Genomic DNA, 56,403 nt, shown 5'->3' with positions numbered 1-56,403 from the left:
TCCGTCCCGGCGCGCCTGGCTGGCGCGCAACGCCGCGCTGGCCGTCGCCGCGCCGCTGGCGTCTCTGGTTCCCGGTGTGGCGGCCGGGGCACGCCGCGACGCGCCCGGCGCTGCCGACGGGCTGGTGCGCCTGGATCTCAACGAAAGCAGCTACGGCCCCTCGCCGCGGGTGCCAGTGGCGATCCAGCGCGCCCTGCCGCTTGCGCCGCGCTATGTCACCGCCGAGCAGGGGCAGGCGCTGGTCAAGCAGATCGCCGCTCTCGAGGGCGTAGCGCCCGAGCAGGTCGTCGTGGGCGAAGTGCTCGAGCCGCTGGGCCAGCATCTGGCCGTGGCCGGCAACGGCGGCACGTTCGTGTACTCGGTGCCCGGGTACGGCGCCCTGGTCGATGCGGCCGCGCCGTTCGGGGGACGCGCCATCGAGGTGCCGCTGGATGCGTCGCTGCGCAACGACCTGCCGCGGCTGCTGGCTGCGATCCAGGCCGATACCCGGGCCCTGTTCGTGGTCAATCCGCACAACCCCTCCGGTACGGCGAGTCCAGCGCAGGAGTTCGACGCCTTCGTGCTGGCCGCCTCGGCCAAAGCGCTGGTGATCGTCGACGAGGCGTATCTGGACTACCTGCCGGACGCGGCCGACCGCACCGCGGTGCGGCACCTGCGCGCCGGGCGCAACGTCGCGGTGTTCCGCACGCTGGGCAAGATCCACGCGCTGGCGGGCCTGCAGATCGGCTACGCGCTGGTGCCCCCGGATCTGGCCGCCGCCCTGCGCAAGCGCGGCGTGGGCAGCCCGCACGGGCTGAACCAGCTCTCGATCGCGGCGGCGGCGGCCTCCCTGGCCGATCCCGGTCACGTCGCGTGGGTACGCGAACAGGTCGCCGTCGAGCGCACGCGCTGGCTCGATCAGCTGCGCCGGCTGGGCTTGCGCTATGCCGAGCCCGCGGGGAACTTCGTTTTCTTCGACGTCGGACGACCGCAAGCCGAGGTCGTCGCCGCGCTGAAGGCCCGCAAAATCCTGGTCGCGCGCGCCTTTCCGCCCTACGACACCTGGGTCCGGATCAGCATCGGGACGCCCGCGGAGAATCGCCTCGCGCAGGCGGCGCTGGAGCGGGTCGTGCACGCTGCAGGATGACGATGGCCAGGACGGCTATCCGCGGCACGCAGGAAGGCGTCGGCGCTTTGATCGAAGTCGCCTTACCCACGCGCTGCAGCTCAACGAGGACGCCAGGTTCCGCGCTGACGCCTCGCCATGAAGGTGGCCTGTGCAGGCACAAAGATCACTGTGGCAGCGCCCAACTCGGCCTCAGGATCGCCGGCTGTCTTGTGCATCATGGCGTCCTCGGCATCGTGGCAGCCTGTTTCAATCGTCCCGATGCGGCCACTTTCAACAGCCGCCGAAAGCTTGGACATTCGGCATGGCTCGGCGCCGGACACGCGGCGGCGTGCCGCAGGCCCTGACTCATCGCGCGCAAACGCTTGATGGTCGCGTCGATGTCGTCGGCTTTGGCCAGCAGCAAGGTTCGGTCCACATGCACAGCGCCCTCCGGCGAAAGCATGGCGCCGATCTCGTCCAGCGACAGACCTCCCGCCTGCCCGAGTGCGATCAACGCCAGTTGCTCAAACACGCGGGGTGGGAAATCCCGCCGACCACCGGCCGATCGCGCGGCCTGAATCAGCCCCTTCTTCTCGTAGAAGCGCAAGGTCGATGCCGCCAGGTGGGTGCGCTTGGCGACTTCCGCAATGTCCATGACCACCTCTTGACTTGAAGTTGACTTCAACTTCTACCATGCCCCAAGGGTTCGATGGAGCCCGTCGCGGAGGATGGAGATGGAATGGACGGTCATGGCATGGGCCGCGCTCGTGGGCCTCGGTGCCACCCTGGTGATGGACGCGTGGTCGCTGCTGCTCCGGCGCCTGGGCGTGCCCACGCTCGACTACGCAATGCTCGGACGCTGGGTGGGGCATCTGTGGAGAGGCCGCTTCGCCCACCCTGGCATTGCGCAAGCCGCGGCCATACCGGGCGAGCGGCGGCTGGGGTGGCTGGCCCACTATGCGACAGGCATCGCGTTCGCCCTCCTGATCGTTGCTGTGCTGGGAGCGAAGTGGCTGCATGCACCAACCGCCGCGCCAGCGCTCGCGGCCGGCATCGCGACCGTTGTGGCACCGCTGTTCATCATGCAACCGGCCATGGGGGCGGGATTTGCGGCGTCGAAGACGGCCACGCCCCTCGGCAACTGCCTGCGCAGCCTTGTGACGCATGCGGTGTTCGGCGCGGGCATCTATCTGGCGGCCACGTTGGTCGCGACGCTTGGAGGTTGACATGACGGTCGAACAGATTCGCTTCAACGATGGCGCCACGTATGAACGCTACATGGGAGCCTGGAGCCAACTGGCGGGCAGCAAATTCCTGGACTGGCTGGCTCCAGCGCCGTGGCAGCACTGGCTGGATGTCGGCTGCGGCAACGGGGCCTTTACCGAAATGGTCGTCGGACATCGCGCCCCTGCTTCGGTCCACGGCGTGGATCCGTCCGAGGAGCAACTCGCCTTCGCACGCGCAAGGCCCGCGCTGCACGATGCGAAATTCCGCCACGGGGATGCCATGCGGCTGCCTTACCCCGACGGCATGTTCGATATCGCCATCATGCCCCTGGTCATCTTCTTCGTTCCAGAGCCCGCCATAGGGGTGTCCGAGATGGCCCGCGTCGTGCGTGCGGGCGGAACCGTCGCCGCCTATGCCTGGGACATGCCGGGCGGTGGCTTTCCCTACGAACTGCTGCTCGCGCAGATGCGAGAGATGGGCTTGGCGGTGCCGGCGCCGCCGAGCCCCGACGCATCGCGGGCGGCGGTGATGCACGACTTGTGGACCCGCGCGGGACTGGATGCAACGGCGACATGCGTGATCGACGTGCAGCGCACCTTCGCCGATTTCGATGACTTCTGGACCACGGCCTGCGCTGCACCGAGTGTCGGAGCAACGCTGAGAGCGCTGGACGCCAGCCGTATTGCCCAGTTGAAGACGCGAGTCCGTGATCGCTTGCCGGAGCAGGCGGATGCACGGATCACCTATGGCGCCCGAGCCAATGCGGTGAAAGGCCGCGTTCCGACGTAGCAGGCCCTTCGGAGCAACACTGCCGCGTGATGCTTTGTGCCCCTCACTGCGGCCGAACCAGCTGCGCCGGATCGGCCCGGCCAGCACCCCGCCGCGATGGATACAGCGCTGGCGAACACGCTGGCGCTTGGCGCGGCAGGTTTGAACGCAGCTTTGATGGATCGCTGCGACCAAGGACTGCTCCATACCTGCTCGTTACACCAATCTTTTCGGGCGAGCACCACGTCCAGACGGACCTGACGCCTACTGCCAATCCGATCATCTCTGCAGTCCCCGAGCGCATCCCTGACCGCGGCCAAGGGGAAAACGCCTAGGGCCAGCGCCTCTCGACTTTGCCCCCGTCTGCCTGCAGACCTTGCAACGGCCACGCCGGATCAGACAAAAGCCGAACTGACCACCCGATTTTTAAAGCAGGCTTGGGGATGGCATGGCACCACCCTAGCCCCTACTCCAGGTTCTGCACCTGCTCGCGAATCTGGTCGATCAGCACCTTCAATTCCACCGCGGCGTTGGAGGTGCGGCTGTCCACCGACTTCGAGCCCAGGGTGTTGGCCTCGCGGTTGAACTCCTGCAGCAGGAAGTCCAGGCGCCGGCCCGCCGGTTCCGGCTGGCGCAGTACCCGGCGCAGTTCCTTGACGTGGCTGCCGAGCCGGTCCAGTTCCTCGTCCACATCGAGCTTCTGCAGCCACAGCACCAGTTCCTGCTCGGCGCGGCCAGGATCGACCGGATGCGGCAGGTCGGCCAGGCGCGCCGCCAGCTTGGCGCGCTGGCCCTCACGGATGGCCGGGATCAGCGTGCGCACCTCGCCGGCGATGCGCTCCACCGCATCGACCCGCTCGACGATGGCCGCGGCCAGCTTGCCGCCCTCGCGCTCGCGCGCGGCGACGAACTCGGCCAGCACCTCGTCCAGCAGTTCCAGCGCCTGCGCCTGCAGCGCCGCCGGGTCGACGCTCTGCCCCTGCAGCACGCCAGGCAACTGCAGCAGGTCGACGAACTGCACCTGCATCTGCGCAAAACGCGCGCCCAGCCGCTGCGCGAGCACGCCCAGTTGTTCGACCAGGGCCTCGTTCACCGCCAGGGTCTGCGCGGCATCCGGCGCGCGCAGGCGCAGCATCAGGTCGAGCTTGCCGCGGCTGATCCGCGCGGCCACGCGTTCGCGCAGTTGCGGCTCCAGCGCGCGCAGTTCCTCCGGCAGGCGCACGCCCACTTCCAGGAAACGGTGGTTCACCGAGCGCAACTCGCACCCCAGCGTGCCCCAGGGAGTGATGCGCTCGGCGCCGGCATAGGCGGTCATGCTGCGGATCATGCGGTGTTCCGGTGCGGACAGGGGGCGAATGTTAACCTAGCGCCCTTTCCTGCCTCACCGACGCGGTCACATGCCGCGCACGGCCCCGCCCTTCCCGGAACCCCTGCATGTCCTTCTCCCGTCCCAGCGGCCGCACGGCCGATCAGTTGCGCCCGGTCCGCATCGAGCGCGCCTTCACCCGTCATGCCGAAGGCTCGGTCCTGGTCAGCTTCGGCGACACCCGCGTGCTGTGCAACGCCAGCGTCGAGAACCGCGTGCCGGGCTTCCTGCGCGGCAAGGGCGAAGGCTGGGTGACCGCCGAGTACGGCATGCTGCCGCGCGCCACCCACTCGCGCTCCGATCGCGAAGCCGCGCGCGGCAAGCAGGGCGGACGCACGCTGGAGATCCAGCGCCTGATCGGCCGCGCGCTGCGCGCCTGCGTGGACCGCACCGCGCTGGGCGAACGCACCATCACCCTGGACTGCGACGTGCTGCAGGCCGACGGCGGCACCCGCACCGCCGCCATCACCGGCGCCTACGTGGCGCTGGTGGATGCGGTGAACTGGCTGCAGAAGCGCGGCGACCTGAAGAAGCCGGTGGTGCTGGGCGCGGTCGCCGCGGTCTCGGTCGGCGTCTACCGCGGTGTGCCGGTGCTGGACCTGGACTACGCCGAGGACAGCGACTGCGACACCGACATGAACGTGGTGATGAACGACGGCGGCGGCTTCATCGAGCTGCAGGGCACCGCCGAAGGCCACGCCTTCCGCCGCGACGAGCTGGACGCGCTGCTCGGCCTGGCCGAGCGCGGCATCGGCGACCTGCTGGCGGCGCAGCGCGCGGCCCTGGCGCAATGACCCGGCGCCTGGCCCTGGTCACCCTGGTGGTGGCCGACTACGACGAGGCCATCGCCTGGTACACCGGCAAGCTGGGATTCCAGGTGCTGGAGGACGTGGACCAGGGCCACAAGCGCTGGGTCGTGGTCGGGCCTGGCGATGCGCGCGGCGCGGCGCTGCTGCTGGCGCGCGCCAGCGACGACGCCCAACGCCGCCGCATCGGCGACCAGACCGGCGGCCGGGTCGGCTTCTTCCTGCACACCGACGACTTCCAGCGCGACCACGCGGCGATGCTGGCCGCCGGCGTGGAATTCCTGGAAGCGCCCCGCCACGAACCCTACGCCACGGTCGCGGTGTTCCGCGACCTCTACGGCAACACCTGGGACCTGCTGGAGCCCATCGCATGAAATTGGTCCTGGCCAGCAGCAACGCCGGCAAGCTCGAAGAACTGCACGCCCTGCTCGACGACGTCGGGGTCGAGCTCATCGCGCAATCCACGCTCGGCGTCAGCGATGCCGACGAAACCGGCCTGACCTTCGTCGAGAACGCGCTGCTCAAGGCGCGCCACGCCGCCCACGTCACCGGCCTGCCGGCGCTGGCCGACGATTCCGGCATCTGCGTGGACGCGCTGCACGGCGCGCCGGGCCTGTATTCGGCGCGCTACGCCGGCGAACACGGCAATGCGCAGGCCAATATCGACAAGCTGCTGGACGCGCTGCGCGATGTCCCCGACGCGCAGCGCGGCGCGCACTTCTACTGTGTGCTGGTGCTGCTGCGGCATGCCGAGGATCCGCAACCGCTGCTGGTGGAAGGGCACTGGCGTGGCCGCATCGCGCACGCCCGTGCCGGCAGCGGCGGGCACGGCTACGATCCGGTGTTCGTGGACCCGGGACATGGCCAGACCGCGGCCGAAATGCCGCTGGCGCTGAAGAACCGCATCAGCCATCGCGCCATTGCGCTGCAGCAGCTCAAGCGGCGCCTGGCCGACCTGCTGGCGGCGCAGCCCGCCGGGTGAGCGCGCCGCGCGCTTGCATCAGGCGATAACGCCGCCGCGGCGCGCGCAGACCGCGTTGCGCCGCTCCGCCCACTCCCGACCCAGCCCGCCCCTCGCCTCCCCGATTCCCCGCCGCCCGCCTTCCGCCCGCCATGCCGCACCCCCACGACCATTGCCAGCATCCGCCCGGCGCGGCCTGCCCGGATCCGTCCGGGCACGCCGACGGCCCATCGCTGGTGCCGCCGCCGCTGTCGCTCTACGTGCACCTGCCGTGGTGCGTGCGCAAATGCCCGTACTGCGACTTCAACTCGCACGCGGCCAAGGGGGCGCTGCCGTTCGACGCCTACGTGGATGCGTTGATCCGCGACCTGGACCAGGACCTGCCGCTGGTCTGGGGCCGGGTGGTCAACAGCGTGTTCTTCGGCGGCGGCACGCCCAGCCTGTTCCCGCCCGAGGCGATCGACCGTTTCCTGCAGGCGGCCAGCGCCCGGCTGCGCTTCGCGCCGGGCCTGGAGATCACCCTGGAGACCAATCCCGGCACCGCCGAGCATGGCCGCTTCGACCGCTATCTGGCGGCGGGGGTGAATCGCCTCAGCTTCGGCATCCAGAGCTTCGACGATGCGGCCCTGCAACGGCTCGGCCGCATCCACGACGGCGCCGAGGCCGAGCGCGCGGTGAAGCTGGCGCAGGACGCCGGCTACGCCAATCTCAACCTGGACCTGATGTACGCGCTGCCGCAGCAGACCCTGGCCGAGGCCGAGCGCGACATCGCGCAGGCGCTGGCGCTGCAGCCGACCCACCTCAGCCACTACCAGCTCACCCTGGAGCCGAACACCGTGTTCGCCGCGCGGCCGCCGCAGGGCATTCCCGAGGACGACGACGCCTGGGACATGCAGGAGCGCTGCCAGGCGCTGCTGGCCGAGGCCGGCTACGCGCAGTACGAGGTCAGCGCCTATGCCCGCGCCGGCTACCGCTGCGCGCACAACCTCAACTACTGGACCTTCGGCGATTATCTCGGCATCGGCGCCGGCGCCCACGGCAAGATCAGCTCCGGTGCCGAACAGACCATCCTGCGGCGCTGGAAGCACAAGCATCCGCAGGCGTTCCTGGACGCGGCGGGGACGCCGGCGGCGATCGGCGGCGACGAATGGATCGCGCCGGAGCGGCGCCCGTTCGAGTACATGCTCAACGCGCTGCGCCTCAACGACGGCTTCGCGCTGCGCGACTTCAGCGCCCGCACCGGCCTGCCGCTGCAGGCGATCGCCCCGGCCCTGGCCACCGCGCAAGCCCGCGACTGGCTGCGGGTGGACGCCGGCCACGCCGTGCCGACCGAGTTGGGACGGCGCTTCACCAACGACGTCATCGCCCTGTTCCTACCGTAGGGCGCTTCCCCGGCGACACCGCCCGCCTTGGTTGCGGCGGCGGATCGTGCTACATACCGCGCAGAAAAGTACAACGGCGATCACAGGATGCCCGTGTCTGCGACCCTCCCGGCCCCACCGGCGACGCTTGCCAGCGCCGCCCTGCCGGCGCGCGTGCGCGACATCCTGCAGTCCCTGAATACCCTGCTGTGGCAGGCGCTGGACACGTCGCTGCAGGCGACCCTGGACGAACTGGAGCAGTCCCTGTTCGAGCAGGCCGGGCACGCCCGCAACGGCCAAGTGCAGCAGGACCTGCACCAGGAAACGCAACGCCTGCGCGCACAGCGCGGGCAGCTGGCGCCGTTCTACCGGGCGCAGCTGGAAGCCGGGCTGGCCGGCATCCGCAGCCCCGCCGCAACGGCCGCCGCGCCGCCCCCGGCCAGGCCGGGGGCGGCCGCGCAGATGCTGACCCTGGTCGCCAACGTGGATATCGACCGCGACATCGTGCTGCACGAGATCGCCCGCCGCGAGGCGATCCGCTGCAATGTTCCGCTGCAGTTGCTCGGCCAGCGCTTCGGCGTGCTGGCGGCCCGGCCCGCCTTCGAGATCGAACAGTTGCCGCTGGGGCCGCACGCGCTGTGCCGACTGCTGCGCGATGCCGGCGAAGCGCTGGGCCTGGCGCTGGACACGCAGCTGGCGCTGTACCGCGCCTTCGAACGCCAGGCGCTGGCGCGCTACGGCGACGTCGTTGAAAAAGCCAATGGCCTGCTGACCCACGCCGGGGTGCTCCCGGGCCTGATCTACCTGCCTTACGTGGCGCGCAGCACCCACGTGCAGCCGGGCGCGCGCCGCCCGGCGCGCATGGCCGCGGACGCCACTCCGGCGCCTGCCGGCAGCGGCCCCCATGGGCACGGCGCCGCCCCCGGCCAGGCCGCACCCGCCATGGGCATGCCGCCGGGGCCGGCCGCGACGGCACCGCGGCCGCCAGTGGGCACAGCGGCCGGCGCCGCGGAACCAACCGCCAGCGGCCCCGACCTGGCCACCCTGCGCCAACTGCTGACCGCCGCGCGCGCCAAGGCCGCACCTGCCGCGGCGGCGGCCACGACCGCGCCCGACGGTGCCGCCACACTCCCGGCACGGCCGGCGAGCGCCAGCGGCGCGACCCCGGTCCCGACCGCCAGCCTGCTGAAGGCACTGGGCGAACTGCAGGCGCAGCCGCCGGCCTACAGCACCCTGGGCGGGCTGCGCGGGCGCCGTCACCTGCGCGACGTGCAGACCGCCCTGCTGCAGGCGCTGCGCGCCAGCCACGGCGCGCAGGCGACGCTGGCAGCGCAGCAGGCCGACACCTTCGACCTGCTCGGCCTGCTGTACGGCGAGATCGAACGCGAGGTACGCGCCAACGCGCCGGCCGCGGCGCTGCTGGAACGCCTGCAGGTGCCGCTGGTGCGCGCAGCGCTGCAGGATCCGGCGTTCTTCGCGCGCAGCCAGCACCCGGCGCGGGAACTGCTCAACGCCGTCGCCGAGTCGGGCGCGACCTGGCTGGGCGAAGAGGACAGCGATCCGCAGCTGCTGCTCAAGCTCAACCAGGCCGTGGACCGCGTGGTCGAGGAGTACGAAGGCGACGACGTGGTCTTCGCACGGGCCCACCAGGACATCCAGGCGCAGCAGCGCAGCCTGGCGCACAAGGCCGAGATCGCCGAGCGCCGGCACGTCGAGGCCGCGCGCGGCAAGGAACGGCTGGAGCTGGCCAAGCAGACCGCGACCGCCACCCTGGAGGCGCTGTGCAATGCCCGGCAACCGCCCGCTGTCGTGCAGACCCTGCTGCAGCAGGCCTGGTCCGACGTACTGGTGCTGACCCTGCTGCGCCAGGGCGAGGACTCGGAGGCCTGGCGCGAACGCGTCGGCCTGGCCGAGCGCATCGCCGAGGTCACCTGCCGCAGCGAGGGCGCCGCCGATGCGGCCCTGGCCGAGCGCGTGTGCCAGGCGCTGCTGCAGGTGGGCTACCACCAGCAGGACGCCGAGGCCCTCGCCCGCCGCCTGTCCACGCCCGGCGGCGCCGACGCCACCATCTCGCAGACCGAACTCAGCGTGCGGCTGAAGACGCGTACCCGCCTCGGCGAGCAGGGCGAGGACGGCCCGCGGCCGTCGCTGCCGCCACGCATCGAGGCCGAACAGGCCGCGTATGCGCGGCTGCGCACGCTGCCGTTCGGCACCTGGTTCGACTTCGTCGTCAACCAGCAAGGCGAGCTGAAGCGGCAACGCCTGTCCTGGTACAGCCCGATCACCGAGCGCGCGCTGTTCGTCAACCAACGCGGGCAGAAGACCGCCGAACACACGCTCGACGGATTGGCGCGGTTGCTGGCACAGGGCCAGGCCCGCATCGTCAGCGAGGACCGCGCAGGCCTGGTCGACCGCGCCTGGCAGGCCGCGCTGCGCGCGCTGCGCACGCTGGCCGGCGTTCCCGCCGCCGACGACAGCATGGAAGGCGCATGAGCGCCGATGCCCGCCGTTCGCCGCGCCGCCAGGTCCCGGACATGGTGCCGGTGCTGGACCTGATGGAAGACGCCGTGGTCGGCCGCCTCGGCAACGTGTCCGAACACGGCATGCTGCTGCTGGCCTCGGTGCCGCTGCACGAGGACGCGCTGTACCAGTTGCGCTTCGCGATGCCGCAGGCCGGCCGCGACGTGCAGATCGACGTCGGCGTGCACCTGTTGTGGAGCGACCCCTCGCACGCGCCGGGCCAGGCCTGGGCCGGCTTCCGCTTCCTGACCATTTCCCCTGCGCACCGCGACCTGCTGCGGCGATGGATCAACGCCGCCCCGGGCGGCTGACGGCAGCGCAGCCGCGCAGGAGCGGCTTCAGCCGCGAGCGCTGTTCCTGGAACGCCTCAAGTGTGCCGTGGGAGCGGCTTCAGCCGCGACGCGCGTGACGGGGAACACGCGTCGCGGCTGAACCTGCTCCCACAGGCCCGGCAACCTCTTCCGGCTTGATGGAGGCGAAGGCAGCGGATTGGAGATGCCCTGCAGCCGCTCCCGCGGCGGCCATCCCCATCGGTTGCGCGCCACGATGGAAAGCGCATCCGGTGGGTTCGCCACGAACGCCGCGTCGCCGCCCGCCATGCGCCCGCCGCACACGCGCGTGCGCATCGTTTCCGGCACACTTGGCGCCCCTGTTTCCGCACCGCCGAACGAGCCGCCGCCATGCCCCAGCACGACCCAAGCGCCCTGTACGCCGACCACCTGCGCACCTTGACCCAGCGCGCCGACGAGGCGCTGGCGCGCGGCGGCTTCGACCACCTGGTGGTGCCCAGCGGCAGCCTGCACTACCAGGTATTCGACGACCGCGACTATCCGTACGCGGTGAACCCGCAGTTCAAGGCCTGGCTGCCCCTGACCCGGGTCCCGAACAGTTGGCTGGTGTACACGCCGGGGCGGCGCCCGCAGGTGATCTTCCACCAGCCGCGCGACTACTGGCACGTGGTGCCGGACGCGCCCAGCGGCTGGTGGGTGGAGCACTGCGAGATCCACCTGATCCGCACCCCGGACGAGGCGCTGGCGCTGCTGCCGGACCCGTCGCGCAGCGCGATCCTGGGCGAGCCGCAGAGCGCGCTGGGCGCCTACGTGCCGAACAACCCGGCGGACGTGCTGCAGTACCTGGAGTATCACCGCGCCTACAAGACGCCCTACGAGCTGGCGCTGATGCGCCAGGCGCAGCAGTCGGCGGTGCGCGGCCATCGCGCCGCCGAGGCCGCGTTCCGCGACGGCCGCAGCGAGTTCGAGATCCACATGGCCTACTGCGCGGCGGTCGGGCAGGACGCGAACGAGCTGCCGTACGGCAACATCGTCACGCTGAACGAACACGGCGCCGTCCTGCACTACACCGACCTGCAGCGACAGGCGCCGACGCCGCTGCGCAGCTTCCTGATCGACGCCGGCGCCTCCGCGCACGGCTACGCCAGCGACATCACCCGCACCTACGCCGCCGATCCCGGCAGCGAGTTCCAGGCGCTGATCGACGCAGTGGACGCCGCGCAGCAGCGCCTGGGCCGGAACGTGCGCGCCGGCGTGGACTACCGGCAACTGCACCTGGATGCGCACCTGGCGCTGATGGGCGTGCTGAAGGACGCCGGCGTGCTCACCGTGTCGCCGGAGACCGCCGTGGCCACCGGCGTCAGCGCCGCGTTCTTCCCCCACGGCCTGGGCCATCCGATCGGCCTGCAGGTGCACGACGTCGCCGGCTTCGCCGCCAGCGACCGCGGCGGCCGCATCGCGCGCCCCGACGGCCACCCCTACCTGCGCATGACCCGCACCCTGGAACCGGGCATGGTGGTGACGATCGAACCGGGCCTGTACTTCATCGACATGCTGCTGGACGACCTCAGGCAGGCCGGCCGCGGCGGCAGCGTCGACTGGGCGCGGGTGGAGCAATTCAAGCCCTACGGCGGCATCCGCATCGAGGACGAAGTGGTGTGCACCGACGACGCACCCGAGAACCTGACGCGGCCGGTGTTTGCGGCGGCCTGATGGCTGCCGCCGGGATTGGGGAATCGGGATTGGGGAATCGGGAATCGGGAATGGAGAATCGGGAATCGGGAATCGCAAAAGCAAAAGCGCTAGGCCTGCTAGCTGACCTTTCCGCGCGCGGGCACTGCTTTTCCCATTCCCCAGTCCCTATTCCCCATTCCCAGCCATCAGCGCCAGTGCATTCGCGGCCACACGAGCCGCTGCCGGAAAACGGGAATCGCAAAAGCAGAAGCGCCAGGCCTGCTAGCTGACCTTTCCGCGCACGTGCACTGCTTTTCCCATTCCCGATTCCCTATTCCCCATTCCCAGCCATCACCCCCTCGATCTCCTCGGCGCTGCGCGCCAGGGCATCGGTGAGCACGCGGTGGCCGTCGTCGGTGATCAGCACGTCGTCCTCGGTGCGGATGCCGATGCCGCGCCACTTCGCGTCGACCTCCTTGTCGTCCGGCGCCACGTACAGGCCGGGTTCGATGGTGAACACCATGCCCGGCTCGAGCAGGCGCGATTCGCCGGCCAGGCGGTAGTCGCCGACGTCGTGCACGTCCAGGCCCAGCCAGTGCCCGGTCTTGTGCCGGTAGAAGCGCCGGTAGTCGCCGTTGGCCAGGTTCTGCTCCAGGCTGCCCTTGAGCAGGCCCAGCCGCAGCAGGCCCTCGGTCAGGGTCTGCACCGCGGCCAGGTGCCCCGCCTCGTAGGCCACGCCCGGGCGCGCCTGCGCCAGCGCGGCGGCGTGCGCGGCGCCGACCAGGTCGTGCAGCGCGCGCTGTTCGGCGCTGAAGCGGCCGTTGGCCGGGAACGTGCGGGTGATGTCGGCGGCATAGCCGCGGTACTCGGCACCGGCATCGACCAGCACCAGGTCGCCGTCGCGCAGGCGCGCGGCATTGGCGCGGTAGTGCAGCACGCAGGCGTTGTGGCCGCTGCCGACGATGCTGCCGTAGGCCGGCCAAGCGTCGCCGGCGCGGAATTCGCGCTCGATCTCGGCCTGCACCTGGTATTCGTGCACGCCGGGCCGCGCCAGCCGCATCGCCGCGCGGTGCCCGGCCACGCTCAGGTCGGCGGCCACCTGCATCAGCGCCACTTCGTCGCGCGACTTGAACAGGCGCTGCTCGTGCAGCAGGTGGCCCAGTTCCAGGAACTCGTGCGGCGGCTGCGCGCCGTGCCGCACCTGCTCGCGCACGCGCTTGACCCAGCCGATCAGCTTCAGGTCGAAATCGACGTCGCGGCCGAAGTGGTAGTACACCCGCGAGCGGCCTTCCAGCAGCCCGGGCAGGATCTCGTCGAGGTCCTCGATCGGATAGGCGTCGTCCATGCCGTAGCGCTCGACCGCGCCTTCCTGGCCCGCCCGCGGGCCGTCCCAGGCTTCGCGCTCGGGATCGCGTTCGCGGCAGAACAGCAGCGCCTCGCCGTGGCGGCGTCCGGGCACCAGCACCAGCACCGCGTCCGGCTCGGGAAAGCCGCACAGGTACCAGAAGTCCGAATCCTGCCGGTACGGGTAATGCGTGTCGTGGCTGCGCACCCGCTCAGGCGCGCTGGGCAGCACCAGGATGGCCTGCTCGCCGGCCATGTCCATCAACTGCCGGCGCCGGCGCGCGTACTCGCCGGCGGAAATCCCGGTGAGCCGCTTCATCAGTTCAGGCGCTGCCGGTGGCGCGGGCCGAGCACGCAGTCGCTGTGCAGCAGCAGCACCGCCACGCGCACGAACTCCTCGATCTCGGCCAGCGCGTCCTCGTCCTCGTCGCCGCTGTCGAAATCCTCGGCGCTGGCCTGGGCCAGCCGCGCCAAGTCCTGCAGCGCCTCCTGCCCTTCCTCGGACAGCGGCGGCGCGGCGCCGGCGGCCAGGCCGAAACCGCCAAGGAAGCCGCGGCACCAGTCGAACAGCGCATCGGCACGCTCGGGCAGCGCCGCGGCGGCATCGGCCAGCACCAGGTCGAAGCCGAAGTCGCGGTCGTTCAGTTGCGCGACCGTGGCCTCGCGCAGGCGGTCCAGCGCGTCGCCGGGGCGCGGCGCGGCGATGCCGGCGTCGGCCAGCACGGCGGCCGGCCATGCCGGCAGATCGGCGCCACCGCCGGCCAGCCAGCCGCACAGGGCGCCGTGCAGTTCGGCCGCCGACGCAGCCAGGCCAAGCGTCCGGCTGGCATCGGCGATCTGGTCGGCAGTGGGAAGTTCGGTCATGGAGCAAAGCCTGTCGGGCGCTGGCCGCCGGCCTGTCGAGGCCTGCGGCGGAATCGGGACTGCGCAGTGTAGCAATCGCGTGCGCGCCGCCGCTTGTGGAGGCTTCCGGCACGCGCCTACACTCCACCACCCATTCTTTGACAGAAGTCACTTTCCGCTATGCCATTGGAGCACATTGCTGCAGGAGCTGCGGAAGGGAGCGGCCTGGTCTTGTCCGGCGAGACGTTGCTGGCCGCGTGGCCGTTGGCCGTGGCCGCGCTGGCCGCGGGCGGACTGGTGGCGCTGTTCGCGCTGCGCTGTCGCCGGCACCTGCGTGGGCAATTGCAGCGGCAGTTGCAGCTGCAGCAGCGCGACCAGCACCTGAAGCTGGCGCTGTGGGCCTCGGGCGAGCACTTCTGGGACTACGACCTGCAACAGCGCACGCTGCGGCTGATGCGCGCCGACGAGGCCACGCCGCACGCGCAGGACATCGGCCTGGTGATCCGCGAGAACGAGCCGCTGCGCATCCATCCCGACGACATGCAGCAGGCGCGGGAGGTGCTACACCAACACCTGCAGGGCCTCACCGCGCTCTACACCGCCGAGTACCGGGTGGACCTGGCCGGCGACGGGGTCTGGCACTGGGCGCGGGTGCGCGGGCGCGTGGTCGACTACGACGCCAGCGGCGCACCGCGCCGGCTCGCCGGCACCGCGCGCGACATCACCTCGCACCGCCAGGCCGACCTGGAGCGGCGCATCGCCGCCGAAGTGCTGCGCAGCATGGGCGAGGCGGTCGCCGTGCTCGACGAGGAGCGCCGCTTCATCTCGGTCAACCCGGCCTTCACCCGCATCACCGGCTACAGCGAGCGCGAAGTGCTGGGCCAGCCGATGGCGCTGATCGACCACGCGCCGGACACCCCGGCGGCGTCGGTGGCGGACCAGGGCCGGCACTGGCGCGGCGAGGCCTGGAAACGGCGCAAGGACGGCCAGGAGATCCTCTGCCACCTGCGCCGCAACACCGTGGTCGCTGCCGACGGCCGCCAGAGCTTCCAGGTGGTGGTGCTGGAGGACATCACCGAGCAGAAGCGCGCCGAGCAGGAACTGCGCTACCTCGCCAACTACGACACCCTGACCAGCCTGCCCAACCGCACGCTGCTGTCCGAGCGCCTGGCGCGCGCGATCGTGCGGGCACGGCGCCAGGCCGGCTCGGTCGCGGTGCTGTTCCTGGACCTGGACCGCTTCAAGGACATCAACGACTCGCTCGGCCACGCGGTCGGCGACCGCGTGCTGCGCGCCGTGGCCGAACGCCTACAGCACGCGGTGGGACCGCAGCACACGGTGGCGCGCCTGGCCGGCGACGAGTTCACCGTGGTGGTCGAGGACATCGTCAGCCAGGGCGAGGCCGAAGCGGTGGCCGCACGCGTGCTGGCCGCCTTCGAGGCGCCGCTGCGGCTGGACGAACGCCGCGAGGTCGCGGTCTCCACCTCCATCGGCATTTCCCTGTTCCCGCAGCACGCGTTGCTGCCGAGCGAACTGCTCAAGCATGCCGACACCGCGATGTACCAAGCAAAGGCCGCCGGGCGCCGCAACGCGCAGGTGTACTCGGCGCGCATGGACGAGGCCACCCGCCACCGCGCCACCCTGGCCAGCACGCTGCGCAAGATCCCGCTGGACCAGGAACTGAAGCTGGTCTACCAGCCGCGCTACTCGCTGCGCGCGCAGCGGGTGGTCGGCGTGGAGGCGCTGCTGCGCTGGCACAGCGCCGATTTCGGGCCGGTCTCGCCGAGCCAGTTCATCCCGCTGGCCGAGGAGACCGGGCTGATCCTGGAAATCGGCGAGTGGGTGCTGCGCCAGGCCTGCGGCGCGCTGCGCGACTGGCGGCGGATGGGCCTGACCGACCTGTGCATGTCGGTGAACGTCTCGGCGATCCAGCTCGAGCGCGGCAACCTGCCGGAACTGATGGCGGCGATCCTGGCCGAAACCGGCGTGCCGGCGGCCAACATCGAACTGGAACTGACCGAAAGCGTGGTGATGTCGCAGGTCGGCAAGAACGCCGAACTGCTGCACGCCTGCCGCGAGCTGGGGCTGACCCTGGCCATCGACGACTTCGGCACCGGCTACTCGTCGCTGGCCTATCTGAAACGGCTGCCGATCAACACCTTGAAGATCGACCAGGAATTCATCGGCGACCTCACCCGCGACCCGGACGACGAGGCGATCACCAGCACCATCATCGCGATGGGCCATTCGCTGGCGCTGAAGGTGGTCGCCGAGGGGGTCGAGGATGCCGGGCAGCTGGCGTTCCTGCGCGAGCACGGCTGCGACGAGATCCAGGGCCACCTGGTGGCGCCGGCGCTGGAGCCGGACGCCTGCCTGCGCCTGCTGCAGCAACCGCTGCGGCTGCCTGCCTGAGCGCCAGCCATGGCGCCGCCGCGCGGCGGCTTGACCACCCCTCGGGCGCATGCCTATCGTGAGCGCCATGGACAGCCCCGACGCCCTCGCCGAGCTTCGCGCCCTTGCCGCACGCGTGGAAACGCTGGTCGAGCGCTGCCAGCGCCTGTCCGACGAGAACCGCAGCCTGCGCCAGCAACAGGAACACCTGATCGGCGAGCGCTCGCAGTTGCTGACCAAGAACGAACAGGCGCGCTCGCGCGTGGAAGCGATGATCGCCCGGTTGAAGTCCCTGGAGCAGCACACGTGAGCGAGCCGGTCAGCGTCCGCATCCTCGACCGCGAGTACACCGTCGGCGTCGAGGCCGATGAACGCGACAGCCTGCTCGCCGCCGCACGCCTGCTCGACGCGAAGATGCGCGAGGTCCGCGGCAGCAACCGCATGGCCGCGGTGGATCGCGTGGCCGTCCTCGCCGCCTTGAACCTGGCGCACGAGCTGCAGCAACTGCGCGATGAACAGGCGCAGCGCGAGCGCGAGATGGCGCGCACGCTCGCCGATCTCAATCGCCGCCTGGACAGCGTGGTCGATACGGCGCGCTGATCCGCGCTTGGCGCTTCGATCATCAACGTGAATTGCAACGTACCGAAGCACCGACGAACGGACTAGCCAAGCGCGACGACGGCGCTATACTCCCCTTGCGTTCTCTGCTGTGAACGACAGCGTGTGCAAACATTCGCCTTGTCCCTTAATGACGACCACGGGGTGGCGACGGAATCGGGAGTGCAGGTCCGCCTCGTAGCGGGAAGCCCGATGATTCTCCAGCCATCCCACTTGAACCTCGGGTTCAAGGTCGTTTCGCACGCATCGTCACGGCGGAGAATGCAATTTTTCCTGGAACCGGCGCCGCAAGGCGCCGTTTCCTTTTGTGCGTCCGCCAATGGTGCGTCCGCCAACGCCAGCGTTGCCGACGCGCCGCAGGCACCACGAGGCACGACCTGGCGGCAACGCCGGCGGCACGACGGCCCGACCTGACCCGGCATACTCGGCAACGGACGACACGCTCTTGCGCCCCACCACGGAGATCCCGGATTGCCGACGCTCGCCCAGATCATCGACCGCTTCGACCCCGCCGCGGGGTTCGACGTCCCCGCCAGCTGGCGACAAGGCCGCACCGCCTTCGGCGGACTGTCCGCGGCGCTCGCCCTGCAGACCGCGCTGCGCACGGCGCCGTCCGCGTTGCCGCCGCTGAAGTCGGCGCACATCGGGTTCATCGGCCCGACCGACGCCACGCTGCGCTTCGATGCGCAGGTACTGCGCCAGGGCAAGTCCGCCACCTCGGTGGCGGTGGATTGCCAGGCCAACGGGCAGGTCGCGCTGCGCGCGGCGCTGCTCTTCGCGCAGCCGCGGCCCAGCCGCATCGCCCACGACTTCCTGCCGGCGCGCCCGGCGGTGGGCGGCCCCGACGACGCGCGGCCGATCGCCGACGGCGCCGCGACCCCGGCGTTCGTCGCCCACTTCGACATGCGCCTGGCCGGCGGCGCGCTGCCGCTGTCCGCCGCGGCCGATCCGGAGTTGCTGGTCTGGGCGCGCCATCGCGACCCCGGCGGCGTGGACCCGAGCGTGGCCCTGGTCGCGCTGGGCGACTGCCTGCCGCCGGCCGCGATGACCTGCTTCACCGAACCGGCGCCGGTCAGCTCGATGACCTGGACCCTGGACTTCCCGCAACCGGCCAGCGCCGGCGACTGGTTCCTGCTGCGCTCGGCCAGCTGCCATGCCGAGGACGGCTACTCGCTGCAGGACATGCACATCTGGGACAGCACCGGGCGGCTGGTGCTGTGGGGCCGGCAGACGGTGGCGCTCTACGCGTGATCGCCGCGGCGACGGCCGCGCCCAGGGCATGTCCTCGATCCCACAGTAGTGTGCCGCGCCGCGATTGCATGTGCCTGTGGCAAGGAAGAGCGAGGACGTGGACGTGCGTCCACGCCCGCGCGACGACCCGGCCATCGGCGCGCGCGATCGCGGCCCTTCGGGTTGGGCCTGGCAGGCCCAACCCGGCGGACGTGGGGATCGAGGACACGCCCTGGTCAGTGCGCGCGCCGGCGCCGACAATAGCGCCGTCCCTCACCACGCCCGCCCGATGACTGCCGACGACCGCGACTCCCTGCGCCGACACCTGCGCGCGCGCCGCCGCGCGCTCCCCGCGCCGGTGCGCCTGGCCGCCGCCGATGCGCTGGCGCAGCGGTTGCTGCAACTGCCGTTCTCGCCGCAGCAGGGCCATGTCGGCGGCTACTGGGCGACGGACGGGGAGATCGCGCTGCATCGCTGGCAACTGTCGTTGCCGGACGCGGTGCAGTACTGCCTGCCGATGCTCAGCGGCGACACCCTGCGTTTCGCGCCGTGGCGCCCCGGACAGCCGCTGCGTGCCAACCGCTACGGCATCCCCGAACCCGATGTCGACCCGGCCACGGCCCTGGCGCCGGCGCAGATGGCGCTGGTGGTGGCGCCGCTGGTCGGCTTCGACGCCGCCCGCGGCCGCCTGGGCATGGGGGGCGGCTGGTATGATCGCAGCTTCGCTTTCCGCCAGCGGCAGGCCCCGCCGCCCTGGCTGGTCGGGGCCGCCTTCGACGCGCAGCAGGTCGCGGCCTTGCCGCTGGCGGCCTGGGACGTGGCGCTGGATGCGGTCTGCACCGAATCCCTCACCCTTTCGACCGCTGCCGATTTCCCCGCATGACCGCACGCACCCGCTACTGGTTGATGAAGTCCGAACCGGACGCCTTCTCGATCGACGACCTGCAACGGGTCGGTACCGAACCCTGGAACGGCGTGCGCAACTACCAGGCGCGCAACTTCATGCGCGACGGCATGAAGGTCGGCGACGGCATCCTGTTCTACCACTCCAACTGCAAGGTGCCGGGCATCGTCGGCGTGGCGCGCGTCGCCAGCCAAGCCTATCCCGACGCCACCCAGTTCGATGCGTCCTCCGACTATCACGACCCCAAGGCCACCCCGGAGCAGCCGCGCTGGTATCTGGTGGACGTGGCGTTCGAGCGCAAGCTGGCGCGCACCATCGCCCTGGACGAGATCAAGCAGCACGCCGACGCGCTGGGCGAAGGCTTCCCGCTGGTCGCCCGCGGCAATCGCCTGTCGGTGTTCCCGGTCAGCGCCGCGCAGTGGAAGCTGCTGCTGGCGCTCGAATAGCCGGGATTCGGGATTGGGGATTGGGGATTCGTTTCCCGTCCCACCCGTCCGCCGCTTCAACGCATCCCGCATCCCCAATCCCCAATCCCGAGCCCTTCCAATGTCAGACGCCAAACGCCTTGCCGCCGAGAAAGCCATCGAGTACGTCCAGGACGGAATGATCGTCGGCGTCGGCACCGGCTCCACCGTGGCCTACTTCATCGACGCGCTGGGCCGCATCGGCCACCGCATCAAGGGCGCGGTGTCCAGTTCCGAGCAGAGCACCGCGCGCCTGCGCCAGCACGGCATCGAGGTGCTGGAGCTGAACCACACCGGCACCCTGTCGCTGTACGTGGACGGCGCCGACGAGTGCGATCCGAACAAGTGCCTGATCAAGGGCGGCGGCGCCGCGCTGACCCGCGAGAAGATCATCGCCGAGGCCAGCGAGCGCTTCGTGTGCATCGTCGACCCGAGCAAGCAGGTGCAGACCCTGGGCAAGTTCCCGCTGCCGATCGAGGTGATCCCGATGGCGCGCAGCCTGGTCGCGCGCGAGATCCTGGCGCGCACCGGCGGCCAGCCGGTGTGGCGCGACGGGGTGATCACCGACAACGGCAACGTGGTGCTGGACGTGCATCACCTCTCGATCACCGACCCGGTGGCGCTGGAGCGCGAACTGAACCAGATTCCCGGCGTGGTCTGCGTCGGCCTGTTCGCACGGCGCCCGGCCGACGTGGTGATCGTCGGTGGCGAGCCGCCGCGCGTCCTGTAGGACGCGCGGCGGGATTGGGGATTGGGGATTGGGGATTGGGGATTCGTAAAAGCCGAGATCCTTGCCTTTGCAAATCCCCAATCCCAACTCCCCAATCCCCGCTCTTGACGCCACGCGCACCATGCAACAAGGTGCGCGCTGTCCTCCCTGCCCCGGCCTCGCCATGTCCCTGATCCGCGCGCTCTGTGTCCTGCTCCTGCTCGCCCTCAGCGGTTGCGCCAGCGCTGGCGACCATTGGGTGGAACTGGGTGGGCACCGCTACCAGGTCGAGTTGGCGCAGAACGACGCCACCCGCGCGCGCGGGCTGATGTTCCGCGACCAGATGGAGGCCGACCACGGCATGCTGTTCATCCACGACCGCGAGGAACCGCAGGCGTACTGGATGAAGAACACCAAGATCCCGCTGGATATCCTGTACTTCGACAACCAGCGCAAGCTGGTGGCGCAGCAGCGCGACGTGCCGCCGTGCTCGGCCGGCGACGCCTGCCCGCCCTACCCGAGCAACGCGCCGGCGCGCTACGTGCTCGAACTCAACGCCGGCCAGGCCGAGCAGCTGAAGCTGCAGGACGGCACCGAACTGCGCTTCGGCCCCGGGATTCCGCAGGGCCGCTGATCGCGCGCCATGCCGGCCGGGGTCGGGAAAACGCCCCGCGACCACGGCGCTGAACCCGACACCGCTGTCGGGAACGACCGGACTTGATCGGACCCGGCTTTGCCGCCAGTCTTGGACCATGGCCGCCCGATTGACATTGCCGAGCTGGAATACCCTGGCCGCCCTGGACGACGATGCGCTGCCGCTGCTGGCGACCGCGCTGCTGATCGCCCGCGACGAGTATCCGGAACTCGATGCCGCCCATTACGACACCCTGGCGCAGAGCCACGCCGACCACCTGCGGCACGAGGTGGCGACGATCGGCCCCTGGCCGCTGAAGATGGCCGCGATCAACCGCCACCTGTTCGAAGAACTCGGCTACAGCGGCAACCACGACGAGTATTACGACCCGCGCAACAGCTACATGAACCAGGTGTTCGAGCGGCGCCTGGGCAATCCGATCTCGCTGGCGCTGGTGCAGATGGAAGTGGCGCGGCGCCTGGACATCCCGCTCGACGGCGTGTCCTTCCCCGGCCATTTCCTGGTGCGCCTGCCGGTGGACGACGGCCTGCTGGTGATGGACCCGTTCAACGGCGGGCGCCCGCTGGCGGTGGAGGAGCTGCGCGAACGCGCGCGGCCGCACATGGGCGGCGAAAGCCCGGACGACCGCGCCCTGCTGCAGATCCTGGATCCGGCGCCGCACCGCGCGATCCTGACCCGGGTGCTGCGCAACCTGCACGGCGTCTATGCCGAACGCGACGAATGGGACCGCGCCGCGCGCAGCGCCGACCGCGTGCTCAAGCTGATGCCGGACCAGCCCGAGGCCCTGCGCGACCGCGGCATGGCCTACCTGCAGATGGACTACGTGCCCGGCGCGCGCCGCGACCTGGGCCGCTACTTGCAACTGAACCCCGAAGCCACCGACGCGCTGCCGATCCGCGAACGCCTGGTGGAACTGAGTGCGCGCGGGCAGCGGATGCATTGAGGCTGGGAATGGGGAGGGGGGAATCGGGAATGGGAAAAGCCCATGCCCTAAGGCTCTGAGGTTGCTGACCTGATCAAGCCTTCACTGGATAACCGACCGAACGGATCATTCGAACGTCGGCGGGCAGGCGGCAGCGCGCGACAACCGACCACGCAATCCGACGGCCCGGCATCGCAATGTCTGAAAACTCGTCTGCGGTGCGCAGCCTACAGGCACGGGAGTCGCTGTCCCATTCCCGATTCCCCCCTCCCCATTCCCAGCGCTCAATCCATCTCCACCATCTCGAAATCGTCCTTGGTCACGCCGCAATCCGGGCAGGTCCAGGTGTCGGGCACGTCTTCCCAGCGGGTGCCGGGGGCGATGCCTTCTTCCGGCAGGCCATCGGCCTCGTTGTAGATGAACCCGCAGACGACGCACATCCAGGTGCGATAAGTGGTGGCGGTGGCGTCGCTCATTGGATAATCGCAGGTCACAGTCGAACGGAACGGCATTGTCCCATCGCCGTCGACGCATCGGAAGGCTTGGCCATGAACGCATCCCCGACGCCGCGCGGCGTGTACCTGATCACCCCCGACGAGGCCGATGGCGCGCGCTTGCTGGCACGGGTGGCGCCGCTGCTGGACCAGGGCGTGACTTGGCTGCAGTACCGCAACAAGCGCGCCGACGCGGCGCAACGGCGCGACCAGGCCGCGGCGCTGCAGGCGCTGTGCGCACAGGCCGGGGTGCCGCTGATCGTCAACGACGACGTCGCACTGGCGCTGGCGGTGGGCGCGGCCGGCGTGCACCTGGGCGAGGACGACGGCGACCTGGCCGCCGCGCGCGCCGCGCTCGGGCCGCAGGCGTTGATCGGTGCCTCCTGTTACGACGAGCTGGCCCTGGCCCGCGGCGCTGCGGCGGCCGGCGCCAGCTACGTCGCCTTCGGTGCGTTCTTCCCCAGCCGCAGCAAGATCACCACGCGCCGCGCCACGCCCGCGCTGTTGCACGAGGCCGCGGCACTGGGCCTGCCGCGCGTGGCGATCGGCGGCCTCACCCCGGACAACGCTCGCCCGCTGGTCGCGGCCGGCGCCGACCTGCTGGCGGTGATCAGCGGCGTGTTCGATGCACCCGATCCACGCGCGGCGCTGGCCGCGTACCGCGCCTGCTTCGACTGAGGGGCGGGGGAGGCGTGTCGAGTTGTAGTGGTCCGGAGGTGGGGAAGGGGATGAAGGCACGGCCTCGTGCACCCAAACATCGCGAGACGCTACGCGCCGTACCCTCACCCCAACCCCTCTCCCGGTGGGAGAGGGGCTAGCGCCTTTCCTTCTCCCACCGGGAGAAGGTGCCCCGAAGGGGCGGATGAGGGTACGGGCGCAGCCTCGCGCCCCCAAACACCACGAGACGCTGCGCGCCGGCCCCTCACCCCAACCCCTCTCCCGGGGGGAGAGGGGCTAAGGCGCTCCCCTGCCCGCTCAGAAGTCGTAGCTCAGCGTCACCCGTGCCGAGCGCGGCGCCTGGTACGCCACCGCCTGGTTCCACAGCGGGTTGACTTCGCCCGGGTTCAACTCCGAGAACGGATAGACGTTGACCGCCGTCTGCCGGTTGGTGACGTTGAACACGTCCAGGCTCAACGCCAGCTTGCCGGCGGCGAACTTCGGCTTGTAGGTCACCCCCAGGTCGAGTTGCGCCACCCAACCCAGCGTGCCGTGCGACCCCGGCGGCGACGGCTCGCCGGTGCCGGTGCTGGGGTTGTAGCAGAAGTGGTAGGGGCCGCCGGTGACGCTGGGATTGGCGTAGCCGGCCGGATCGCGGTCGCCGGGGTCGTAGTTGTCGCCGTAGTAGTAACCCAGGCAGGGACGCGGCGCACCGGAGATCAGGCTCAGGTTGGCCGAGGTGCCCCACTCCTCGGTCAGCTGGTAGAACCCGTAGGCCTTGAACTGGTGCCGGCGGTCGTTGGACTGGTTGCCGTTGAAGTGCTCCATCAGCGCCGCATGGTCCCAGCTCTGCGTGGTCGAGGTCGCCGCCTGACCTTGATAGCTGCCCAGCGCACCGCCGGTTCGCCACAGGTCCGAGCGCAACTGGCCCTCGGTGGTGCCGTAGCTGTGCGACCACACGTAGCTCATCTTGGTGTACCAGCGGCCGTCGAACGGACGCTCCAGGTTGAACTCCAGCGCCGAATAGCGGCGCTTGAATTCGGGGTAGCCGCCCTGCTCGCGGGTCACGGTCAAGGCGTGGATCTGGCCGTCCGTGCCGATCACCCGGTAGGTGTTGGTCTCGCCCGGATTGACCAGCGCCGCACTGGCGTTCTTGTTCCAGTCGATGTTCACGCCCGCCGCCGCGGCCGCGGCCAGCAGGCCGGCATTGGAGTTGTCGAGGTTGGTGTCGTCGATGCCGTCGTTGAGCCGGCGATGCACGCCGCGCACGCCGAGCACCCAGTCGTTGGGCAGCAGCTTGCTGAAGCCGAGGATGAGTTCGTCCTGGTTCTCGCCCTTGATGTCCTCGACGACCGCCGTGCGCACGTCGGCGAGCCGGCCGAAACGCGAGTTGGCCGAGACCGGCGGGGCCAGTTGCCTGGCCAGGATCGGCGTGCCGTCGGCATTGATGCCGCTGTAGGTGTAGTAGGTGCTGGTGGAGACCGCCGGGGTGAACAGGCCGGCCGGCGACAACGGCAGGCCGAGGTAGTAGCGGCCGAGGTTGCCGTAGACCTTGAGGCTGGAATCGCCGTTGACGTCCCAACTGAAGCCCAGCCGCGGCGCCCACTGGTTCTTCAGCGCGATGTAGGCCTGGCCGAATGGGGTGTAGTTGGTGAAGCTGTCGTTGCGCACGCCCAGCGAGAGCAGCAACCTGTCGGTGGCCTGCCAGTGGTCTTCGATGTAGTAGGCGGTCTGCTTGGCGTCGTAGGAATACAGGTTGGTGGCGATGTCCTTGGTGACGTAGTAGCCGGTGCGGCCGTAGGTGGGATCGGCCAGGCCGGGGCTGGGCACGCCGATGCTGCCGTCCTCGGCGACCGAGCCGCTGACCAGGCCGCCGCTGTTGCGCCCGAACGGATCCGGGGTGTAGCCGTAGGTCCAGCCATAGCCGGGGCCGGAACTGTACGAGCCGATGTTGATCGCCTCGCTCTTCTGGTTGTCGATGCCGACGTCGACGCTGTGTTCGCCGAGGCGCCAGTTGAGGTTCAGGCGCAGGTTGTCCTTCTTGTACTCGCGGTCCGGATCGGTGATCGAGCTGACCGTCTGCGCGTTGCTGATCGGGGTGCCGCCGGTGTAGGCCGGATTCTCGTTGGCGACGCCGTTGAGGAACGGGCCGTTGCCGGCGTCGTAGCCGATGGCGGTGAGTTTGTTGGGCAGTCGCTCCTTGCCGTACAACGCGGTCAGGGTCACGTTGTCGCCGAAGTAGCCGGTGTACTTGCCCAGGAACAGGGTCGGGCCGAACGTGTTCTTGGCTTCGCGGCCCTTGTAGCTGCCCACCTCGCGATCGACATAGTTGTAGCGGTAGATGCTGCCGTTGGTGCGCGCCTTGTCCTGCGCGCCGGTGAATTCCAGCAGGTGGTTGTCGCTGATCTGCCAGTCGATCTTGGCGTAGGCGCGGGTCTGCTTGTAGTCGTAGCGGGTCCACGGCGAACCGGAGATGCCGCCGGAGGTGACGCGCGCGTCGGCGACGCGGGTACCGCTGGAATCGACCTGTTCCAGGGCCAGGAAGAAGAACAGGCGGTCGCGGACCAGCGGGCCGCCGACATGCGCGCTGTAGGTGGTCTGGTCGGCACTGGTCTCGCTCAGCGGCTGGTAGTTGCCGGCGGTGTACTTGGCGTTGCCGGGATTCCAGTACACGCTGTCCCTGCGGAAATACAGGTCGCGCTGCCTTGCGCTGAGGCTGTCCGGCTGCCAGATCACCGCCGCGCCGAACTGCCAGTCGTTGCTGCCGCGCTTGCCGACCTGGCTGATCACGCCGCCGTTGGAGCGGCCGTACTGCGCGCCATAGCCGCCGGTGAAGATTTCCTGCTGGTCGATCGCGCCGTAGGGCAGGGTCAGCCCGCCCAGGCTGCTGGCCGGGTCGGTGGTGTTGAAGCCGTTGAGGTAGTAGGCGTTCTCGCTGGCCGCCGAGCCGCCGAAGCTGGCCAGCGAACCGCCGAGCGGGCCGTTGTCGTAGCCGCCGCTGTTGTTGACCACGCCCGGCGCCAGCAAGGCGATAGCCTCGGCGGTGCGGCCCAGCGGCAGCACCGCCAGTTGCTCGGCGGTGATCACGGTGCGGCTGTCGACGCTGGCGACGTCGATCCGGGCCACGTTGCCGGCCACCACGTTGACCGCGTCCAGCGTCTGCGCCGGGCCGCCGAAGCCGACCTCGGTGCCGGCGCCGACCACCAGGTTGATGTTGTCGCGCGTCTCCACCACCTTGCCGTCGCGCTTGAGCGTGACCGTGTAGGTGCCCAGCGGCAGGTTGCCCTGCGCATAGCGGCCACGTTCGTCCACCTTCACCTCGCGGCTGAAGCCGCTGGTGTTGGTGATCAGCACGCTGCTCTCGCCCGGCCCCGGCGGCACGCTGCCGACGATGCTACCGGTGGTGGACTGCGCATGGACATGGCCGCCGGCAAGCGCCAGCGCGAGCGCCAAGGCGCTCCTGCGGATCGTACGATGCATGCTCTCTCCCGAAGACGAACATCGTTGGCACGCCAACGACACTGCAGGCGCACCGCCGGATGGCGATCCCCACGCCTGCGCTGGAACCTCCGCCCATCGCATGACCGATGCCGATCGGCAATCGGGTCATGCGCCCCTGGACGTTCCGATCCTAGGCAGCGGATCGCGGCGCGGCGCCGGCCGCGACGGGTAGGTACCCCCTGGCCGGGTAGGCGACATGGCGCATGCAGGCGGCAGCCGCGACAATAGACGGCCTCGCTCCGCGCCCGGCCGGTCGGCCCGGCCAGCATCGCCAAGGATTCCCGCTCATGACCCATTCCCGCTCGCACGCCCTGTTCAGCCAAGCGCAGTCGCTGATTCCCGGCGGCGTCAATTCGCCGGTGCGCGCCTTCAAGTCGGTCGGCGGCGAACCGTTCTTCGTGCAGCGCGCCGATGGCCCGTACCTGTACGACGTCGACGGCAACCGCTACATCGACTACGTCGGCTCGTGGGGGCCGATGATCGCCGGGCACAACCACCCGGCGGTGCGCGAGGCGGTGCAGCGCGCGATCGGCGACGGCCTGTCGTTCGGCGCGCCGTGCCCGGCCGAGGTGACGATGGCGCAGACCATCACCCGGCTGGTGCCGTCGTGCGCGATGGTGCGCATGGTCAACTCCGGAACCGAGGCCACGCTGTCGGCGGTGCGATTGGCCCGCGGCGCCACCGGGCGCAACCGCATCGTCAAGTTCGAAGGCTGCTACCACGGCCACGGCGACTCGTTCCTGGTCAAGGCCGGCAGCGGCATGTTGACCCTCGGCGTGCCGACCTCGCCGGGCGTGCCGGCAGGCCTGAGCGAACTCACCGCCACCCTGGCCTACAACGACGCCGAGGGCGCCACCGCGCTGTTCGAGCGGATCGGCCACGAGATCGCCGCGGTCATCATCGAACCGGTGGTCGGCAACGCCAACTGCATTCCGCCGCGCCCGGGCTATCTGCAGCACCTGCGCGACCTGTGCACGCGGTACGGCGCGCTGCTGATCTTCGACGAGGTGATGACCGGTTTCCGCGTCGCCCTGGGCGGCGCGCAGGCGCACTACGGGGTGACCCCGGACCTGACCACCTTCGGCAAGATCATCGGCGGCGGCATGCCGGTGGGCGCCTATGGCGGCCGCGCCGAACTGATGCGACAGGTGGCCCCGTCCGGGCCGATCTACCAGGCCGGCACGCTCAGCGGCAATCCGGTGGCGATGGCCGCGGGGCTGGCGATGCTGGAGCTGATCCAGGCGCCGGGCTTCCACCAGCGCCTGGACGCGGCCACCGCGCAGTTGTGCGCCGGCCTGGAAGCCGCGGCGGCGGCGGCCGGCGTGGCGGTCACCACCAACCAGGTCGGGGCGATGTTCGGGCTGTTCTTCACCAGCGAGAAGGTGGAGACCTACGCCCAGGCCACCGCCTGCGACACCGCCGCGTTCAACCGCTTCTTCCACGCGATGCTGGCGCGCGGCGTGTTCCTGGCACCCTCGGCGTACGAGGCCGGTTTCGTGTCCAGCGCCCACGACGACGCGGTGCTGGACGCCACCCTGGCCGCGGCGCGCGAGGCGTTCGCGGTGGTCGCCGCCGGCTGAGTCCACGGCGGGCCGCGGTGCGCGGCTTTGCTTTTGTGGCGGCGGTGGCATAAGTTCAGCAGACAACGCCAGCGGACGGCATCAGGGTGGGGACCCGTGGAACCTACGCGGCGAAGACCGTTCCGCGCTCCGCGCGGCGCGGCAGCGCGCGCCCGGTTCCGTCCCGTTACCCGAACCGCCGGAGGGCGCAAGGGCGACCGTTACAGACGACACCGCTGGCGACATGCTCAAGCCTGTCACGCTGTTGAACCCGCGTCTCCCCGCGTCCCCGCACGACGGCGGCCCTGCCGTGCCCGATTGGGTGCTGGCCGACAAGCTCGCGCCGCCGCGCGCACGCGTGGCCACGGTGCCGCGCGAGGCCTTGCTGCAGCACCTGGACCGCGCCGCCGAGCTGCCGTTGACCGTGTTGCTGGCGCCGCCCGGATTCGGCAAGACCACCCTGCTCGGGCAATGGCACCACCGCCTGCGCGAGCGCGGCGAGGCCGCGGTGGCGTGGCTGTCGCTGGACGAGGACGATGCCGATCCCGGGCGCTTCCTCGCCTACCTGGCGCTGGCCGCGCGCGAGGCCGGGGTCGAACTCGGCGCGCCGCTGCAGGCCGCGCTGCAGCAGCAGGGCCAGGACCTGGACGTGGCCGCCACCGTGCCGAGCCTGATCCGCGCGATCCGCGCGGCGCCGCGGCGCCTGCGGGTCATCCTCGACGACTACGACCGCAGCCAGGCCGGCGCGCTCGACGAGGTGGTGACGCGGCTGGTCGAACATGGCGGCGGCCACTTGCACCTGCTGCTGGCGACGCGGCGCGCGCCGGCGCTGCCGCTGGCGCGTTGGGCGCTGCAGGGCCAGCTGGAACGCATCGGCGCGCGCGAACTGGCGCTGGACGAGGCGGAGACGGCGGCGCTGCTGGGACCGCAGGTCCCGGTGGCGATGGCCTGCCAGTTGCGCCGCCAGACCGAGGGCTGGGCAGTCGCGCTGCAGTTGGCCGGGCTGTGGCTGGGCGGCGACGAGCACCGCCGCGACGACCTGGGCCGTTTTTCCGGACGCACCGCCGAGCTAGCGGCGTACCTGGCCGAGCAGGTGCTCAACGATCTGGATCCGGCATTGCGCGCGCTGTTGCTGCAGCTGTCGCCGCTGGAGCGGTTCAATGCCGCGCTCGCCGACGCGGTGCGCGAGCGCGACGACAGCGGCCGCCTGCTGGAACGGCTGGCGCACTTCCAGGGCCTGCTGGTGGCGCTGGACGGCGAGCACGAATGGTTCCGCTTCCATCCGCTGTTCGCCGACTACCTGTCCCAGCAACTGGAGCGCGAGACGCCCGGGCTGGCGCCACAGCTGCACCGGCGCGCCGCGCAATGGTTCGACGCGCACGGGCAGTTGCCCGAGGCGGTGCGCCACGCGGTACGCGGCGGCGCCATCGACAGCGCCGCCGACTGCATCGCCCGCGCCGGCACCTGGCAGTTGCTGTTGCGCCACGGCACCGCGCCGGTGCGCGCGCTGCTGCGCCGCTTCCCGCGCCAGAGCATCGGCGAGCGGCCGGCGCTGGCCCTGACCCAGGCCTACCTGCACATGAAGCTGGGCGAGTTCGCGCACGCGCAGACCCTGCTGGAACGGTTCCGCGATTTCCCCGAGCAGGCACGCGCGCCGTTCGAGCGCGACTACACCGTGGTGGTGGCGTTGCTGCGCGATCTGCTCGACCAGGTCTGCGCCAACCGGCGCGGAGTGGCGCAGATCGCTGCACAGGCCGCCGCGCTGGACGAGGACGACAACCTGGGCCGCGGCACCCTGTGGTGCATCTGCGCCACCACCGCGCTGGGCCGCGCCGATTTCGCCGGCGCCGAACGCTATGCGCAACTGGCCGGCACCGCGATGCAGGCCAGCGGCAGCGAGGTCGGGGCCAGCTATGCGCTGACCCACCTGGCGCAGAGCCACTTCTACCGCGGCCAGTTGGACCGGGCCGAGGCCACCTGCCGCCAGGCGCTGGCCATCGCCCAGCGTCAGCAGCAGCTCGACCCCACCCTGCAGGCGGTCGGCCAGTGCCTGCTGGCGCAGCTGCAATGCGAACACGGCCGCTACGACGCGGCCGCGGACTGCCTGCAGCCGGCGCTGGAGTTCCTCGAGCAGCACGACGGCTGGCTGGACGTGTACGCCGCCGGCTACGAAACCGCGCTGGTGCTGGCACGGCAGCACGACCGCAGCGGCCGCGCCGCACTGGACCTGCTCGACCACATCGACCGGATCGCGCACGCCCGGCACCTGGGCCGGCTCGCCGACCTGGCGCTGGCCTGGCGACTGCACGTGCTGCTCGACCAGCCGCCGTCGCCGGCGATCGACCTGCTGATCGCGCGCGCCAGCGGCGAGGCGCGCTTCACCCACGCCCTGGCGCAGCCGCAGGACTGGCGCTTCCTCACCGCGCTGGGGTTTGCCCTGGCCCGCTGGCATCGCCTGGGCGGCCGCACCCGCGCCGCGCTGGCGGTGCTGCAGGGCGTGGAAGCGCGCTGCGTGGCCGCCGACAATCAGACGCATCTGGCCCGCGCCCGCGCGCGCATCGCGCTGGTGCTGCACGACCGCGGCGAGTCCGACGCCGCCCTGCCCTACCTGCGCCACGCGCTGCAACACGTGGCCAGCACCCAGGCCTGGCAGTGCCTGCTGGAACTGGGCGTGCCGGGCAAAGCGCTGCTGCGCATGGCGCGCCAGCAGGACCCGCAGGCGGCGCCCAACACCACGCTGGCGATGACTATCCAGGCCTTGCTCGACAAACTGCGCCACGACCAGGACAACGGCGCCGAGCTGTTCAGCGAACGCGAACTGGAAGTGCTGGCGCTGCTGGCGCAGGGCGCCGCGAACAAGCAGATCGCGCGGCGCCTGGCGCTATCGGAGAACACGGTCAAGTTCCACCTGAAGAACCTGTACCGCAAGCTGGAAGCCGGCAACCGCGAGGCCGCCCTGGCCAGTGCGCTGCAACGCGGGCTGCTGCAGCGCGCGGCGCCGCCGGAGCGCGCAGCGGACTGAGCGCGGCGGCGCACGCATCGCGCACCGCCAGGATCCTGCGGGAACGCGCTCGACCGCTCCCGCGGCATCGGCCTGCGCGCGAAACGCCGCAGCGCGATGACTGCGGTCGCGACCTGCGCGCGTGGCGCCTCAGCCGAACACGAACTTGCCCTTCATCATCGTCCAGTGCCCCGGGAACGAGCAGAAGAAGGTGTAGTCGCCGCCCTTGGCGAGCTTGGCGGTGGAGAAGGTGATCGTGTCCGACTGCCCGGCGCCGATCACCTTGGTGTGTGCGATGACCCGCGCATCGTTCTTGGGCAGGTAGCTGTCGGCCAGGCTGCTACTGACGCCGGCATTGGCCACGGCCTGGAAATCGGCGGTCTTGGTCAGCACCCAGTTGTGGCCCATCACCGCCGCGGCGAGCTTGCCGCTGTGCTTGAGCGTCAGCGCCACCTCGGTACAGTCGGCGGCGACCTTGATCTGGGCCTGGTCGAAGGACATCTGGTCGGTGCCGGTGATGGTCACCGCGCAGGTCTTGGCCCAGGCCGCCGGCGCGAACGCGAGCGCGGCGAGGACCAGCAAAGGGGACAGCGAGGTTGCTTTCAAGAAAGGCTCCTTGACGATGGGAACAGCGCAGCGACGTCGAGTGCGCCGCCACGCGCTGCGCGTGCAGCGGCAGCGCCACGACTGTCTGCCTTCGCGCGAACGCTTGTCAACGGCAGGCGCACGCGCGTCGCGGCATGCAGCGCACGCGCAGCGGTTAGGCGTTGCGGAAGAATCCATGCAGCGGATCGTGCGACGCCAGCGGCGCCGGCACCGGCAGCGGTCCGCGCTTGCCCGCGGCCACCTGCGCGAACGCCTGCTTGAACCGCGCCATCTCCGCCGCGGTGCCGACGGTGATGCGCGAGCGCTCCGGCCACAGCGTCCAACTGCGGCCGACGAACACGCCATAGGTCGCCATCGCATCCATGAACTCCTTCGCCGGGCGCTTCACGTCGACCATGAAGCAGTTGCTCTCCGAGGCGGTGCAGGCGTATCCCTGCGTGTCGAGCCAGCGCACCACGTCGCTGCGGATGGCGCTGTTGAGCGCGCGCCGCTGCGGCACCAGCGCCGGATCGCGCAGGCTGGCCAGGCCCGCGGCGACCGCGGTCACCGGCAGGCTGTTGATGCTGTAGAACTGGAGCTTGGCCAGCAGCTCGGGTCGCGCCACCGCGTAGCCCAGGCGGATGCCGGCCATGCCATAGAGCTTGGAGAAGGTGCGCAGCACGATCACGTCGTCGCCGGCGGCGACGCGATCGACCATGCTGCTGGCGCTGTCGGAGAAATGCAGGTACGCCTCGTCGACCACCAGCACGCTGCCCTTGGGCTTGTGCGCCAGCGCGTACTCCAGGTCCTTGCGCGGGGTCACCGAGCCGGTGGGATTGTTCGGATTGCAGATGTAGATCACCCCGGCCCGGGCGTCGGCGGCGCACATCGCCTGCACATCGTGCGCGTCGTCCTTGCGCAGCGGCACCTTGATCACCTTGGCGCCGTTGCGCGCGGCGGCGCGCCAGCCGGATTCGTAGGTGGGATCGGCGGTGACCAGCGAGGCGCCGGGCGAAGTGAACGCCAGCATGGCGTAGTCCAGCGGCTCGGTGGAGCCGGCGTAGGCCATCAGGTGGTCCAAGCCCACGCCGAGCTGGGTGGCGAGGGTCTGCAGCAACTCGAGCTGCAGTTCGCCGAGGTAGCGGCCGCCGCTGGACGCGATCGCGGCGATCGCGCGCTGCGCCGCCGGCGAGGGACCACCGGGATATTCGTTGGCGTTGATCAGCACCGGCGCCAGCGCGGTGCCGGCCGCCTGCGCCGCGGCGGGGGCGGCCTGCGCCAGCCACGGCGTGCCGAGGCCGGCTGCGGCGACCAGCGCCGATTGCTGGAGGAACCTGCGGCGCGAAGGCGACGACTGCTGCATGCGGGACTCCTGGCAAGAACGTGGCGAAGGAATTACGGACGCACCGCGACCACTTCGATCTCGATGCGATACAGCGGATTGCCCAGCGCGGCGATCTGGAACGCCGAGCGCGCCGGCAGGTTGGGCTGCTCGGGCGTGCCGAAGAACTGCCGGTAGCCCTCCATGAAGCCGGCGAAATCCATCTTCCCGCCCAGCGCCGGGTCGCCGACCAGGAACGCCTGCATCTTGACCACGTCGCGCATGCCCAGGCCCATGCCTTCCAGCTGCGCCTTGATCTGCGACAGCACGCTGACCGTCTGTGCCTTGGTGTCGCCGTAGGTGGCGGGCGTGTCCTTCGGCGCATTCGGATCGAGCGGCCGCGGCACTGCGCCGCTCAGATAGACCGTGGTCTTGCCGGCCGGGACCTCCACCGCCGCGGAGATCGGGAAATCGCTGTTGGGAATCTTGTGCCGCACGATCTCGGCGGCGCCGGCCAGCGCGGGCAGCCACAGCGCGGCGCACAGGCCGGCACGGAGCGAACGGGAAACGACACGATGACGCATGCGGAACTCCTTGCGATCGGAACGGGGAAGGGGCGGCGCCGGCTCAGTGCCGCAGCGCGTGCACGTCCTCGGCGCTGAGCCGGCCGGGATAGTCGTTGCCGAACTGGCTGCGCACGTAGTGCACCACCTCGGCGACCTGGCGGTCGTTGAGCGTGTCGGCGAAGCCGGGCATGCCGCCGTGGCCGTCGAGCACCATCATCGCCACGTAGGGCGCGGCGGCCACCTTGGGATTGCCGGCCAGCGCCGGATACTCGCCGCCGCCGCGCGCGCCCTGCCCGTCAGGCATGTGGCAGCCCTGGCAGATCGCCGCGTACACGGTGGCACCCGAGGTGGTGGTGAACTCGGCCTGCGGGTACAGCGGGGTGGCGTCGGAACTCTGCGCCGCGGCCGGGCCGATCGGCGGCAGCATCAGCGCGACCAGCGCGGCGGCGATCGCCGCGGCGAGCATCCAGGAACGATCCGGCTTCATGCGCTAGCTCCGTTGACTACGCGACGATGCAGGCGCTCGATCGCGTCCAGTGCCGAGGTGATGGCGCCTTCCTGCCAGGCCGGGATGTAGGAGGCGTGCTCGCCGGCCAGGGCGATGCGGCCGTCGATCTGGCACAGGTTCTCGTAGTGCTCGGCGCGCGCGGCATCGCTCCACATGCCGAAGCAGCCGTGGGTGAACGGCACCCGGTGCCAGCCCACGGCGATGCCGTTGTCGAATTCGCGCGGGTACTGCGGATGCAGCTGCGTGCCGTACTCCACCGCCTTGGCCACGCGCTGCGCCGGCGTCATCGAGGTGAACTCGAACGCCTCCAGCCCCCACACGTAGGCGCCCAGCAGCACGCCCTTGCCGGCGCTCTGGAAGCCGGTGCTCGGATAGCTGATCAGGGTGATCGGCAGGTCGGTGTAGCTGATGCCGCCGTAGATCGCCTCGTCCTCTTCCCAGAAGCGGCGCTTGAACTGCAGCCCGACCTTGACCGAGGCCGCGTACGGCACCTGGCCGATCGCCGCGGCCATCTTCTCGCCCACCGCGATCGGGATGCGGCTGAGGATCGACAGCGGGATCGTGCACACGCACCAGTCGGCCTTGGCCAACTGTTCGCTGCCGTCCGCATCCTGGTAGGCGACGCTGACCCCATGCGCGTCCTGGTCGATGCGGGTGACCCGCGCGTTGTAGCGGATCGCATCGCCGAGCTGGCGCGCGAAGGCCTTGCCGATCTGATCCATGCCGCCGACCGGCTGGAACATCGCGGTCTGCATCTCGTAGTTGTTGCCTGCGGCCAGCGTGGTCCACAGCCGCGAGCGCAGGATGTCCTCGGTGGTGAACGGTTCGGAGAACTCCGGCTTGCCGGACAGGCCGCCGCCCGGATACTTGGCGAAGCCGCGGCGCTCGCTGCTCTCGCGGCCCTTGACGTAGCCGAAGTCCTTGTCCAGCGCGCCCCAGTTGCGCAGCGACTCGAGCAGGATCTCCTGGTCCTCGCGCTGCAGTTGCGCGTCCAGCGCGCCCTGCTTGGTGCTCTTGGCCAGCAGTTCGGCCACGTGCCCCTTGTAGTCGGCGTCGATGTCGCGGAAGCGCTGTGGCCTGCCGCCGAAACCGGTGCGGCTGTGCAGCAGCGCGTTGAAGTTGACCTGCACGAACGGCTCCAGCGCCACCCCGAACTGCTTGCAGTAGGACAGCACTGCCTTGTGGTGGTGCGGGATGCGCCACGGCCCCGGGTTGAGGTACATGCCCTCGTCGAACCCGCACTGCTGCGTGAAGCCACCCAGTTCGGTGTAGCGGTCGCCGCCGCGCAGCGTCCAGTTGCGGCCGCCAGGGCGCGCGTTGTACTCGAGCACCTGCACGCGGTAGCCGGCCTTGCGCAGTTCGTAGGCCGCGGTCATGCCGGCCAGGCCGGCGCCGAGCACCAGCACCGAGGCGCCCCTGGCGTCGCCGTCCAGCCGCGGCACGCCGGTGAAGCGCGATTCGGCGGCCAGGCCCAGGCTGTGCATCGCCTGGTACATCATCGCGCCACCGCCGGCCAGGCCGATCCTGGCGAGCAACTGGCGGCGGGTCATGGCTCCCTTGGGGGCTGCGTGCATCGTGGACATCGTCTCGCGGATGGCGGATCGACCATAGCCGTCGCGGCGGCGGCGCGGATCGGAGGTGGCGGGTAGGCCGCGATGGGGCGGGTAGGTGCGCGGGTGGTGGGTGGGGGTGCGGCGGTGGCCGGCTCCTCACCCCCAACCCCTCCCCCGGGAGGAGAGGGGCTTGCGCGCCATGGCGGTCAGAAGCGGTAGGTGAGCTTGGCGTAGTAGCGCGCGCCGAAGTAACCGATCGGGCTGCCGGTCAGGTACGGCGAGTTGTAGTAGCTCAGGTAGTTCTTCTCGAGGTAGTTGTAGGCCGCCGCCGGGATCTTGTCCGGGTACTTGTTGAACACGTTGTCGGCGCCGATGCTGACCGTGAGCCGATCGGTGGGCCGGTAGGTCAGCTCGACGTTGGTCAGCGCCAGCGTGCCGATCTCCTGCTTGTAGTACGGCGCGCCGTTGACGTCGACCACGTCGAGCTTGCTCAGCACGCTGGCCGGGAAGATCGCGCCGTTCCAGTCGTCGTACGGCGTGACCAACTGGTACTGCGGCCCGTAGATCGCCTCGGTCACGCGCAGGCTGAACTTGCCGATGTTGAAGGTGGCGCCGAGGTTGACCCGGTACTGCGGCGCGTTCTTCTCCAGGTTGATCAGCGTCGCCGCGCTGTACATGGTGGCGCCGCCGAGCACCTGCGGTGCCGGCTTGGCGTCGAGCACCTCGGTCTTGTTGTAGTTGGCCGCCAGGATCCAGTCGATCGAGCCCCAGTCGAACTCGCTGACGTAGTTGGTCACCCAGTCCACGCCACTGCTGCGGGTCTTGAGCGAATTGTTGAAGATCGCCACGGAGATGTTCTGGCGCGCGGTGGCGTCGAGCGAGCCGCCTGGCGCGGACGGATCGATGCCGCCCAGGTAGCCGAAGTCGACCAGGGCCTGGCCCAGCGCGGTGTTGTAGGTCGCGTCGGGGACGCCGTCGCCGTTGGTGTCGCCCGGCTCGCCGGCGCGGGAGTATTCGAAGGTCCCCACACCGATGCGATCGGAGATGGTGATGCGGTAGAAGTCGAGCGTGCTGTCGAAGTTGGACATCGGCCGGAACACGAAGCCCAGGCTGTAGTTGGTGCTGGTCTCCGGCTTCAGGCTGCCGAAGCCCAGCGCGGCGGCGGCCGCGCTGTTGGGCTGCAGCGTCGGGGTGGCGCTGGTCGGGCCGACCTGCACCGCCGAGTAGTAGCCTTCCTGCAGGGTCGGCGCACGGAAGCCGGTGCTGGCGGTGGCGCGCACCGCGAACGTGTCGCTGATGTCGAAGCGGGTGGTCAGCTTGCCGACCACCTTGCTGCCGAAGTCGCTGTAGTTTTCGTAGCGTCCGGCCACGTCCAGCAGCCACTTCTCGGTCGGGTTGAACACCACGTCGGCATAGGCGGCGTAGCTGTGGCGACTGTAGGAGCCGGTGTTGAACAACGGGTTGTAGCCGGGGAAGGAAGACGCGCCGGCGCCGTAGTACGAGGTCGGATCGCCCGCATCGATGCCGTAGCGGTCGCGGCGGTATTCGATGCCGGCGTTGAAGGTCAGCGGCTGCGACAGGCCGACCTCGAAATCGTGGGTGGCGTTGAGGTTGGTGGTCCACTGGCTGGCCCAGAAGCTGCCGTCGTAGAAATCCTCGGGCGAGTAGCCGTCCTCCTGCCACAGGCTGAAGTTCATCGAGTTCAGCGTGTACACGTCCATCTTGTTCTTGCCGTAGCTGCTGGAGAAATCCCAGGACCAGTCGGCCAGCACGCCCTTCAGGCCGGCAGTGAGTTCGTAGTCGACCTCGTCGGAGGCCTCGGACGGATTGAAGCCCAGCGGGTACTTGTGGCTGACCGCACCGGTCGCCGGATCGACATAGCCGCCGTCCTGGCTGGGACGCCGGTAGTTCTCCTCCGACTGCGCGGTCTTCTTGCCGAAGCTGCCGAACGCGTAGAACTCGAGCGTGTCGCTGAGCACCGCGCCGGAGTTGAAGAACAGCACCTTGCGGTGCACTTCCGGCGGATTGAGCCAGGCGTTGACGTTGGGAAAGCGCGGGTTGAGGGTCATGCCGCGCACGTCGTCGGCAAGGAACTCGGCCATACTCGGATTGACCGCCGAGCAGTCGGCGTAGTTGGCCACGCAGTCGGCGTAGCTGTAGGAGCCGAGCCGGTACACGGTCTTGCGGTTCTCGACCTCGGCGCTGAGGCTGAAGTACGCCGCGTCGCTGCCGAAGCCGATGTTGCCGCCCCACGAATCGGTGCCGCCGCCACCGTCCTTGTAGCCGGCGTAGCCGGCATCCACCTCGCCGCCTTCGTGGTTCTTCTTCAGGATGATGTTGATGACGCCGGCGATCGCGTCCGAGCCGTACAGCGCCGCGGCGCCGTCGGTCAGCACTTCCACGTGGTCGATGGCCGCGGCCGGGATGAACGACAGGTCCGCCGACGCCGCGCCGGTGGTGGTGTTGACGTTGGAGGTGATGTGGCGGCGCTTGCCGTTGACCAGCACCAGCGTGTGGTTGGGCGAGAGGTTGCGCAGACTGGCGGTGAGCGTCTGGCTGGCCATGTCGTTGCCGGTCTGGTTGGCGTTGTAGGACGGCACCTGGTTGGCGATGGCGTTGATCAGGTCCGGCGCGGCCGACTGCTTGAGCATCTGCGCGCTGACCAGCTGGATCGGCGCCGGGCTGTCGGTCACCGCCATGTTGGCCTTGCGCGTGCCGGTCGAAATGACCGTGATCGCATCCAGCGTCGTGGCCTGGTCGTCCCCTTGTTCGGCCAGCGCCGGCAGCGCCTGCGTGGCGGCCAGCAACAGCGCCAGCGTGGCGGTTCCGTGGCGATGCCCGGCGTTCCCCAGCCCCCTGCGCACCGACTCCGCCAGACGATGCGTCTTCAATCGCTTGCTCATGCCCAAGACCCCCTGGATGACGTGGATATCGCGTGGAAACGCACCTGTCCCCCGACCGGCGACGCCGTGAACGCGGCGCGAAGGAACCATAGCCAGGGAGGTGCGGCGAGCGGCCGCAGTCGAGGGGTAGGTGGGCCGCATGCGGGTGGGCCGCGCGCGACCGGCAGCACCGCGCGGGTAGCCGCGTTCGCCGCGGCGGGGACTGGGTTAATCTCGGGTGCCCCCACCTACGACCCGTCGCATGCCCCAGTACCGCCCTTGCGTACCGCCGCCCGCGCCATGGCCGCGTTGACCCAGCCGCGCCCGCGCCTGCTGCTGCTCGATTTCGACGGCGTGCTGGCCGGGTATACCCGCGCGGCGCGTATCGCCTGCCTGGCCGAGCAGTGCGGCTGCGAACCGGCACAGGTGCGGCAGGTGCTGTTCGCGTCCGGACTGGAAACCGCCTACGACGGCGGCGAGATCGCCACCGCCGACTACCTGCAACGGCTCGGGCAGGGCCTGGGCAGGCAGGTGCGCGAGGCCGACTGGATCGCCGCGCGCGTCGTCGCCAGCCGCGGCGACCCCGGCGTGGTCGAGCGCGTCCTGGCACTGGCCGGCAGCATCGACATCGGCGTTCTGACCAACAACGGCGCGCTGATGGCCCAGGCGATCGCGCAGATCGTGCCGGCGCTGTTTCCGTTGCTGCAGGGCCGGGTGCTGTGCAGCGGCACGCTGGGCGGGCGCAAGCCGCAGGCCGAGGTCTATCGGCGTGCGCTCGACCACTTCGGCGTCGCCCCGCGGCACGCGCTGTTCCTCGACGACCTGTTCGTCAACGTGCGCGGCGCCCGCGCCATCGGCATGCGCGCGGAAACCGCCAGCGGTGCGCGCGCGGTGCGCCGCGCGCTGGCGCGGCACGGCCTGGCATAGGCACTGAGGCCACGCGCGCGGAACAGCGGCCACTGCCGCAGCGACCGGCGATTGCGCACGCGTGTTGTTGATGGGGGGCTGTCGCCCGCGCGGCACGGCGCGCGGGTCGGATCACGCCCCGCAGCGGCGGCGCGCAGTCAGCGCCTCGTGTCGACAGGCGCATGGATGCGCCTGCCGAGAATTCCCATCCTGCCCGCGACCCGCGCGTAGCGCGGGCATGACGTCCGGGAGTGCTTCTGCGCCTGGCGTTGCGCAGGCAAAAAACCGCTTCCCGGCAGCCGAAGGCCGATCGCGCTCACGCACGCAACCCGTGCGGCATCGTCGTTGCCGCACGACCTGCCGACTGCCGCGCGCGCCGATCGACTCAACGCGTGCCGACGTACTCCCGCAGCGCCGCACGCAACCGCTGCAAGCCCTCGGCCAGCTCCTGGTCGGTGATGTTCAGCGACGGCACGAAACGCAGCACGTCCGGCCCGGCCTGCAAGGTCAGCACCCCGTGCGCGGCGGCGTGGTCGAGGATCGCCGCGGCCTGCCCCGCATGCGCCGGGTTCAAGACCGCACCCAGCATCAATCCGCGCCCGCGCACCTGCGAGAACAGCCTGAATTCCTCGTCGAGCGCCGCCAGGCCCGTACGCAGCGCCGCCGCCTGCCGCGACACGTTGGCGGCGATCGTCGTCGAGGCCAGCTTGCGCAGCGCCACCCGCGCCACCGCCGCGGCCAGCGGGTTGCCGCCGAAGGTGGTGCCGTGCGCGCCGAACTGCATGGTCTCGGCGACCTTCGGGCCGGCCAGCAGCGCGCCAATCGGGAAGCCGCCGCCCAGCGCCTTGGCCAGGGTCACGATGTCCGGCGTGACCTGGTCCTGCCAGTGCGCGAACAGGGTGCCGGTGCGGCCCATGCCGCACTGGATCTCGTCCAGCACCAGCAGCGCGCCGTGGTGGTCGCACAGCGCCCGCACCTGCGCCAGGAAGCCCGGCGCCGCCGGCATCACCCCGCCTTCGCCCTGCACCGGCTCCAGCATCACCGCGGCCACGTCGCCGGCGGCCATCGCCGTTTCCAGCTGCACGATGTCGTTGAAGTCGACGTAGCGGAAACCGCCGGGCAGCGGCTCGTAGCCCTCCTGGTACTTGGGCTGCGCGGTGGCGGTCACCGCGGCCAGGGTACGGCCATGGAAACTGCCGCGGAAGGTGACGATCACCCGCCGCTGCGGCGGACGGCCCTGGGCGCTGGCCCACTTGCGCACCAGCTTGATCGCCGCCTCGTTGGCCTCGGCGCCGGAGTTGCACAGGAAGGCCCTGTGCGCGAAGCGCGAGGCCACCACCAGTTCCTCGACCAGGCGCAGCGGCGGCTCGCTGTAGAACACGTTGCTGGTGTGCCACAGCTTGCCGGCCTGTTCGAGCAGCGCCGCCTGCAGGTCCGGATCCTGGTGACCGAGCCCGCACACGGCGATGCCGGCGGACAGGTCGATGTAGTCGCGTCCCTCGCTGTCCCAGACCCGGGCGCCCTGGCCGCGCTCCAGCACCAGTTGGCGCGGACGGTAGATCGGCAGGCTGTAGCGTTGACCGAGGGCGATCAGCTCCGCGGCGGAAGAAGCGGTCATCGAGGGAATCCTGCGGTGGAGAAAGCACCGATTATAGAGACCGCCGCGGCAGGCGCGGCGGTCGGCGACGGCGCCACCGGCAGCACCGCGCGTGCGGCGGGCGGCGCAGCAGGGGCGCTGGCCGCGTTTACCAGACGCCGGTGTTCGGCATCGACGCCCACGGCTCGGCCGGCGCCAGCGCCCCGCCCTTCTGCAGCAGCTCGATCGAGATCAGGTCGGGGCTGCGCACGAAGGCCATGCGCCCGTCGCGCGGCGGACGGTTGATGGTCACGCCGAGCGACTGCAGGTGCGCGCAGAGGGCGTAGATGTCGTCGACCTCGAAGGCCAGGTGACCGAAATTGCGGGCGCTGCCGTAGTCCTCGTCCGAGCCCCAGTTGTAGGTCAGCTCGACTTCGGCCTCCGGGTTCTCGGGGGCGCCGAAGTACACCAGGGTGAACTTGCCGGCTTCGTTCTCGACGCGGCGGGTCTCGTGCAGGCCCAGGCCCTCGGTGAAGAACGTGCTGGTCTTCTCCAGGTCGTGGACGCGGATCATGGCGTGCAGGTATTTCATCGTGACAGCTCCGAGGGTGGGGGAGGGAGGCGCCATGCCGCGATGGCGCGCGCAGAGGGCGCACAGGGTAGCGCCGCCGGCGTGCAGGCACGGCGACGCCGTGGCGGGACCGGTTCAGCGGAAATAGCAGGCCTTCAGCGGCAGCGCCGCCGCGCCCACCGCGCTGGCATCGGCGGTGGCGGCGGCCGGCAGCAGCAACGGCAACGGCCGCGCCTGGCCGCGGCGCGGCTGATTGTCGATGCGCACGCGCGGAATCAGCCGCGTCGCCAGCTCGCGCGGCATGCGCCCGCCGAACACCACCGCCGGCGGATCGAAGATCGCCACGATCGCCGACACGATCAGCGACAGGCCCGGCGCCACCCGCGCGATCCAGCGCTCGATCGCCGGCCACGCCGGATCGTAGGCCGCCAACAGCGCGCGGATGTCGGGCAGCGCGATGCCGTCCTCGGCCAGCAGTTGCCGCAACAGTTCCAGCGTGCCGCGCTCCAGCCCCTGCTGCGGCAGCATGCCGGCGAACTCGCCGGCGTTGCCGTGCGCCCCGCGCAGGCAGGCGCCGTCGATCACCACGCCGCCGCCCAGGCCGTAGTTGAAGTGCAGATAGGCGAAATCGCGGTACTGGCGGCCGATGCCGAGCAGGCTCTCGCCTGCCGCCGCCACCGTGCCGTCGTTGTCCACCCACACCGGCAGCGCCAGCGCCTCGGCCAGCCAGTCGCCGATCGACAGCTCGCCCAGCGCGCGCAGCGGCTCGGGCGGGTTCATGTGCACGCCATCCTCGACGAAGAAGCCGGTCATCGCCACGCCCGCGCCCAGGCGCGGACCGAGCCCGGCGCCGGCCGCCGCGGTCAGCGCCGCATCGGCCTCGCGCAACTGCGCCAGCAGCGCGGCCGGCTCGGTCGAGCGCAGCGCATGCTCGGCGGTGGCGCGGATCTGGCCGCTGAAGTCCAGCAGCGCCAGCGACAGCGCATCGGTCGCGATCGCGTAGCCGACGGTGTGGCCGTAGCCGGGATTGAGCGCGATGCCCGCGCCCGGCTTGCCGCGGCCGGCATGCGCCAGCGACGCGCCGATCGCGACCAGGCCGCGCTCGGCCAGTGCGTCCACCAGGCGCACCGCCGACTGCACGGTCAGCCCGGTGCTGCGGCTGAGATCGGCGCGGGTGGCGGTACCGGCCAGGCGCAGGCGATCGAGCAGGTGGCGCTCGTTGTCGCTGAGATCGGCATGGATGGCATGGCGGGACGCGGGAACACGCGGCAGGGCGACGGCGACAGGAGCGGGCATGGGCGGCGGTGGCATGAAGACCCCGGCAGCATAGCCGCGCCGCACTCCGCCATTGCGGCACCGACCGCGATCGGGTGGAACAACGCGTTTTTGCAGCGCGGCGCTCGCATGCGGCGCGGCGCGTTGCGACCAGCCAATCGACGCCTCCCGCGTCCGAACCGCGTGACCGCGGCGTACCCGGCAACGCCGGGCATCAATCCAGAAACAGGTCCGGCAGCAACGGCTGCGACGGGTCCTGCGCATAACCGGACAGATCGTGGACGCCGGCCTCCGCCAGCACCGCGTCGTCGATCAGGAACTGGCCGTAGAACCCGGCGGCCGGCCGGGTCAGCACGGCGTGCGCGGCGTCGGCCATGATCTCCGGGCGGCGGCCGTTGCCGGCATCGACGCCGGGGATCATGTTCAGCGCCTCGGTGGCGATCAGCGTGCGCGGCCACAGCGCATTGACCGCCACGCCCTGCGGGCCGAACTCGCCGGCCAGGCCCAGGGTGACCAGGCTCATGCCCATCTTCGCCAGGGTGTAGCCGGTATGCGGCGCCCACCACTTCGGATCCAGCGACGGCGGCGGCGCCAGGGTCAGGATGTGCGGATTGGCGCTGCGCAGCAGATGCGGCAGGCAGGCCTGCGCGCACAGGAAGCTGCCGCGCGCGTTGACCTGCTGCATCAGGTCGAAGCGCTTCATCGGCGTCTCCAGCGCACCGCGCAGCCAGATCGCGCTGGCGTTGTTGACCAGGATGTCGATGCCACCGAAGGCCGCGACCGTCGCCGCCACCGCCGCATGCACCTGTTCCTCTTCGCGGATATCGCACTTGAGCGCCATCGCGCGCCCACCGGCCGCCTCCACCGCCGCCGCCGCGCTGTGGATGGTGCCCGGCAGCTTGGGATTGGGCACCGCCGACTTCGCCGCGATCGCCACATTGGCGCCATCGCGCGCCGCCCGCAGCGCGATCGCCAGCCCGATGCCGCGCGAGGCGCCGGTGATAAGGAGGGTTTTGCCTTTGAGGGTCATTGGAGTGGGAATGGAGAATCGGGAATCGGGAATCGGGAATCGGGAATCGGAAAAGCTTAACGCCTTCTCGCCGCGCACCCGTCAGACCAGACGCACACGCGCTCCGCTTTTTCCATTCCCCATTCTCCATTCCCCACTCCCGGCCCTTCAGGGCTTCGGCCCCTGCCCCTCGTTGTCCTCCCACTTGAGCAGGCGCCGGGTCACGAAGCGGTACACCGGCTTGCCGCTGGCGAACCACAGTTCACGCACCCAGGAATGACGCTTGAGCAGGCGCCGTTCGACCGGGGTCAGGGCGTGCGCGCAGTACATGCGCTTGTGCTTGAGCAGGTGGCGCAGGTCCTCGCGCGCCAGCAGGCGCATCCAGCGCGAGCGCGGTGCGCCGCGCACGGCGAGCTGGAAATCGATCAGCGCCGGGCTGCCGTCCGCCAGCACCAGCCAGTTCGCCTCCTTGGCCAGGTCGTTGTGCGCCACCCCGCGCCGGTGCACCTGCTGCAGCAGGCGCCGCGCGGCGCGGAAATAGGCCAGGTCGCCGCGCGGCGGCCGCTGGTACATCGCCGCGCCGTCCAGGTAGCTGCGATCCAGGAAGGTGCCGTCCCAGCCGCGCAATTGCGGCGTCGCCGCCATGCCGTCCAGATGCCGCAGGGCGAGGGCCTCGCGCCGCGCCAGCCACCACGCCGGCAGCCGCAGCCACCACGGCGAGGCGGTGAGGTCGCGGCGGACCAGGCGCGTCTCGCCTTCGCCCAGCAACAGGATGCGGCCGAAGCTGTCGGACTTGAGGATCTGCACGGGACGGGTGGGGGCGACAGGCATCGCGGAAGTGTAAGCGCAACGCCAGGTGCCCTCGCCGTTCCATCGTCGCGACGCTACCGCGCGCCGCGGCCACGCACGATCGCACCGGCACCAATTCCCCGTCAGCGCCCGACAGGGCGGGCAACCGCAGCAGACGCCCTCACCAATCCCTCCTTCCTCTCTCCACGCGCACGGACGCGCGATGCAACGCGTTCCGCCCCGCGCCGCGGTCACCGCACGGCCGCCGCGCACCGGCACGCTAAGCTTGGCCTCCGGCACTGACGGCAACGCGCTCCTTTTCATGCACTCCACCGACCTCTATCTGCTTTCCGTGGCGCTGTTCAGCGTCCTCGCCCTGGTGTTGCTGATCGTGGCCCGGCCCAAGCTGCATCCGTTGCTGGCGCTGCTGCTGGTGTCGCTGGCCACCGGACTGGCCGTCGGCATGCCGCTGGACGCGCTGGTGCATGCCGTCGCCAACGGCGCGGGCAAGACGCTCGGCGCGGTCGGGCTGGTCGTGGCGCTGGGCGCGATGCTGGGCAAGGTGCTGGCCCAGGCCGGGGTCACCGACGCGCTGGCCAACGCCCTGCTGCGCCGGGCCTCGCCGCGGGCGCTGCCGTGGGCGATGGCCTGCGTCGCCTTCGTCGTTGGCATCCCCATGTTCTTCGAGGTGGGGCTGGTGATCCTGCTGCCGCTGATCTTCGGCGTGGCCCGCAAGCTGGAGGCGCGCGGTCACCGCGACGGCTCGGCCTACGCCTACGTCGGCGTGCCGGTCATCGCCGCGCTGGCGGCAATGCACGGCATGGTGCCGCCACACCCCGGTCCGCTCACCGCCATCGCCACGCTGCAGACCAGCGTGGGCGCCACCATGCTCTACGGCTTCATCGCGGCGATCCCGGCCATCGTCCTGGCCGGGCCACTGTACGGCAGGTTCATCGCGCCGCGCCTGCAGGCGCGGCCGGACGCGGCGATGCTCGCGCAGTACGCCGCGGCCGACGACGCGGACGCCGGCGCAGCCGCTCCCGCGCAACCGCTGCCAGGACTCGGCCGCGGCCTGCTGGTCGCGCTGGCGCCGGCGCTGCTGATGCTGTGCCATGCCGTGGCGGAGGTGGTGCTGCGCAAGGACGCGCCGGCCCTGCACGTGGCCGCCTTCGTCGGACATCCCATCGTCGCGATGCTGCTCGGCGTGCTGTTGGCCATGCTGGTGCTGCGGCCGGGCGAGCCGGCGGCGCTGCGCAAGACCCTGGGCGACAGCGTCAAACCCATCGCCGGCGTGCTGCTCATCATCGCCGGCGGCGGCGCCTTCCAGCAGGTGCTCACCGATGCCCACGTCGGCGACGCGATCGTGCGCCTGAGCCAGCAGCTGGCGCTGTCGCCGCTGTTGCTGGGCTGGCTGATCTCGATGCTGCTGTCGGTCTCCACCGGCTCGGCCACGGTCGGCGTGGTGGGCGCCGCAGGATTGCTCGCGCCGCTCGGCGCCGCCGAGCCCAGCCTCAACCTGCCGCTGCTGGCCCTGTCGATCGGCTGCGGCTCGCTGTTCTTCAACTATGCCAACCATGCCGGCTTCTGGCTGGTGAAGGAATCCTTCGGCATGAGCATGGGCGAGGCCACCAAGACCATCTCGGTGGTGCAGTCCATCGTGGCGCTGGTCGGCCTGGGCATGGTGTTGCTGCTGAACCTGTTGCCGCGGCTGGGCTGAGGTTGCAGGCGATATTGGTGGGGATGCGGCCGGTCCCGCACGGTCGTGCGGTGGCCGTTCACGTCGTCCCCGGCGTGAACGACGGAGGCTGCGCCCCCAGGCGCTCGCGGCGATGACACACGCGTGCGTGGCGCGTCGTGTCGCGCCACGGCGCCGATGCACGATGACCGGCGCCGCGCGGCGCCGGAATCACGGCGTCGGCAACGCAGTTCGGTTGCGCCCGTCGGCCGGCAGCGGCCGCTGATGTCGCGGCCGAGGATCTGAACGGCGCAGCCGCGAGGGCGGCGATCGCCGCGGCTGCAGCAGGAACGCCACGCCGCGCCCTCTATAATCGCCCGATGAATGCCTCATGGACCGATGCCACGCTGGAGTGGATCGCAGCACACCCCGTCCTTGCCGGCGTGGTCATCTTCGCCATCGCGTTCTGCGATGCGGTCATCATCCTCGGCACCCTGGTGCCGGCGCTGCCGTTGCTGTTCGCGATCGGCGTGCTGATCGGCCTGGGCCAGATCTCCGGCCCGTACGCCGTGATCAGCGCCGCGCTCGGCGCGCTGATCGGCGATGCGCTCAGCTACTGGGTCGGTTACCGCTGGGGCCACCAGTTGCGCAACTACTGGCCGTTCAAGCGCTACCCGCAGTTGCTCGACCGCGGCGAGGCGATGTTCCGCCGCAATGCCTTCAAGAGCATCCTGGTGGCGCGCTACGTCGGCGCCATCCGGCCGTTCGTGCCGGCGGTGGCCGGCATGATGAAGATGCCGCTGCGGCGCTACCTGCTGCCCAGCAGCGTGGCCGCGGTGACCTGGGCGCTGCTGTTCCTGGGGCCGGGCTGGCTGCTGGGCCAGGCCTACGACGCGGTCGCCGCGGTCGCCGGCCGCCTGTTCCTGGTGCTGGGCCTGCTGGCGCTGGCGCTGGGCCTGGTGTGGGCGATCGTGCTGTACGGCTACCGCTGGTCGGCCGGGCACATGGACGCGCTGCTGGCGCGCGCGCTGGACTGGTCGCGCCGGCATCCGGTGCTGGGCCGCTACTCGATCGCGGTGTTCGATCCGCACCGGCGCGAATCGGTGCCGCTGGCGATGCTGGCGGTGATGCTGCTGGCGCTGGGCTGGGGCTGGTTCGCGCTGCTGATGGTGGTGGTGGCGCATGGCGAGCCGCTGCGTCTGGACCTGGCGGTGCACGACCTGATGCTGGCCCTGCGCAACCCGCTGGCCGACTACCCGATGACCGCACTGGCCTCGCTCGGCGACTGGCAGGTGCTGCTGCCGCCGACCGCGCTGGGCCTGCTGTACCTGGCGTGGCGCCGGCGCTGGATGGCCGCGGCGCACTGGCTGGCGGCGCTGGCGTTCGGCCTGGCCCTGACCAAGCTGCTCGGCACCACCGTGCACGTGGTGCGGCCGCCGGCGGCCAGCAGCGGTTTCGGCTTCCCCTCGGTGGCGGTGACCATGGCCACCATCAGCTTCGGTTTCTTCGCGGTGCTGATCGCGCGCGAACTGCCGGGGCGCTCGCGGGTGTGGCCGTACCTGCTGTCGGGAGCGGTGGTGACCCTGATCGGCTTTGCCCGCCTGTACCTGGGCGCGCACTGGCTCAGCGACGTGGTCGGCGGCATGCTGTTCGGCATCTTCTGGCTGCTGGTGCTGGGCATCGCCTACCGCCGCCGTTTCAACCGCGGATTCTGGATGAAGCCGCTGGCCTGGCTGTTCTACGGCGGCTTCGCGATCGCCGCGCTGTGGTACGCGCCGCGCCAGCTGGAACGCAAGCTGGCCAAGTTCGAACCGCCGCCGCCGCAACTGACGCAACTGTCGGATGCGGCCTGGTGGCAGCACGACTGGCGGCAATTGCCGTCGCGGCGCAACGAGTTCGACGACGACCAGCGCTGGCCGCTGGACATCCAGGTGGCCGGACCGCTGGCGCCGCTGCAGCGCCAGCTCGAAGCGGCCGGCTGGCGCGTGCAGCCGCAGGCCGGCTGGCAGCAGGCACTGCAGTTGCTCGACTACAAGGCCACGCCGGCGCAGGTGCCGGTGCTGCCGGCGACGCTGGACACGCGGGTGGAGTCGCTGCTGATGCTGCGCCCCGGCCCGAATCCGGACGAGCTGTACGCGCTGCGCCTGTGGCCGGCGCCGGCGCGTCTAGAGCCAGGCAATGTGCCGCTGTGGCTGGGCAGCGCGCAGAGCCTGCGCTACGAACGCCATTTCAACCTGATCGGGCTGTGGCGGCCGCTGCGCGGCGCCGATCCGGCGCTCAACGCGGTGACCGGGGCGCTGCACGCGCTGCCCACGCGCAGGGACATGCACCGCCGCAGCGAGATCCCGGTGCTGCTGGTGCGCAGCGACGGGCAGACGCCGCCGTCGCCCTGAGTCGCCTTGCCCGTGCGGACCTCGGTCGTCCGCACGGTTGGGCGGCTGCGCGCGCCGGCTACTTCACCGTGACCTGGATCGAGCGCGAATCGGTGGCGTGATCTTCCCAGTGCCGGGCGTAGACCAGATCGATCGCGCCGCTGCCCTGGCCGACTGCCTTGAAGGTGTAGGTGATGGTGCTGGGACAGCCCATCTGCCCCGATGCGCAGTTCGTGCCCGGCGCATGTTCGATGTCGAGCAGCGACAGCGGCGCAGGCAGGGTACGCAATGCCCAGGCACTGCCGGTCGAGCCGTTCTCGGAAAGCGTGATCGTGAACATCTGGCCGCGCTGCAGCGGGAACGGCTTCATCCCCGGCGCCAGGCAGGTCTTCGGCGACAGTTGATCGGCGTTGCCGTTGACCAGGGCGATGGCGCCGCGCGCGCAGTCGGCCTTGGCCGCGGCGGCGTTGCCGGGCGGCTCGGCGGCGATGGCCGGCAGGCTGGCGGCGGCGCCGGCGGACAGCAACAACAGCAGGAAGGAATGCCTCATACAAAGTCCTCGATCGTGCGTGGATGGGACGTCAGGACGTCAGGCCGCCAGGGCGGTATGCCGTTACCGGCAGCCGAGTTCGGCCACCGATCGCCGCCAAGCGTCGCCTGCGCCTGCTAGCGGCGCGCTGAATGCCGTGTGCGGGAACGCTGCGCGCGTGTGGCCCGCCGTGGGGCGCTGCCGCGCGAGGGCGGCGCGCCGTGGTCAGGGTGTCCGGCCCTGCGCCGATGCCGGCAAGGCCGTGCTCCGCGCGCGGACCAGGACGGCGCGCGGAGCCGCCCTCGCCCGCCTCGCTCAGGGAATCCAGGCCAGCAACTGATCCAGCCGCGTATGCGGATCGTCGTCCTGCAGCAGCGACAGGCGCTGCCGCTCGTCCAGCGGCAGCAGTTCGGCCAGGCGCCAGCCGACCCAGGCGGCCTGGTCGAGCTGGCGCGGGCCATCCACCGGATACACCGCGGCGGCCTGGTCGAGGATGCTGTCCAGCACGGTCGCCAACAGCGCGTGCTGCGGACGCAGTTCGTCGTCGCCGTCGGCCTCGCGCCATTCCACGTCGCCGACCACCAGGCCGTTGTCGCGGACCCGGCTGCGCAGCACGTGGAAACGGCGCGCGCCGCGCAGGCTCAGCACCAGCACGCCATCGGCGCCGACATCGAAATCGACGATGCGCGCCTCGGTGCCGAACGCCGCCGGCACCGCCGGGGCGCCGGTCTCGCTACCGTCCAGGATCAGGCAGACGCCGAAGCCGCTGTCGGTGCGCCCGCATTCGCGGACCAGGTCCAGATAGCGGCGCTCGAACACCCGCAGCTTGATCGAGGCGCCGGGCAACAGCACCGCGTGCAACGGGAACAGCGGCAGCGTGGTCCGCTGCGCGCTCACGCGCCTGCCTCGCGGCGCCGCCGCTGAGGCGTCATTGCAGCGCTGCCAGGAAGCGCCGCGGTGCGCCGTCGAAACCGCCGTTGGACATGAACACCACATGGTCGCCGGCGCGCGCCTGCGCCTGCAGCGCCGCCAGCAATGCATCCACGTCGGCCGCCGCACAGGCGTCGCCACGCACCGCGGCGATCACCTTGCCGGCGTCCCAGGCCAGTTCCGGCCGCTGCAGGAACACCACCGCGTCGGCGGCGTCCAGCGACGGCGCCAGCGCCTCGGCATGCGCGCCCAATCGCATCGAATTGCTGCGCGGCTCCATCGCCACCACGATGCGCGCCGCACCGACCTTGGCGCGCAGGCCCTCCAGGGTGGTGCGGATGGCGGTGGGATGATGGGCGAAGTCGTCGTACACGGTGATGCCCTGCGCCTGGCCGAGCACTTCCAGGCGCCGCTTGACGCTGCGGAAGCGCGCCAGCGCCGGCATCACCTGCGCCGGCGCCACGCCCACCGCATGCGCCGCGGCCAGCGCGGCCAGCGCGTTCATCACGTTGTGCCGGCCGAGCAGCGGCCATTCCACCTCGCCCAGTTCATGCCCGCGATGCAGCACCGCGAAGCGGCTGCCGTCGGCGGCGAGCAGGCGCGCGTTCCAGTCGAAGGCCGGATCGAAGCCGAAGCGCTCCACCGGGGTCCAGCAGCCCATCGCCAGCACCTCGCGCAGGTGCGCGTCCTCGCCGTTGACGATCAGCCGGCCGCGGCGCGGCACGGTCCGCACCAGATGATGGAACTGGCGCTGGATCGCGGCGACGTCGGGGAAGATGTCGGCATGGTCGTACTCGAGGTTGTTGAGGATCGCCACCAGTGGCCGGTAGTGCACGAACTTGCTGCGCTTGTCGAAGAACGCGGTGTCGTACTCGTCGGCCTCGACGACGAACAGTGGCCGCTCCGCCAGGTCCGGCCCCCGATTATCTTCTTCTCCCGGGAGAAGGTGGCGCGCAGCGCCGGATGCGGGTTCGGCCGCCGGCCGCCCCAGCCGCGCCGACACGCCGAAGTCCTCGGCCACGCCGCCGATCAGGAAACCCGGTTCGCGGCCGGCCGCCTGCAGCAGCCAGGTCAGGATGCTGGTGGTGGTGGTCTTGCCGTGAGTGCCGGCCACTGCCAGGGTGTCGCGGCCCGGCAGCACCTGCTCGCTCAGCCATTGCGCGCCGGAGGTGTAGGCGCGCCCGGCGTCGAGCACCGCCTCCACCGCGGCGTTGCCGCGCGACAGCGCGTTGCCGACGATCACCTGGTCGCAGTCCGCGGCGATGTGCTCGGGCAAGTACCCCTGCTTCAGCGCGATGCCCAGGCGCTCCAGTTGCGTGGACATCGGCGGGTAGATCGCCTGGTCGCTGCCCTCGACCGCATGGCCGAGCTCGCGCGCCAGCGCGGCGACACCGCCCATGAACGTACCGGCGATGCCGAGAATATGGATCTTGCTCATGGGCCGATTGTCGCCGATCCCCCGACCCACGCAAACCGGCGTGACACCGGCCCTTGGCGGTGGCAGGCCGCGCGCGGCCGATGCGGGGCGCGCCTAGCCGCCGCGCGGTCAAGCAGGAAATCCCCCACATCGGCTGAGGGAAGTCCCCGATAGGCAAGTCGGGAGCCGACGCCGAAAATGAACGGGCCAGCCTCGACACCCTGTGGTTCTACTCCCCAAGAGACCATTCCCAAGGGAGCTCATGTCGTGGGGCCCTGAGCAAGCCCGTTCGCTGGCACCCTCTTTTCCCGATCCCGGCCCTGCGTGGCAAGCCGGATGCGCGCCCACGGCTGGCGCTCGCGCTGCACCGCCGGCCGACAGCGGAACAGCTCCAATCCCTCGCGTTGCCTCAGCGCAACGGGACACGTCGTTGCCCTCGCAGGAACGGCTTCAGCCGCGACGCGCGATGCGATGGCATCGCCGGCCCCTGAGACGATCGCCCCCGCATTGCGGCAGCCGGCTGTCGTCGCGTCGGGACTGAAGTCCCTCCCACAATGCTTGCCTGTGCATGACGCATCCGCTGGCGAGGCACCCACTTGTGGGAACGGCTTCCGCCGCGACGCGCGATGCAATGGCCTCGCCGGACCCTGAGACGATCACCCCGCATTGCGGCAGCCGGCTGTCGTCGCGTCGGGACTGAAGTCCCTCCCACAATGCTTGCCTGTGCAGGACGCATCCGCTGGCGAGGCACCCACTTGTGGAAGCGGCTTCCGCCGCGACGCGCGATGCAATGGCCTCGCCGGCCCCTGAGACGATCACCCCGCATTGCAGCAGCCGCCTGTCGTCGCGTCGGGACTGCAGTCCCTCCCACAATGCTTGCCTGTGCATGACGCATCCGCTGGCGAGGCACCCACTTGTGGGAGCGGCTTCAGCCGCGACGCGCGATACAATGGCCTCGCCGGCCCTTGCGACGATCGTCTCCCTGCGGCAACCACCTGTCGTCGCGTCGGGACTGAAGTCCCTCCCACAATGCTTGCCTGTGCATGACGCATCCGCTGGCGAGGCACCCACTTGTGGGAGCGGCTTCAGCCGCGACGCGCGATGCGATGGCCTCGCCGGCCCCTGCGACGATCATCTCCCATTGCGGCAGCGGCCTGTCGTCGCGTCGGGACTGAAGTCCCTCCCACAGGGTTCCCTGCGCATGACCCATCCGCTGGCGCGATGCCCACTGTGGAGCGGCTTCCGCCGCGACGGGCTTTACCGGGAATGCCCGTCGCGGCGGAAGCCGCTCCTACGGGAGAAGGGGAGCGCTTGCGTCGTGACCGGAGATGCAAACAGTCGGGGGAGCCCGCCGTCTGCACATCCGGCGCCCGTTGCGGGCGCCGGCATGCCGTGCCGCCTCAGCGGCCGATCGCCGCCAGGATGCGGGCGAGCACTTCGTCCAGCGAGCCGACGCCGTCCACCCGCGCCAGCGTGCCGCGCTTGTCGTAGAAGCCGATCACCGGCGCGGTCGAATCGGTGTAGACCTGCAGGCGCTTGCGCACCGACTCGGGATTGTCGTCCTCGCGGCCTTCGGCCTTGGCGCGGCCGGCGATGCGCTCGACGAGCAGTTCGTTGGCCACGTCCAGCTGCACCACCGCATCCAGCGGCTGGCCGAGCTTGGCCAGCAGTTCGTCCAGCGCGCCGGCCTGGGCCAGGTTGCGCGGATAGCCGTCGAGGATGAAACCGTTGCGCACGTCGTCGCGGCCCAGCCGCGATTCGAGCATGCCCAGCAGGATGTCGTCGGAGACCAGGTCGCCGCGCGCCATCACTTCCTTGGCCTGCACGCCCAGCGGAGTGCCGGCGGCGACTTCGGCGCGCAGCAGATCGCCGGTGGAGATGTGCGGGATCTGCAGCTTGTCCTTCAGACGGGCCGCCTGCGTGCCCTTGCCCGATCCGGGCGGTCCCAACAGAACCAATCGCATCAACCTGACTCCTCGAGAAAAGTACCGTGCGCGGCCGGCGGCGTTAGACTCGGGGGCCACGCCTGCACTGCACCGCAAGATCCCCAGCTTACCGCATCCGGGCAATGTCCCGACAATGTCCCCACCCCAGGAGCGAACCCCGACCATGGCCCAAGGCACCCTGCTGTACGCCCAGTCCGGCGGCGTCACCGCCGTCATCAACGCCAGCGCCGCCGCCGTCATCGGCGAAGCGCGGGCGCGCAAGGTCAAGGTGCTGGCCGCGCGCAACGGCATCCTCGGCGCGCTGCGCGAGGACCTGATCGACACCTCCAAGGAGTCGGCCGCGGCGATCGCCGCGCTGGCCCATACGCCCGGCGGCGCGTTCGGCTCGTGCCGCTACAAGCTCAAGTCGCTGGAGGCCGACCGCGCCAAGTACGAGCGCCTGCTGCAGGTGCTGCAGGCCCACGACGTGCGCTACTTCCTCTACAACGGCGGCAACGATTCGGCCGACACCGCGTGGAAGGTGTCGCAACTGGCGCAGGCGTTCGGCTATCCGCTGCACTGCATCGGCGTGCCCAAGACCATCGACAACGACCTGGCGCTCACCGACACCTGCCCGGGTTTCGGCTCGGCGGCCAAGTACACCGCGGTGTCGGTGCGCGAGGCGGCGCTGGACGTGGCGGCGATGGCCGAGACCTCGACCAAGGTATTTGTCTACGAAGCCATGGGCCGCCATGCCGGCTGGCTGGCCGCCGCCGCCGGGCTGGCCGCGCAATCGCCGGACGACGCGCCGCAGATCATCCTGTTCCCCGAACGCGCCTACGACGAAGCCGCGTTCCTGGCGCAGGTGCGCAAGGTGGTGGACAAGGTCGGCTGGTGCGTGGTGGTGGCCAGCGAAGGCATCCAGACCGCCGACGGGCGCTTCGTCGCCGATGCCGGCGGCGGCACCGATGCGTTCGGGCACAGCCAGCTCGGCGGCGTGGCGTCCTACCTGGCCGGCAAGGTCAAGGCCGAACTCGGCTACAAGGTGCACTGGACCCTGCCCGACTACCTGCAGCGTTCGGCGCGCCACATCGCCTCGCGCACCGACTGGGAGCAGGCGCAGGCGGTGGGCAAGGCCGCGGTGCAGTTCGCGCTGAAGGGCATGAACGCGGTGATGCCGGCGATCGTGCGCAGCAGCGACGCGCCGTACCGCTGGAAGATCGAGGCCGCGCCGCTAGCCAAGGTCGCCAACCACGAGAAGAAGATGCCGGCCGGTTTCCTGCGCAAGGACGGCTTCGGCATCACCGACAAGGCGCGCCGCTACCTGCAGCCGCTGATCCGCGGCGAGGCGCCACTGCCCTACGGCAGCGACGGCCTGCCCAAGTACGTGGCACTGAAGAACGTGGCGGTGAAGAAGAAACTGCCGGCCTGGGAGGGCTGACCCGCACGAGCATCGCGGCGCAGGCGCGGCGCATCCGGCCGCGTCGTGGCGCGGAGACAACGCAGTGGCGCGGAGACAACGGACGCGCGCCGCTCCCGCCGACGATGCCGCCACAGCGCGCGTTGCACCCAGCCATCCCGCGCACGGGTACGCAGACTCAGCGACGCAGGTCGCGGCCGAAGGGCGCTAGTAACGCCGGAACGCGTCCCGTAGGAGCGGCTTCAGCCGCGACGGGCTTACCGGGAACGCCCGTCGCGGCTGAAGCCGCTCCTACGGGACAGCGCAATGCGTGGCAAAAGCAGGTGATTGGAGGGGCCCTATAGCCGCGACGGGGCACTCCCGGCAACGCCCATCGCGGCCGCAGCCGTCCCCACAAACACGTCCCGAAGGTGTTAGAGGTGCCCTGAAGCTGCCGCTGCACATGCGGCCCTCGGCGCTGAGCAGCCCTGGAGCCACGGGAGGACGCGACAGCGCCCCCCATCCGGCGCCAATGCGCCGACTGCCACCGATGCGGCGGCCTCCGTGCCGCAACCGCCGCTCCCCCCTCCTGCGCAACGCGCGCGCAGGCCCTAAGATTGCCGCGCCTTCGACTACCCACCACGCCCATGCAACCGACCCAGGACGCGGCTCCGCCGTCCATCAAGCAACCGCCGGTGCTGTTCGCCCGCACCCAGGCGGTGCTCGCCGAACTGACCCAGCACCTCGGCAGCCCGGTGATCAGCTACTGGAACAACCCGCGCGGTTCGGTCTGCGCCAGCGATGTGCTGGCGCTGTACGAACTGCTCGAGCGGCTGGGCCATCACCAGACCCTGTACCTGTTCCTGAAATCCGATGGCGGCAGCGGCCAGGTGTCGCTGCGCCTGGTCAGCCTGCTGCGCCAGCACTGCGACCGCCTGGTCGCGCTGGTCCCGCTGGAATGCGCCTCGGCGGCGACGATGATCACCCTCGGCGCCAACCAGATCCTGATGGGCCCCACCGCCTACCTGACCGCGGTGGACAGTTCGCTGCACCATGCGCTCTCGCCCATCGACCGCGACAACGACCGGGTCTCGGTGAGCCTGGACGAACTGACCCGGGTGATCCGGCTGTGGCGCGGCCAGCAGAGCGGGCAGGACGACAACGCCTACAAGCATCTGTTCAACTACGTGCACCCGCTGGTGATCGGCGCGGTGGATCGCGCCGAGTCGCTGTCGATCATGCTGTGCCGCGAACTGCTCTCGC

At 70.6% G+C, this 56,403-nt stretch carries 48 protein-coding genes and 1 other RNA gene (2 of these 49 cut by a window edge); 28 read left to right on the top strand and 21 right to left on the bottom strand.

Annotated elements, in window-relative coordinates:
• Positions 1-1,126, top strand: the 3' portion of a protein-coding gene (locus tag AC1PME_RS04955) for a pyridoxal phosphate-dependent aminotransferase (RefSeq protein WP_481097484.1). 23 nt of this gene lie to the left of the window's left edge; only the last 1,126 of its 1,149 coding nucleotides appear in the window; its start codon lies off the left edge, out of view; the stop codon is at positions 1,124-1,126.
• A 196-nt stretch (positions 1,127-1,322) separates the two neighbouring features.
• Here AC1PME_RS04955 and AC1PME_RS04950 read toward each other — a convergent pair whose 3' ends face one another.
• Positions 1,323-1,742 (bottom strand): helix-turn-helix domain-containing protein, encoded by a 420-nt coding sequence (locus tag AC1PME_RS04950; protein WP_481097483.1) that lies wholly within the window; start codon positions 1,740-1,742, stop codon positions 1,323-1,325.
• A gap of 79 nt (positions 1,743-1,821) precedes the next feature.
• Between AC1PME_RS04950 and AC1PME_RS04945 the strand changes: the two genes are divergently transcribed.
• Both AC1PME_RS04945 and AC1PME_RS04940 read left to right on the top strand, forming a co-directional pair.
• Positions 1,822-2,313, top strand: coding sequence for a DUF2938 family protein (locus AC1PME_RS04945; RefSeq protein WP_254460554.1), 492 nt, complete (start codon positions 1,822-1,824; stop codon positions 2,311-2,313).
• A 1-nt stretch (position 2,314) separates the two neighbouring features.
• On the top strand, positions 2,315-3,103 hold the full coding sequence (locus AC1PME_RS04940; RefSeq protein ID WP_481097482.1) for a class I SAM-dependent methyltransferase: 789 nt from the start codon (positions 2,315-2,317) through the stop codon (positions 3,101-3,103).
• A gap of 445 nt (positions 3,104-3,548) precedes the next feature.
• Here the strand turns inward: AC1PME_RS04940 and AC1PME_RS04935 are convergent, their stop codons facing one another.
• The gene (locus AC1PME_RS04935) at positions 3,549-4,409 is read right to left on the bottom strand and encodes a YicC/YloC family endoribonuclease (protein ID WP_254460552.1); all 861 of its coding nucleotides are present in this window, start codon (positions 4,407-4,409) and stop codon (positions 3,549-3,551) included.
• A gap of 107 nt (positions 4,410-4,516) precedes the next feature.
• On the opposite strand from AC1PME_RS04935, the gene rph reads away from it, so the two are divergent.
• The 7 genes from rph to pepQ all read left to right on the top strand — a co-directional run bounded on the left by rph (position 4,517) and on the right by pepQ (position 12,099).
• Positions 4,517-5,242 (top strand): ribonuclease PH, encoded by a 726-nt coding sequence (gene rph, locus AC1PME_RS04930; protein WP_254460551.1) that lies wholly within the window; start codon positions 4,517-4,519, stop codon positions 5,240-5,242.
• Positions 5,239-5,628 (top strand): VOC family protein, encoded by a 390-nt coding sequence (locus AC1PME_RS04925; RefSeq protein ID WP_254460550.1) that lies wholly within the window; start codon positions 5,239-5,241, stop codon positions 5,626-5,628. Before rph ends, AC1PME_RS04925 begins: the two co-directional genes overlap by 4 nt.
• Complete coding sequence (rdgB, locus tag AC1PME_RS04920) at positions 5,625-6,236, top strand: RdgB/HAM1 family non-canonical purine NTP pyrophosphatase (protein WP_481097481.1); 612 nt, start codon at positions 5,625-5,627, stop codon at positions 6,234-6,236. The genes AC1PME_RS04925 and rdgB overlap by 4 nt, the downstream gene beginning before the upstream one ends.
• 131 nt (positions 6,237-6,367) lie before the next feature.
• Positions 6,368-7,597 carry a radical SAM family heme chaperone HemW gene (gene hemW / locus AC1PME_RS04915; RefSeq protein WP_481097480.1) on the top strand — a complete coding sequence of 410 codons (1,230 nt, stop codon included), beginning with the start codon at positions 6,368-6,370 and terminating at the stop codon, positions 7,595-7,597.
• An 87-nt stretch (positions 7,598-7,684) separates the two neighbouring features.
• A complete protein-coding gene (locus tag AC1PME_RS04910; RefSeq protein ID WP_481097479.1) occupies positions 7,685-10,069 on the top strand; it encodes a DUF1631 domain-containing protein in 2,385 nt (794 codons plus the stop codon).
• Positions 10,066-10,407, top strand: coding sequence for a PilZ domain-containing protein (locus AC1PME_RS04905; RefSeq protein WP_481097478.1), 342 nt, complete (start codon positions 10,066-10,068; stop codon positions 10,405-10,407). The genes AC1PME_RS04910 and AC1PME_RS04905 overlap by 4 nt, the downstream gene beginning before the upstream one ends.
• 369 nt (positions 10,408-10,776) lie before the next feature.
• Positions 10,777-12,099, top strand: a complete 1,323-nt coding sequence (gene pepQ, locus AC1PME_RS04900; protein ID WP_481097477.1) for a Xaa-Pro dipeptidase — start codon at positions 10,777-10,779, stop codon at positions 12,097-12,099.
• 292 nt (positions 12,100-12,391) lie between these two features.
• Here pepQ and AC1PME_RS04895 read toward each other — a convergent pair whose 3' ends face one another.
• Both AC1PME_RS04895 and AC1PME_RS04890 read right to left on the bottom strand, forming a co-directional pair.
• Positions 12,392-13,723: an aminopeptidase P N-terminal domain-containing protein gene (locus AC1PME_RS04895; RefSeq protein ID WP_481097476.1), complete on the bottom strand. Its 1,332-nt coding sequence runs from the start codon at positions 13,721-13,723 to the stop codon at positions 12,392-12,394.
• Positions 13,723-14,268, bottom strand: coding sequence for a UPF0149 family protein (locus AC1PME_RS04890; RefSeq protein ID WP_254460543.1), 546 nt, complete (start codon positions 14,266-14,268; stop codon positions 13,723-13,725). The genes AC1PME_RS04895 and AC1PME_RS04890 overlap by 1 nt, the downstream gene beginning before the upstream one ends.
• A 210-nt stretch (positions 14,269-14,478) precedes the next feature.
• Between AC1PME_RS04890 and AC1PME_RS04885 the strand changes: the two genes are divergently transcribed.
• From AC1PME_RS04885 to AC1PME_RS04840, 10 genes are all read left to right on the top strand, one after another.
• Complete coding sequence (locus AC1PME_RS04885) at positions 14,479-16,659, top strand: putative bifunctional diguanylate cyclase/phosphodiesterase (RefSeq protein WP_481097475.1); 2,181 nt, start codon at positions 14,479-14,481, stop codon at positions 16,657-16,659.
• Between the two features lie 67 nt (positions 16,660-16,726).
• Complete coding sequence (locus AC1PME_RS04880) at positions 16,727-16,948, top strand: TIGR02449 family protein (RefSeq protein ID WP_017910437.1); 222 nt, start codon at positions 16,727-16,729, stop codon at positions 16,946-16,948.
• Positions 16,945-17,238 carry a cell division protein ZapA gene (locus AC1PME_RS04875; protein WP_481097474.1) on the top strand — a complete coding sequence of 98 codons (294 nt, stop codon included), beginning with the start codon at positions 16,945-16,947 and terminating at the stop codon, positions 17,236-17,238. The genes AC1PME_RS04880 and AC1PME_RS04875 overlap by 4 nt, the downstream gene beginning before the upstream one ends.
• A 98-nt stretch (positions 17,239-17,336) precedes the next feature.
• A non-coding RNA gene (gene ssrS / locus AC1PME_RS04870) (6S RNA) lies at positions 17,337-17,521 on the top strand.
• A 206-nt stretch (positions 17,522-17,727) separates the two neighbouring features.
• The gene (locus AC1PME_RS04865; RefSeq protein WP_481097473.1) at positions 17,728-18,507 is read left to right on the top strand and encodes an acyl-CoA thioesterase; all 780 of its coding nucleotides are present in this window, start codon (positions 17,728-17,730) and stop codon (positions 18,505-18,507) included.
• 268 nt (positions 18,508-18,775) lie between these two features.
• On the top strand, positions 18,776-19,369 hold the full coding sequence (locus AC1PME_RS04860; RefSeq protein ID WP_481097472.1) for a 5-formyltetrahydrofolate cyclo-ligase: 594 nt from the start codon (positions 18,776-18,778) through the stop codon (positions 19,367-19,369).
• Complete coding sequence (locus AC1PME_RS04855) at positions 19,366-19,836, top strand: EVE domain-containing protein (protein WP_254460538.1); 471 nt, start codon at positions 19,366-19,368, stop codon at positions 19,834-19,836. Before AC1PME_RS04860 ends, AC1PME_RS04855 begins: the two co-directional genes overlap by 4 nt.
• 100 nt (positions 19,837-19,936) lie before the next feature.
• Positions 19,937-20,584: a ribose-5-phosphate isomerase RpiA gene (rpiA, locus tag AC1PME_RS04850; protein ID WP_254460537.1), complete on the top strand. Its 648-nt coding sequence runs from the start codon at positions 19,937-19,939 to the stop codon at positions 20,582-20,584.
• Between the two features lie 163 nt (positions 20,585-20,747).
• Complete coding sequence (locus AC1PME_RS04845; protein WP_254460536.1) at positions 20,748-21,197, top strand: DUF192 domain-containing protein; 450 nt, start codon at positions 20,748-20,750, stop codon at positions 21,195-21,197.
• A 49-nt stretch (positions 21,198-21,246) separates the two neighbouring features.
• Positions 21,247-22,161 (top strand): SirB1 family protein, encoded by a 915-nt coding sequence (locus AC1PME_RS04840; protein ID WP_429002522.1) that lies wholly within the window; start codon positions 21,247-21,249, stop codon positions 22,159-22,161.
• Between the two features lie 263 nt (positions 22,162-22,424).
• On the opposite strand, the gene AC1PME_RS04835 is transcribed toward AC1PME_RS04840, so the two are convergent.
• Entirely contained in the window at positions 22,425-22,616 is a 192-nt protein-coding gene (locus AC1PME_RS04835; RefSeq protein WP_160965338.1) for a rubredoxin, read from the bottom strand.
• Positions 22,617-22,688: 72 nt separating this feature from the next.
• Here AC1PME_RS04835 and thiE point away from each other — a divergent pair, with 72 nt between their 5' ends.
• Entirely contained in the window at positions 22,689-23,312 is a 624-nt protein-coding gene (gene thiE, locus AC1PME_RS04830) for a thiamine phosphate synthase (RefSeq protein ID WP_481097471.1), read from the top strand.
• Positions 23,313-23,609: 297 nt separating this feature from the next.
• On the opposite strand, the gene AC1PME_RS04825 is transcribed toward thiE, so the two are convergent.
• Positions 23,610-26,771, bottom strand: a complete 3,162-nt coding sequence (locus tag AC1PME_RS04825) for a TonB-dependent receptor (RefSeq protein WP_307548855.1) — start codon at positions 26,769-26,771, stop codon at positions 23,610-23,612.
• A gap of 308 nt (positions 26,772-27,079) precedes the next feature.
• On the opposite strand from AC1PME_RS04825, the gene hemL reads away from it, so the two are divergent.
• Together hemL and AC1PME_RS04815 are read left to right on the top strand one after the other, a co-directional pair.
• On the top strand, positions 27,080-28,372 hold the full coding sequence (gene hemL / locus AC1PME_RS04820; protein ID WP_481097470.1) for a glutamate-1-semialdehyde 2,1-aminomutase: 1,293 nt from the start codon (positions 27,080-27,082) through the stop codon (positions 28,370-28,372).
• A gap of 223 nt (positions 28,373-28,595) precedes the next feature.
• Positions 28,596-31,373 carry a winged helix-turn-helix domain-containing protein gene (locus AC1PME_RS04815; RefSeq protein WP_481097469.1) on the top strand — a complete coding sequence of 926 codons (2,778 nt, stop codon included), beginning with the start codon at positions 28,596-28,598 and terminating at the stop codon, positions 31,371-31,373.
• A gap of 129 nt (positions 31,374-31,502) precedes the next feature.
• On the opposite strand, the gene azu is transcribed toward AC1PME_RS04815, so the two are convergent.
• From azu to AC1PME_RS04785, 6 genes are all read right to left on the bottom strand, one after another.
• Positions 31,503-31,943 (bottom strand): azurin, encoded by a 441-nt coding sequence (gene azu, locus AC1PME_RS04810; RefSeq protein ID WP_481098072.1) that lies wholly within the window; start codon positions 31,941-31,943, stop codon positions 31,503-31,505.
• Between the two features lie 169 nt (positions 31,944-32,112).
• Positions 32,113-33,300: a pyridoxal phosphate-dependent aminotransferase gene (locus AC1PME_RS04805; protein ID WP_307548849.1), complete on the bottom strand. Its 1,188-nt coding sequence runs from the start codon at positions 33,298-33,300 to the stop codon at positions 32,113-32,115.
• A gap of 32 nt (positions 33,301-33,332) precedes the next feature.
• Positions 33,333-33,842, bottom strand: a complete 510-nt coding sequence (locus AC1PME_RS04800) for a RidA family protein (protein WP_254460529.1) — start codon at positions 33,840-33,842, stop codon at positions 33,333-33,335.
• Between the two features lie 43 nt (positions 33,843-33,885).
• Positions 33,886-34,311 (bottom strand): c-type cytochrome, encoded by a 426-nt coding sequence (locus tag AC1PME_RS04795; protein WP_254460528.1) that lies wholly within the window; start codon positions 34,309-34,311, stop codon positions 33,886-33,888.
• Positions 34,308-35,882 (bottom strand): flavin monoamine oxidase family protein, encoded by a 1,575-nt coding sequence (locus AC1PME_RS04790; RefSeq protein ID WP_481098071.1) that lies wholly within the window; start codon positions 35,880-35,882, stop codon positions 34,308-34,310. The genes AC1PME_RS04795 and AC1PME_RS04790 overlap by 4 nt, the downstream gene beginning before the upstream one ends.
• A 209-nt stretch (positions 35,883-36,091) precedes the next feature.
• Positions 36,092-38,788 (bottom strand): TonB-dependent receptor plug domain-containing protein, encoded by a 2,697-nt coding sequence (locus AC1PME_RS04785; protein WP_481097468.1) that lies wholly within the window; start codon positions 38,786-38,788, stop codon positions 36,092-36,094.
• Between the two features lie 288 nt (positions 38,789-39,076).
• Here AC1PME_RS04785 and AC1PME_RS04780 point away from each other — a divergent pair, with 288 nt between their 5' ends.
• On the top strand, positions 39,077-39,694 hold the full coding sequence (locus AC1PME_RS04780) for an HAD-IA family hydrolase (protein WP_481098070.1): 618 nt from the start codon (positions 39,077-39,079) through the stop codon (positions 39,692-39,694).
• 364 nt (positions 39,695-40,058) lie between these two features.
• Here AC1PME_RS04780 and AC1PME_RS04775 read toward each other — a convergent pair whose 3' ends face one another.
• From AC1PME_RS04775 to AC1PME_RS04755, 5 genes are all read right to left on the bottom strand, one after another.
• Positions 40,059-41,291 carry an acetylornithine transaminase gene (locus AC1PME_RS04775; RefSeq protein ID WP_307548845.1) on the bottom strand — a complete coding sequence of 411 codons (1,233 nt, stop codon included), beginning with the start codon at positions 41,289-41,291 and terminating at the stop codon, positions 40,059-40,061.
• Between the two features lie 127 nt (positions 41,292-41,418).
• Positions 41,419-41,841 (bottom strand): VOC family protein, encoded by a 423-nt coding sequence (locus AC1PME_RS04770; RefSeq protein WP_254460524.1) that lies wholly within the window; start codon positions 41,839-41,841, stop codon positions 41,419-41,421.
• Between the two features lie 114 nt (positions 41,842-41,955).
• Positions 41,956-43,116, bottom strand: a complete 1,161-nt coding sequence (locus tag AC1PME_RS04765; RefSeq protein WP_254460523.1) for an ROK family transcriptional regulator — start codon at positions 43,114-43,116, stop codon at positions 41,956-41,958.
• Positions 43,117-43,309: 193 nt separating this feature from the next.
• Positions 43,310-44,125, bottom strand: coding sequence for an SDR family oxidoreductase (locus AC1PME_RS04760; protein ID WP_481097467.1), 816 nt, complete (start codon positions 44,123-44,125; stop codon positions 43,310-43,312).
• Positions 44,126-44,272: 147 nt separating this feature from the next.
• Positions 44,273-44,935 carry a serine/threonine-protein kinase gene (locus AC1PME_RS04755; protein WP_481097466.1) on the bottom strand — a complete coding sequence of 221 codons (663 nt, stop codon included), beginning with the start codon at positions 44,933-44,935 and terminating at the stop codon, positions 44,273-44,275.
• A gap of 280 nt (positions 44,936-45,215) precedes the next feature.
• On the opposite strand from AC1PME_RS04755, the gene AC1PME_RS04750 reads away from it, so the two are divergent.
• Together AC1PME_RS04750 and AC1PME_RS04745 are read left to right on the top strand one after the other, a co-directional pair.
• Positions 45,216-46,610, top strand: coding sequence for a GntP family permease (locus tag AC1PME_RS04750; protein WP_307548839.1), 1,395 nt, complete (start codon positions 45,216-45,218; stop codon positions 46,608-46,610).
• 338 nt (positions 46,611-46,948) lie between these two features.
• A complete protein-coding gene (locus AC1PME_RS04745) occupies positions 46,949-48,961 on the top strand; it encodes a bifunctional DedA family/phosphatase PAP2 family protein (protein ID WP_481097465.1) in 2,013 nt (670 codons plus the stop codon).
• Positions 48,962-49,019: 58 nt separating this feature from the next.
• On the opposite strand, the gene AC1PME_RS04740 is transcribed toward AC1PME_RS04745, so the two are convergent.
• The 4 genes from AC1PME_RS04740 to AC1PME_RS04725 all read right to left on the bottom strand — a co-directional run bounded on the left by AC1PME_RS04740 (position 49,020) and on the right by AC1PME_RS04725 (position 53,780).
• Entirely contained in the window at positions 49,020-49,490 is a 471-nt protein-coding gene (locus AC1PME_RS04740) for a protease inhibitor I42 family protein (protein WP_307548835.1), read from the bottom strand.
• Positions 49,491-49,784: 294 nt separating this feature from the next.
• Positions 49,785-50,366: an LON peptidase substrate-binding domain-containing protein gene (locus tag AC1PME_RS04735; protein ID WP_254460517.1), complete on the bottom strand. Its 582-nt coding sequence runs from the start codon at positions 50,364-50,366 to the stop codon at positions 49,785-49,787.
• Between the two features lie 31 nt (positions 50,367-50,397).
• Positions 50,398-51,837 (bottom strand): UDP-N-acetylmuramate:L-alanyl-gamma-D-glutamyl-meso-diaminopimelate ligase, encoded by a 1,440-nt coding sequence (gene mpl / locus AC1PME_RS04730; protein WP_481097464.1) that lies wholly within the window; start codon positions 51,835-51,837, stop codon positions 50,398-50,400.
• Between the two features lie 1,379 nt (positions 51,838-53,216).
• A complete protein-coding gene (locus AC1PME_RS04725; protein ID WP_010343370.1) occupies positions 53,217-53,780 on the bottom strand; it encodes an adenylate kinase in 564 nt (187 codons plus the stop codon).
• Between the two features lie 145 nt (positions 53,781-53,925).
• Here AC1PME_RS04725 and AC1PME_RS04720 point away from each other — a divergent pair, with 145 nt between their 5' ends.
• Positions 53,926-55,182 carry a 6-phosphofructokinase gene (locus AC1PME_RS04720; protein ID WP_481097463.1) on the top strand — a complete coding sequence of 419 codons (1,257 nt, stop codon included), beginning with the start codon at positions 53,926-53,928 and terminating at the stop codon, positions 55,180-55,182.
• A gap of 605 nt (positions 55,183-55,787) precedes the next feature.
• A protein-coding gene (locus AC1PME_RS04715) for a hypothetical protein (RefSeq protein WP_481097462.1) crosses the window boundary here: on the top strand, positions 55,788-56,403 show its 5' portion. The gene runs 401 nt beyond the window's last position; the window shows 616 of its 1,017 coding nt (coding positions 1-616); its start codon is at positions 55,788-55,790; its stop codon lies beyond the right edge, outside the window.

This window comes from Xanthomonas sp. NCPPB 901 (assembly GCF_056725085.1).
The sequence above is the reverse complement of the archived record's forward strand: the minus strand, read 5'-3'. Positions and strand labels throughout refer to the sequence as shown.

What these genes read in the sequence shown, in the direction of transcription:
- pepQ (WP_481097477.1), top strand. Translation starts at nt 10,777, where the DNA reads ATGCCCCAGCACGACCCAAGCGCCCTGTACGCCGACCACCTGCGCACC.
- AC1PME_RS04845 (WP_254460536.1), top strand. Translation starts at nt 20,748, where the DNA reads ATGTCCCTGATCCGCGCGCTCTGTGTCCTGCTCCTGCTCGCCCTCAGC.
- AC1PME_RS04795 (WP_254460528.1), bottom strand. Translation starts at nt 34,311, where the DNA reads ATGAAGCCGGATCGTTCCTGGATGCTCGCCGCGGCGATCGCCGCCGCG.
- AC1PME_RS04945 (WP_254460554.1), top strand. Translation starts at nt 1,822, where the DNA reads ATGGAATGGACGGTCATGGCATGGGCCGCGCTCGTGGGCCTCGGTGCC.
- AC1PME_RS04755 (WP_481097466.1), bottom strand. Translation starts at nt 44,935, where the DNA reads ATGCCTGTCGCCCCCACCCGTCCCGTGCAGATCCTCAAGTCCGACAGC.
- AC1PME_RS04760 (WP_481097467.1), bottom strand. Translation starts at nt 44,125, where the DNA reads ATGACCCTCAAAGGCAAAACCCTCCTTATCACCGGCGCCTCGCGCGGC.
- AC1PME_RS04880 (WP_017910437.1), top strand. Translation starts at nt 16,727, where the DNA reads ATGGACAGCCCCGACGCCCTCGCCGAGCTTCGCGCCCTTGCCGCACGC.
- AC1PME_RS04910 (WP_481097479.1), top strand. Translation starts at nt 7,685, where the DNA reads ATGCCCGTGTCTGCGACCCTCCCGGCCCCACCGGCGACGCTTGCCAGC.
- AC1PME_RS04925 (WP_254460550.1), top strand. Translation starts at nt 5,239, where the DNA reads ATGACCCGGCGCCTGGCCCTGGTCACCCTGGTGGTGGCCGACTACGAC.
- AC1PME_RS04765 (WP_254460523.1), bottom strand. Translation starts at nt 43,116, where the DNA reads ATGCCCGCTCCTGTCGCCGTCGCCCTGCCGCGTGTTCCCGCGTCCCGC.
- AC1PME_RS04890 (WP_254460543.1), bottom strand. Translation starts at nt 14,268, where the DNA reads ATGACCGAACTTCCCACTGCCGACCAGATCGCCGATGCCAGCCGGACG.
- AC1PME_RS04720 (WP_481097463.1), top strand. Translation starts at nt 53,926, where the DNA reads ATGGCCCAAGGCACCCTGCTGTACGCCCAGTCCGGCGGCGTCACCGCC.
- rdgB (WP_481097481.1), top strand. Translation starts at nt 5,625, where the DNA reads ATGAAATTGGTCCTGGCCAGCAGCAACGCCGGCAAGCTCGAAGAACTG.
- AC1PME_RS04740 (WP_307548835.1), bottom strand. Translation starts at nt 49,490, where the DNA reads ATGAGGCATTCCTTCCTGCTGTTGTTGCTGTCCGCCGGCGCCGCCGCC.
- rpiA (WP_254460537.1), top strand. Translation starts at nt 19,937, where the DNA reads ATGTCAGACGCCAAACGCCTTGCCGCCGAGAAAGCCATCGAGTACGTC.
- AC1PME_RS04725 (WP_010343370.1), bottom strand. Translation starts at nt 53,780, where the DNA reads ATGCGATTGGTTCTGTTGGGACCGCCCGGATCGGGCAAGGGCACGCAG.
- AC1PME_RS04745 (WP_481097465.1), top strand. Translation starts at nt 46,949, where the DNA reads ATGAATGCCTCATGGACCGATGCCACGCTGGAGTGGATCGCAGCACAC.
- AC1PME_RS04750 (WP_307548839.1), top strand. Translation starts at nt 45,216, where the DNA reads ATGCACTCCACCGACCTCTATCTGCTTTCCGTGGCGCTGTTCAGCGTC.
- hemL (WP_481097470.1), top strand. Translation starts at nt 27,080, where the DNA reads ATGACCCATTCCCGCTCGCACGCCCTGTTCAGCCAAGCGCAGTCGCTG.
- AC1PME_RS04860 (WP_481097472.1), top strand. Translation starts at nt 18,776, where the DNA reads ATGACTGCCGACGACCGCGACTCCCTGCGCCGACACCTGCGCGCGCGC.
- AC1PME_RS04805 (WP_307548849.1), bottom strand. Translation starts at nt 33,300, where the DNA reads ATGCAGCAGTCGTCGCCTTCGCGCCGCAGGTTCCTCCAGCAATCGGCG.
- AC1PME_RS04800 (WP_254460529.1), bottom strand. Translation starts at nt 33,842, where the DNA reads ATGCGTCATCGTGTCGTTTCCCGTTCGCTCCGTGCCGGCCTGTGCGCC.
- hemW (WP_481097480.1), top strand. Translation starts at nt 6,368, where the DNA reads ATGCCGCACCCCCACGACCATTGCCAGCATCCGCCCGGCGCGGCCTGC.
- rph (WP_254460551.1), top strand. Translation starts at nt 4,517, where the DNA reads ATGTCCTTCTCCCGTCCCAGCGGCCGCACGGCCGATCAGTTGCGCCCG.
- AC1PME_RS04815 (WP_481097469.1), top strand. Translation starts at nt 28,596, where the DNA reads ATGCTCAAGCCTGTCACGCTGTTGAACCCGCGTCTCCCCGCGTCCCCG.
- AC1PME_RS04785 (WP_481097468.1), bottom strand. Translation starts at nt 38,788, where the DNA reads ATGAGCAAGCGATTGAAGACGCATCGTCTGGCGGAGTCGGTGCGCAGG.
- AC1PME_RS04835 (WP_160965338.1), bottom strand. Translation starts at nt 22,616, where the DNA reads ATGAGCGACGCCACCGCCACCACTTATCGCACCTGGATGTGCGTCGTC.
- AC1PME_RS04790 (WP_481098071.1), bottom strand. Translation starts at nt 35,882, where the DNA reads ATGACCCGCCGCCAGTTGCTCGCCAGGATCGGCCTGGCCGGCGGTGGC.
- mpl (WP_481097464.1), bottom strand. Translation starts at nt 51,837, where the DNA reads ATGAGCAAGATCCATATTCTCGGCATCGCCGGTACGTTCATGGGCGGT.
- AC1PME_RS04855 (WP_254460538.1), top strand. Translation starts at nt 19,366, where the DNA reads ATGACCGCACGCACCCGCTACTGGTTGATGAAGTCCGAACCGGACGCC.
- AC1PME_RS04825 (WP_307548855.1), bottom strand. Translation starts at nt 26,771, where the DNA reads ATGCATCGTACGATCCGCAGGAGCGCCTTGGCGCTCGCGCTGGCGCTT.
- AC1PME_RS04775 (WP_307548845.1), bottom strand. Translation starts at nt 41,291, where the DNA reads ATGACCGCTTCTTCCGCCGCGGAGCTGATCGCCCTCGGTCAACGCTAC.
- AC1PME_RS04770 (WP_254460524.1), bottom strand. Translation starts at nt 41,841, where the DNA reads ATGAAATACCTGCACGCCATGATCCGCGTCCACGACCTGGAGAAGACC.
- AC1PME_RS04935 (WP_254460552.1), bottom strand. Translation starts at nt 4,409, where the DNA reads ATGATCCGCAGCATGACCGCCTATGCCGGCGCCGAGCGCATCACTCCC.
- AC1PME_RS04940 (WP_481097482.1), top strand. Translation starts at nt 2,315, where the DNA reads ATGACGGTCGAACAGATTCGCTTCAACGATGGCGCCACGTATGAACGC.
- thiE (WP_481097471.1), top strand. Translation starts at nt 22,689, where the DNA reads ATGAACGCATCCCCGACGCCGCGCGGCGTGTACCTGATCACCCCCGAC.
- AC1PME_RS04895 (WP_481097476.1), bottom strand. Translation starts at nt 13,723, where the DNA reads ATGAAGCGGCTCACCGGGATTTCCGCCGGCGAGTACGCGCGCCGGCGC.
- AC1PME_RS04905 (WP_481097478.1), top strand. Translation starts at nt 10,066, where the DNA reads ATGAGCGCCGATGCCCGCCGTTCGCCGCGCCGCCAGGTCCCGGACATG.
- AC1PME_RS04950 (WP_481097483.1), bottom strand. Translation starts at nt 1,742, where the DNA reads ATGGACATTGCGGAAGTCGCCAAGCGCACCCACCTGGCGGCATCGACC.